This is a genomic window from Mobiluncus sp., from assembly GCF_985070215.1.
Map to the genome: position 1 here is coordinate 1 of NZ_CFKZQR010000008.1, position 57,671 is coordinate 57,671.

General features: G+C 56.9%; 48 protein-coding genes and 1 other RNA gene (1 of these 49 running past the window's edge). 15 read left to right on the plus strand and 34 right to left on the minus strand.

The window, feature by feature from the left end; translation table 11 throughout:
• The 5 genes from AC5LBQ_RS02800 to AC5LBQ_RS02820 form a co-directional block, all read right to left on the minus strand.
• A partial coding sequence (locus AC5LBQ_RS02800; RefSeq protein WP_493264565.1) for a substrate-binding domain-containing protein occupies positions 1-505 on the minus strand: 505 nt, incomplete at its 3' end.
• A 70-nt stretch (positions 506-575) separates the two neighbouring features.
• Positions 576-1,883, minus strand: coding sequence for a sugar ABC transporter permease (locus AC5LBQ_RS02805; RefSeq protein ID WP_282921779.1), 1,308 nt, complete (start codon positions 1,881-1,883; stop codon positions 576-578).
• A gap of 18 nt (positions 1,884-1,901) precedes the next feature.
• The gene (locus AC5LBQ_RS02810; protein WP_493264566.1) at positions 1,902-3,470 is read right to left on the minus strand and encodes an ATP-binding cassette domain-containing protein; all 1,569 of its coding nucleotides are present in this window, start codon (positions 3,468-3,470) and stop codon (positions 1,902-1,904) included.
• Between the two features lie 144 nt (positions 3,471-3,614).
• The gene (locus tag AC5LBQ_RS02815) at positions 3,615-4,895 is read right to left on the minus strand and encodes an AGE family epimerase/isomerase (RefSeq protein ID WP_493264567.1); all 1,281 of its coding nucleotides are present in this window, start codon (positions 4,893-4,895) and stop codon (positions 3,615-3,617) included.
• Positions 4,896-5,033: 138 nt separating this feature from the next.
• Positions 5,034-5,303 (minus strand): hypothetical protein, encoded by a 270-nt coding sequence (locus AC5LBQ_RS02820; protein WP_295027378.1) that lies wholly within the window; start codon positions 5,301-5,303, stop codon positions 5,034-5,036.
• Between the two features lie 443 nt (positions 5,304-5,746).
• Between AC5LBQ_RS02820 and trpB the strand changes: the two genes are divergently transcribed.
• Positions 5,747-6,979 carry a tryptophan synthase subunit beta gene (gene trpB, locus AC5LBQ_RS02825; RefSeq protein WP_307741344.1) on the plus strand — a complete coding sequence of 411 codons (1,233 nt, stop codon included), beginning with the start codon at positions 5,747-5,749 and terminating at the stop codon, positions 6,977-6,979.
• 85 nt (positions 6,980-7,064) lie between these two features.
• Here the strand turns inward: trpB and gatB are convergent, their stop codons facing one another.
• The 4 genes from gatB to AC5LBQ_RS02845 are packed head-to-tail and all read right to left on the minus strand — an operon-like array spanning position 7,065 to position 11,974.
• The gene (gene gatB / locus AC5LBQ_RS02830) at positions 7,065-8,564 is read right to left on the minus strand and encodes an Asp-tRNA(Asn)/Glu-tRNA(Gln) amidotransferase subunit GatB (protein ID WP_493264568.1); all 1,500 of its coding nucleotides are present in this window, start codon (positions 8,562-8,564) and stop codon (positions 7,065-7,067) included.
• Entirely contained in the window at positions 8,561-10,084 is a 1,524-nt protein-coding gene (gene gatA, locus AC5LBQ_RS02835; RefSeq protein ID WP_321075099.1) for an Asp-tRNA(Asn)/Glu-tRNA(Gln) amidotransferase subunit GatA, read from the minus strand. Before gatA ends, gatB begins: the two co-directional genes overlap by 4 nt.
• A gap of 3 nt (positions 10,085-10,087) precedes the next feature.
• On the minus strand, positions 10,088-10,384 hold the full coding sequence (gene gatC / locus AC5LBQ_RS02840) for an Asp-tRNA(Asn)/Glu-tRNA(Gln) amidotransferase subunit GatC (protein WP_493264569.1): 297 nt from the start codon (positions 10,382-10,384) through the stop codon (positions 10,088-10,090).
• Between the two features lie 48 nt (positions 10,385-10,432).
• Positions 10,433-11,974: a cell wall-binding repeat-containing protein gene (locus AC5LBQ_RS02845; protein ID WP_493264570.1), complete on the minus strand. Its 1,542-nt coding sequence runs from the start codon at positions 11,972-11,974 to the stop codon at positions 10,433-10,435.
• Between the two features lie 139 nt (positions 11,975-12,113).
• On the opposite strand from AC5LBQ_RS02845, the gene AC5LBQ_RS02850 reads away from it, so the two are divergent.
• Entirely contained in the window at positions 12,114-13,445 is a 1,332-nt protein-coding gene (locus tag AC5LBQ_RS02850; protein WP_295027374.1) for a phospholipase D-like domain-containing protein, read from the plus strand.
• A gap of 126 nt (positions 13,446-13,571) precedes the next feature.
• Here the strand turns inward: AC5LBQ_RS02850 and ligA are convergent, their stop codons facing one another.
• Entirely contained in the window at positions 13,572-15,953 is a 2,382-nt protein-coding gene (gene ligA / locus AC5LBQ_RS02855; protein WP_493264596.1) for an NAD-dependent DNA ligase LigA, read from the minus strand.
• Positions 15,954-16,128: 175 nt separating this feature from the next.
• Between ligA and AC5LBQ_RS02860 the strand changes: the two genes are divergently transcribed.
• From AC5LBQ_RS02860 to AC5LBQ_RS02870, 3 genes are all read left to right on the plus strand, one after another.
• Positions 16,129-16,692, plus strand: a complete 564-nt coding sequence (locus tag AC5LBQ_RS02860) for a DJ-1/PfpI family protein (protein WP_311498140.1) — start codon at positions 16,129-16,131, stop codon at positions 16,690-16,692.
• Positions 16,693-16,864: 172 nt separating this feature from the next.
• Complete coding sequence (locus AC5LBQ_RS02865; RefSeq protein ID WP_493264571.1) at positions 16,865-20,137, plus strand: FtsK/SpoIIIE domain-containing protein; 3,273 nt, start codon at positions 16,865-16,867, stop codon at positions 20,135-20,137.
• A gap of 136 nt (positions 20,138-20,273) precedes the next feature.
• Positions 20,274-20,537, plus strand: coding sequence for a WhiB family transcriptional regulator (locus AC5LBQ_RS02870; protein ID WP_295027371.1), 264 nt, complete (start codon positions 20,274-20,276; stop codon positions 20,535-20,537).
• Positions 20,538-20,652: 115 nt separating this feature from the next.
• Here AC5LBQ_RS02870 and AC5LBQ_RS02875 read toward each other — a convergent pair whose 3' ends face one another.
• Positions 20,653-22,119, minus strand: coding sequence for a sensor histidine kinase (locus tag AC5LBQ_RS02875; protein WP_493264572.1), 1,467 nt, complete (start codon positions 22,117-22,119; stop codon positions 20,653-20,655).
• A gap of 84 nt (positions 22,120-22,203) precedes the next feature.
• On the opposite strand from AC5LBQ_RS02875, the gene AC5LBQ_RS02880 reads away from it, so the two are divergent.
• From AC5LBQ_RS02880 to AC5LBQ_RS02890, 3 genes are read left to right on the plus strand one after another with little or no spacing between them, the layout of a single operon-like run.
• Positions 22,204-22,695, plus strand: a complete 492-nt coding sequence (locus tag AC5LBQ_RS02880; RefSeq protein WP_493264573.1) for a DUF2505 domain-containing protein — start codon at positions 22,204-22,206, stop codon at positions 22,693-22,695.
• Positions 22,696-22,750: 55 nt separating this feature from the next.
• Complete coding sequence (locus AC5LBQ_RS02885; RefSeq protein ID WP_491680891.1) at positions 22,751-23,551, plus strand: thymidylate synthase; 801 nt, start codon at positions 22,751-22,753, stop codon at positions 23,549-23,551.
• Between the two features lie 13 nt (positions 23,552-23,564).
• Complete coding sequence (locus AC5LBQ_RS02890; RefSeq protein ID WP_493264597.1) at positions 23,565-24,206, plus strand: dihydrofolate reductase; 642 nt, start codon at positions 23,565-23,567, stop codon at positions 24,204-24,206.
• 89 nt (positions 24,207-24,295) lie between these two features.
• Here AC5LBQ_RS02890 and AC5LBQ_RS02895 read toward each other — a convergent pair whose 3' ends face one another.
• The 6 genes from AC5LBQ_RS02895 to AC5LBQ_RS02920 form a co-directional block, all read right to left on the minus strand.
• Positions 24,296-25,915, minus strand: a complete 1,620-nt coding sequence (locus AC5LBQ_RS02895; RefSeq protein ID WP_493264574.1) for a succinic semialdehyde dehydrogenase — start codon at positions 25,913-25,915, stop codon at positions 24,296-24,298.
• Between the two features lie 112 nt (positions 25,916-26,027).
• Complete coding sequence (tyrS, locus tag AC5LBQ_RS02900) at positions 26,028-27,290, minus strand: tyrosine--tRNA ligase (RefSeq protein WP_493264575.1); 1,263 nt, start codon at positions 27,288-27,290, stop codon at positions 26,028-26,030.
• Between the two features lie 175 nt (positions 27,291-27,465).
• Entirely contained in the window at positions 27,466-29,016 is a 1,551-nt protein-coding gene (locus AC5LBQ_RS02905; protein WP_311498136.1) for an alanine/glycine:cation symporter family protein, read from the minus strand.
• 8 nt (positions 29,017-29,024) lie between these two features.
• Positions 29,025-29,513, minus strand: coding sequence for a carboxymuconolactone decarboxylase family protein (locus AC5LBQ_RS02910; RefSeq protein ID WP_297591020.1), 489 nt, complete (start codon positions 29,511-29,513; stop codon positions 29,025-29,027).
• Positions 29,514-29,554: 41 nt separating this feature from the next.
• Positions 29,555-31,591 (minus strand): OPT family oligopeptide transporter, encoded by a 2,037-nt coding sequence (locus tag AC5LBQ_RS02915; RefSeq protein ID WP_493264576.1) that lies wholly within the window; start codon positions 31,589-31,591, stop codon positions 29,555-29,557.
• 253 nt (positions 31,592-31,844) lie between these two features.
• On the minus strand, positions 31,845-32,261 hold the full coding sequence (locus AC5LBQ_RS02920; protein ID WP_297346233.1) for a (deoxy)nucleoside triphosphate pyrophosphohydrolase: 417 nt from the start codon (positions 32,259-32,261) through the stop codon (positions 31,845-31,847).
• Between the two features lie 80 nt (positions 32,262-32,341).
• Here AC5LBQ_RS02920 and msrA point away from each other — a divergent pair, with 80 nt between their 5' ends.
• Positions 32,342-32,962, plus strand: coding sequence for a peptide-methionine (S)-S-oxide reductase MsrA (gene msrA, locus AC5LBQ_RS02925; RefSeq protein ID WP_321075079.1), 621 nt, complete (start codon positions 32,342-32,344; stop codon positions 32,960-32,962).
• Between the two features lie 103 nt (positions 32,963-33,065).
• On the opposite strand, the gene AC5LBQ_RS02930 is transcribed toward msrA, so the two are convergent.
• The 12 genes from AC5LBQ_RS02930 to pheS all read right to left on the minus strand — a co-directional run bounded on the left by AC5LBQ_RS02930 (position 33,066) and on the right by pheS (position 46,465).
• Positions 33,066-33,218, minus strand: coding sequence for a hypothetical protein (locus AC5LBQ_RS02930; RefSeq protein ID WP_493264577.1), 153 nt, complete (start codon positions 33,216-33,218; stop codon positions 33,066-33,068).
• 217 nt (positions 33,219-33,435) lie between these two features.
• Positions 33,436-34,839, minus strand: a complete 1,404-nt coding sequence (gene argH / locus AC5LBQ_RS02935) for an argininosuccinate lyase (RefSeq protein WP_493264578.1) — start codon at positions 34,837-34,839, stop codon at positions 33,436-33,438.
• 115 nt (positions 34,840-34,954) lie between these two features.
• Positions 34,955-36,187 carry an argininosuccinate synthase gene (locus AC5LBQ_RS02940; protein WP_493264579.1) on the minus strand — a complete coding sequence of 411 codons (1,233 nt, stop codon included), beginning with the start codon at positions 36,185-36,187 and terminating at the stop codon, positions 34,955-34,957.
• A gap of 84 nt (positions 36,188-36,271) precedes the next feature.
• The gene (locus AC5LBQ_RS02945) at positions 36,272-36,763 is read right to left on the minus strand and encodes an arginine repressor (protein WP_295027357.1); all 492 of its coding nucleotides are present in this window, start codon (positions 36,761-36,763) and stop codon (positions 36,272-36,274) included.
• Positions 36,756-38,006 carry an acetylornithine transaminase gene (locus tag AC5LBQ_RS02950; RefSeq protein WP_282921805.1) on the minus strand — a complete coding sequence of 417 codons (1,251 nt, stop codon included), beginning with the start codon at positions 38,004-38,006 and terminating at the stop codon, positions 36,756-36,758. The genes AC5LBQ_RS02945 and AC5LBQ_RS02950 overlap by 8 nt, the downstream gene beginning before the upstream one ends.
• Positions 38,007-38,050: 44 nt before the next feature.
• Complete coding sequence (argB, locus tag AC5LBQ_RS02955) at positions 38,051-38,974, minus strand: acetylglutamate kinase (RefSeq protein WP_493264580.1); 924 nt, start codon at positions 38,972-38,974, stop codon at positions 38,051-38,053.
• A 68-nt stretch (positions 38,975-39,042) separates the two neighbouring features.
• Positions 39,043-40,206 (minus strand): bifunctional glutamate N-acetyltransferase/amino-acid acetyltransferase ArgJ, encoded by a 1,164-nt coding sequence (gene argJ, locus AC5LBQ_RS02960; RefSeq protein WP_493264581.1) that lies wholly within the window; start codon positions 40,204-40,206, stop codon positions 39,043-39,045.
• A gap of 142 nt (positions 40,207-40,348) precedes the next feature.
• Positions 40,349-40,678, minus strand: coding sequence for a TM2 domain-containing protein (locus AC5LBQ_RS02965; RefSeq protein WP_297346240.1), 330 nt, complete (start codon positions 40,676-40,678; stop codon positions 40,349-40,351).
• A 149-nt stretch (positions 40,679-40,827) separates the two neighbouring features.
• On the minus strand, positions 40,828-41,910 hold the full coding sequence (argC, locus tag AC5LBQ_RS02970; protein WP_297346241.1) for an N-acetyl-gamma-glutamyl-phosphate reductase: 1,083 nt from the start codon (positions 41,908-41,910) through the stop codon (positions 40,828-40,830).
• Positions 41,911-42,004: 94 nt separating this feature from the next.
• Positions 42,005-42,706 carry a DUF1287 domain-containing protein gene (locus AC5LBQ_RS02975; protein WP_297346242.1) on the minus strand — a complete coding sequence of 234 codons (702 nt, stop codon included), beginning with the start codon at positions 42,704-42,706 and terminating at the stop codon, positions 42,005-42,007.
• Positions 42,707-42,764: 58 nt separating this feature from the next.
• Positions 42,765-45,383, minus strand: coding sequence for a phenylalanine--tRNA ligase subunit beta (gene pheT, locus AC5LBQ_RS02980; RefSeq protein WP_493264582.1), 2,619 nt, complete (start codon positions 45,381-45,383; stop codon positions 42,765-42,767).
• A 2-nt stretch (positions 45,384-45,385) separates the two neighbouring features.
• The gene (gene pheS, locus AC5LBQ_RS02985; protein ID WP_297346717.1) at positions 45,386-46,465 is read right to left on the minus strand and encodes a phenylalanine--tRNA ligase subunit alpha; all 1,080 of its coding nucleotides are present in this window, start codon (positions 46,463-46,465) and stop codon (positions 45,386-45,388) included.
• A 239-nt stretch (positions 46,466-46,704) separates the two neighbouring features.
• Between pheS and AC5LBQ_RS02990 the strand changes: the two genes are divergently transcribed.
• Together AC5LBQ_RS02990 and AC5LBQ_RS02995 are read left to right on the plus strand one after the other, a co-directional pair.
• Entirely contained in the window at positions 46,705-47,763 is a 1,059-nt protein-coding gene (locus AC5LBQ_RS02990) for a methyl-accepting chemotaxis protein (RefSeq protein WP_297346716.1), read from the plus strand.
• A 50-nt stretch (positions 47,764-47,813) separates the two neighbouring features.
• Positions 47,814-48,686, plus strand: a complete 873-nt coding sequence (locus tag AC5LBQ_RS02995; RefSeq protein WP_297346715.1) for a YwiC-like family protein — start codon at positions 47,814-47,816, stop codon at positions 48,684-48,686.
• 105 nt (positions 48,687-48,791) lie between these two features.
• Here the strand turns inward: AC5LBQ_RS02995 and AC5LBQ_RS03000 are convergent, their stop codons facing one another.
• Together AC5LBQ_RS03000 and AC5LBQ_RS03005 are read right to left on the minus strand one after the other, a co-directional pair.
• The gene (locus AC5LBQ_RS03000; protein ID WP_493264583.1) at positions 48,792-49,724 is read right to left on the minus strand and encodes a diacylglycerol/lipid kinase family protein; all 933 of its coding nucleotides are present in this window, start codon (positions 49,722-49,724) and stop codon (positions 48,792-48,794) included.
• A 37-nt stretch (positions 49,725-49,761) separates the two neighbouring features.
• Positions 49,762-51,315 carry a C69 family dipeptidase gene (locus AC5LBQ_RS03005; protein WP_493264584.1) on the minus strand — a complete coding sequence of 518 codons (1,554 nt, stop codon included), beginning with the start codon at positions 51,313-51,315 and terminating at the stop codon, positions 49,762-49,764.
• A gap of 154 nt (positions 51,316-51,469) precedes the next feature.
• On the opposite strand from AC5LBQ_RS03005, the gene panB reads away from it, so the two are divergent.
• From panB to ppgK, 3 genes are all read left to right on the plus strand, one after another.
• Entirely contained in the window at positions 51,470-52,300 is an 831-nt protein-coding gene (gene panB / locus AC5LBQ_RS03010) for a 3-methyl-2-oxobutanoate hydroxymethyltransferase (RefSeq protein WP_493264585.1), read from the plus strand.
• A gap of 42 nt (positions 52,301-52,342) precedes the next feature.
• On the plus strand, positions 52,343-53,263 hold the full coding sequence (gene map, locus AC5LBQ_RS03015) for a type I methionyl aminopeptidase (RefSeq protein WP_493264586.1): 921 nt from the start codon (positions 52,343-52,345) through the stop codon (positions 53,261-53,263).
• A gap of 132 nt (positions 53,264-53,395) precedes the next feature.
• Positions 53,396-54,139: a polyphosphate--glucose phosphotransferase gene (gene ppgK, locus AC5LBQ_RS03020; RefSeq protein WP_493264587.1), complete on the plus strand. Its 744-nt coding sequence runs from the start codon at positions 53,396-53,398 to the stop codon at positions 54,137-54,139.
• Between the two features lie 148 nt (positions 54,140-54,287).
• Here the strand turns inward: ppgK and rnpB are convergent.
• The 3 genes from rnpB to AC5LBQ_RS03035 all read right to left on the minus strand — a co-directional run bounded on the left by rnpB (position 54,288) and on the right by AC5LBQ_RS03035 (position 56,355).
• Positions 54,288-54,665: RNase P RNA component class A (rnpB, locus tag AC5LBQ_RS03025), an RNA gene on the minus strand.
• A gap of 17 nt (positions 54,666-54,682) precedes the next feature.
• Positions 54,683-55,408: a zinc ribbon domain-containing protein gene (locus AC5LBQ_RS03030; protein ID WP_295027341.1), complete on the minus strand. Its 726-nt coding sequence runs from the start codon at positions 55,406-55,408 to the stop codon at positions 54,683-54,685.
• Between the two features lie 59 nt (positions 55,409-55,467).
• Positions 55,468-56,355: a Nif3-like dinuclear metal center hexameric protein gene (locus AC5LBQ_RS03035; protein WP_493264588.1), complete on the minus strand. Its 888-nt coding sequence runs from the start codon at positions 56,353-56,355 to the stop codon at positions 55,468-55,470.
• Positions 56,356-56,404: 49 nt separating this feature from the next.
• Here AC5LBQ_RS03035 and AC5LBQ_RS03040 point away from each other — a divergent pair, with 49 nt between their 5' ends.
• Positions 56,405-57,671: the 5' portion of a class I adenylate-forming enzyme family protein gene (locus tag AC5LBQ_RS03040; protein WP_493264589.1), read on the plus strand. The gene runs 353 nt beyond the window's last position; only the first 1,267 of its 1,620 coding nucleotides appear in the window; it begins with the start codon at positions 56,405-56,407; its stop codon lies off the right edge, out of view.

Consider the following 57,671-nt stretch of genomic DNA (forward strand, 5'->3'; position numbering starts at 1 on the left):
GTTTCTTGGCTTCCAAGCCTTTCAGCAAAGCCTCGCCCTGCTTCACGCCCACGCCAAAGTTATCGTAAGCAACGTAGTAGTCGACGTTCTCAGTTGCCATCAACAGGCGGTCGTAAGCAATGACGGGTACGCCAGCATCAGCAGCCTTCTGCACCTGATTACCTAAGGAGGTGCCGTCAATAGCGCCAATGATTAGAGCCTTCGCTCCGTTGGTGAGCATCGTATCAATCTGGTTTTGCTGTTCAGAAACACCATTGTTCGCGAATTGAACCGAGCACTTCAGGCCCTCGCTCTTGCACAGGTCGTTGAAGTACTTCTCGGCTTCTACCCAGTTCTCAGAGGTCTTTTGAGGCATAGAGATGCCCAAATCCAGACCAGTCGAGCTGCTTGCCCCGGCGTCGTCTCCGGACTTATCAGCGTTGCCGGCATTGCCTGCGCAGCCTGACAGTGCGAACGCCAATGCGCCAGCGGCGCCAAGAACGGCGATTCTCTTGATTATTTGCATGGTTACCTCACTTTTGTGTCGAGTCCTGGTGCCCCAGGTTTGGGCAGTTGCCCAAGTTCTTTGTGACTAACTAGGCCTTCGCTTCCTGCTCAGGCGATTCTTTTTTCGAGTCATTTTCAGGCACAAGCGCCGTGTCGGACGATGCTTGGTTACGTTTGCGAGCGGCACTGAATAGGCCAATAATCGAAGGTTTGCCCTGTTTCTTGGACAGTACGTCAAAGGCTACGGCAAGAAGCAGCACCAGACCTTTAATCATCTGAGTCCAGTCTGTGCCCACGCCAAGCAGCTGCAAACCGTTGTTCAGGAAAGCCATCACCAAAGCACCCACCATGGTGCCACCCAAAGTACCAATACCGCCCCAGACTGAAGCGCCACCGATAAATACGGAGGCGATGGCATCAAGCTCCCATAAGTTGCCATCAAACGGTGTAGATGCTCCGGAACGTCCCACGAAGCACACCGCCGCGATAGCTGCCAGGACCGAGGAGTTGAACATTACAAAGAAGTTCACTTTCCTCACCGAGATACCGGTTAATGCCGCGGCCACGCGGTTACCGCCTACGGCGTAGATGCCTCGCCCAAGAGGAGTGTTGCGAGACAGGAAGTTGTAGAACAGGAACAGCAAAATTACGATGATGCCAGAGATAGGCAGGGAAGTCCCCGGTCGTCCAGTCGCAAAAATCCATCCAAACAGCAGGATAATAATGCAAGTAAAGACCACCTGAACCACAAAAATCCAGCTAGCGGGCAGTTCTGCTCCAGCCTTCGCCAGACGGACACGCTTGCGGGTGCGCATGAACACCATCAGGAGAGCGGCAATCATGGCTAAAATGATGGTTTCCGAGTTAATTATCCAATTACCTATGGCTATAGGCGGCAACCAATTCATATAGCCGGCACCGATAAATTTCACCTGATCCGGAACAGGAATCGACAGGGACTTGCCAATAAACTGGTTCATCCCGCGGAACAACAACATACCGCCCAAGGTCACAACGAAGGCGGGAACCCCCACGATGGCAACCCAGAATCCATGCCAGCTACCGATAATCACACCCACAATCAGCGCGACACCGATGCCAAGCCACCAAGGCAACCCCGCTCCGGATTGCTCAGATGTGACCTTCGCCAGCACAATGCCAATTACGGCCGCCACCGAACCAACTGACAGGTCGATGTGTCCAGCGATAATCACCAGCACCATGCCCATCGCCAGAATCAGCACGTAGGTGTTTCCAGAAAGGACGTTTTGCAAGTTTTGAGCGGAAAGAACGGTACCGCCCGTCAGGAACTGGAATAAAAGAATTTCCAGAATCAAGACGATAACCATAGCCAATTGGCGCAGGTTGCCGCCTAGTAGTTGTTTCAATGCTGGCATTGGTAATTTTCCTCCCTCTTAGGCGGCAGCACTGCCGGATTTAGAAGTTGTGGGGTTCATGAGACGCATGAGCGACTCTTGGTCGGCATCTTTCGTATCGAATACACCGGTGACTTTTCCTTCAAAAATCGTATAGATACGGTCTGTAATGCCCAGTAGCTCCGGAAGTTCTGAAGAAATCACGATGACACCGATTCCAGCGGCAGCAAGTTTGCCGATGAGCGTGTAAATCTCAAATTTGGCGCCCACATCAATCCCACGTGTCGGCTCATCCAGAATCAATACCTTCGGGTCGGTGTACATCCATTTAGCAAGCACGACCTTTTGCATATTTCCACCGGAAAGTGACGATATGAGGTTATCGATTGAAGGGCTCTTGATACGCAAGTTCTGGCGATACTCCTCAGCCGTCTGACGGACTGTGTGCCAATCAATCGCGCGTGTGTTGCCGGTAGCTTTCTTTAGTTTCGCAGAGATAACTTCACCTTTGATGTCATCCAGAAGGTTTAGCCCCTGCACCTTTCGGTCCTCCGGAAGATAGGCCAGTCCGGCTTCAATAGCGGCTGGAACCGACCTCATAAAGATTTCTTTACCTTCCATGAACGTTTGACCAGACTCAAAAATTCCATAGGAATGGCCAAAAACTGAACGTGCCAACTCGGTACGCCCCGAACCCATCAACCCCGCCAGGCCCACGACTTCCCCACTGCGTACCTGGATATTCGAGTTTTTACAGATGAGCCGCTCGGTATTGACCGGGTGATACACTCTCCAGTCTCTAATCTCAAACAGCACTTCTCCAATATGCGGATCACGGTCGGGGAAACGATTGTCCAAAGGCCGACCCACCATGGAGTGAATGATGCGGTCCTCGTCGACGTTGCCGTCTTTAACTTCCATAGTCTCAATCGTTTTTCCGTCACGTATCACGGTAATCGCGTCAGAAATAGCAGCGATTTCATTGAGTTTGTGAGAAATCATAATCTGGCTGATACCGCTTTGACGCTGCTGGCGCATCAGGTCCAACAAATGGGCCGATTCTTCCTCGTTCAGTGCGGAAGTCGGCTCATCAAGGATCAATAGTTTCACGTTCTTGGACAGAGCCTTGGCTATCTCCACCAGCTGCTGCTTACCCACCCCAATCTCTTTGATGGGGGTATCCGGGTCATCGTCGAGACCCACTTCCCGAAGTAATTCCACGGCGCGTTTTCTAGTCTGGAACCAATCTATGCCTACGCCCTGCTTAATTTCGTTGCCCAAGAAAATATTTTCTGCAATTGAGAGTTCAGGAATCAGTGCGAGTTCCTGGTGGATGATACCAATCCCGGCCGCTTCCGACTCTCGGATGTTCTTAAAACGGCGAACCTCACCTTGGTATACGATGTCCCCCTGATAGGTTCCATGGGGCCATACTCCAGACAGCACTTTCATCAGGGTAGATTTACCGGCACCGTTTTCACCGCACAGGGAGTGGATAGTGCCCTGTTTGACCTGGAAATTGACATCATCAAGCGCTTTGACACCGGGGAATTCCTTGGTGATATGGCGCATCTCTAAAATGTTGCCTACATCCTTAGATTCGTTCACTTCTGCTCCTAGACTTCACTGTCTGGCCAATTACACCGAGTTCTTGCGTGAATACGTTCACAAGCCGAACGAAAGTCTACCTATTTGTGTAATCGGTATCAATTCTCAGACATCTTTGATATTTCAAGTATTTCTGAGCCTATTTCAGGCAGATTTTGACTGTTTCAACGCCGCGGCAAACCCCGGTTGTGCCGGCAGGTTAACCAGGAACATTGCTTGTCCCGCATGGTAAATGTCCGCTTTTCCAACCCAGGTGACGCAGGCGGGCTGATTATTCACGTCAAGTTCATGGGACCATTGTCCTGGATGTTGAATGAATTTGTCTTGCGCGTAAACACAAAACTTGTCAGCCCACTGCTGGGCCAACTGCGGAAGTTGGGAATCTGAACTAAAGCGAGCGGCGAGCTTAGAAATCACCAGGCTTACCCCGATAGCTTCGCAAATGACCCAGTGCATCCGCTGGGAGGAAACCGGGCGGCCCTCGAAGTCTGTCGTGTAGGGAATCCCATCGGCGCCATCGCTACCCCACGCCGCCAGCGCGGTACGGTAAAGTCCCGCTGCGGCCTCGTGAACCCAATCCAAATTCAAATCTAACCCAGCAGCCTCGGCTGCGCCCTGGAGCTGCAAAATCAGACGTGCCCACTCAAAACCGTGGCCCGGCGTGGCTCCCCACGGACGGAAAGGATCGTTCGGCTTATCGCGGTTGTAATCAGAGTCTATACGCCAGTTACTGGTGTAATGTTCGGGGATTCTCCAGTCGTATTCCCTCGCTGACTCATTAATAATTTTCGTGGCAATGGACGCACCCCGCCGCAGGTATTCGGTGTCTGCAGTCGCATCGAAAGCTGCCAGGCACGACTCCAAAGTGTGCATATTCGCGTTCGCACCGCGGTAGTCTTCCAGTTCTGTCCAGTCCCTAGCGTAAGATTCTCGGGCTCTCCCCGCTGATTTGTCCCACCAGTAAGCATCCTGGATACGCCTGGCTTCGTCCAGCAGTTCACGCGCCCCGGGAATTTCCGCGACAGTGGCTGAGCTGGCCGCAATAATCACGAATGCATGAGCATAGGCTTCCTTACGGGGTCCGTTCTCAAGATTGGGACGAGGCTGCCCCGATGCATCAAGTTCCGTGTCAATCCATGAAAACCAGCCACCATATTCCCGGTCCACAAAGTATTCCCGCAGTGCGTGAATCCCGTGCGCGGCCAGTTCGCGGGATTGTTCGGGATGGATTCCCGCCAGGGCAAACAGCGAAAACATATGTGTCATTCGGCAGTTAATCCACAGCTGAGCCCCCATTTCGGGCATGACCGCACCTTCAGGGCCAAGATAACCAAATCCGGCAGGAACCTTTGATTTCATGCCGAATTCACACAACGCTGGAAGCTCGCGGGCAGCCAAAGAACGCAAATCAAGAAATTCACACATAGCCAGAATTCTAATGGAGCAACACTGGCCTCACAGAGTTACCGATTGTCCAAAATAGCCAAACCCTTAAATGCAGCTGTGTGCGCGAACCAGCGTCTGTTCGCACACACAGGTTTATGCATTTATTAGGGGGTAAGCCTAAGCAGCGCGGTTATAGGTGAGGCACTCGCCTGTCTTTCCGCCAACTTTGACGGCAGGCGCCTGGCACTCCAGGTGCTCATTGAAGCTGCAGTCGGATTTCTGGCAAGCCCCGACTGCGGCTTGTTTTCCGAGGCCTCCGACCTGAGGCAAGGCAATAAAGGTGGAGCAGCCCTTGGTGCCCATGGTCATCGCGGTGGCTTGGCAGCCGTCGTGGTTGTAAGAGCAATCGGATACTGCGCAATCACTAACTACCGGTTGAGTACTCATGGTTTCTTTCCTTTCGGGATAAGTAACAGAAATGAATAATTCTTAATTACAACTGTCAACTATTTTGTCTCGATTGAAAACCCTCACCTTAACAACCGGCGTTTTCGCAGTTCAGAACCTTGCGATAATAACGAAACGTATTAATTAATTATATTAGAAAGGCTATATAGAGATTTTTAAATAACAATGACAATTCTAATTCGAACTGATTAAGCAAAATAGATGTAACCTAAAGATGGATTAAACTACCCTTCCCCGCTCCGAAGGTCAAAATCTCCACACCCAGCGCCAACAGGCATCGATTCATTATATGAGACAAATCTGCTCGAATACTGGACACCACTGTACTTGCGGTGAAAAACTGCGTACCTTTATCTTGTGACCGGTCCAAGCTCGGACCAAATCGGTTTCAGTATGGAATTGCGAAAACTTTGGAGGAAGAGATGAATAAGTACCGCGATTTTGACAACTATCTGAAGGAATACCCTGATGAAAAGGGATACTTCGGCAAATACGGTGGCAACTACCTGCAGGACCCGGAGCTGGTCAAAGCCTTTGACGAGTACGCGGAAGCCTATAACACCATTGCCCAATCCGCCCAGTTCATTGCCGAGTTGCGCCGTATCCGTAAAGACTTCCAGGGCAGGCCCACCCCGGTCTATCACTGCCAGCGTCTGAGCCAGAAACTGGGACGCACCCAAATCTACCTCAAGCGCGAGGACCTTAACCATACCGGGGCGCACAAGCTCAATCACTGCATGGGCGAAGGCCTATTGGCTAAATACATGGGGAAAAAGAAGCTCATCGCGGAAACCGGAGCGGGTCAGCACGGCGTGGCCCTAGCCACCGCCGCCGCCTACTTCGGCCTGGAATGCGACATCTACATGGGTGAGGTCGACATCGCCAAGCAGGCTCCGAACGTGGCGCGCATGAAGGTACTGGGCGCACGCGTCGTCCCCGTCAGCTTCGGGCTTAAGACCCTGAAAGAGGCCGTGGACGCCGCCTTCATGGCTTACTCCGAGGAATATCACGATGCCATCTATTGCATCGGCACTGCCGCCGGCCCCCACCCCTTCCCGGTCATGGTCAGGGATTTCCAGGAGGTCGTTGGCGTGGAGGCACGTGCCCAGTTTATGGAGCAGACTGGACACCTGCCGGACAAAGTGATGGCCTGCGTAGGGGGCGGTTCCAACGCGATTGGGATGTTTGTGCCGTTCCTGGCTGACCCGGTCGAGATTTTTGGGGTTGAACCACAAGGGCGGGGCACGGCTTTGGGCGATCACGCGGCCTCCATTACCTATGGCGGCGAAGGCGTAATGCACGGATTCAACTCGATTATGCTCGCGGACGAAAAAGGCAATCCCGCGCCGGTCTATTCCAACGCCTCCGGACTGGACTACCCCTCGGTTGGCCCGGAGCACTCCCTGCTGCACGACATGGAGCGCGTCAACTACGTAACCATTCGAGACGAGGAGGCTATTGAAGCCCTGTTCATGCTTTCCCGCTGGGAAGGCATCATTCCTGCCATCGAAAGCTCCCACGCCCTGGCTTATGCCATCAAGGAAGCCCGCAAAGGCAAGACGGGATCAATCCTGGTGAACCTGTCAGGCCGCGGGGATAAGGACCTCGACTACGTGATTGAGCATTACGGCACCGGCGAGGACTACGTCAAATAGACCCAAAAGGTAAGTTCTAAAAAATGTTTTGTTCCCGGACCAAACGGTCCGGGAACAAAACATTTAAGCCGGAAATCAGACCGGTTTACAACCCAAGTTCGGCCATAATCAGGGACTTTACCGTCCCCGCATCGGCTTGACCGCGGGTGGCTTTCATAACCGGGCCCATCAGCGCGCCAATAGCCGCCATCTTGCCGCCTTTAATCTTTTCAACGACATCAGGGTTATCAGCAATTGCCTGCTTCACGGCGGTTTCCAAAGCACCCGTGTCGGAAACGACCTCCAAGCCGCGCGCTTTCACGACCTGACCGGGATCGCCCTCTCCGGCCAGAACGCCAGCGATAACCTGTTTCGCCAACTTGTCGTTAATCTTGCCGTCCTCGACGAGGCTTTGCAGCTCAGCCACCTGGGCAGGAGTAATCGCCATTTCTTCCAGGTCTTTTTCCTCGCCCTTGGCCAAACGCGCAATTTCGCCCATCCACCACTTGCGAGCCCCGCCCGCATCGGTTCCGGCTGAAACCGTTTCTTCAATGAGGTCCACCGCTCCGGCGTTGACGATATCGCGCATTTCGATGTCGGTGAATCCCCACACGCCCTGCAGACGCTTGCGCCTCACGGCAGGAAGCTCAGGCAGACTCTGGCGGATTTCCTCCACCCATTCCCGGCTCGGCGCCACAGGCACCAAATCCGGTTCGGGGAAGTAACGATAATCCTCGGCATCGGATTTCTCACGGCCTGAAGAAGTCGTCCCGTCCGCAGCGTGGTAGTGGCGGGTTTCCTGGACGATTTTGCCGCCCTCGGCAAGGATTGCCGCCTGGCGACGCATTTCGTAACGCACGGTTTTCTCGATGCCTCTAAAGGAGTTCACGTTCTTGGTTTCCGTGCGGGTCCCCATCGGATCCTCCGGTTTATTGCGCAAGGACACGTTCACGTCAGCGCGGACATTGCCGCGCTCCATGCGGGCTTCACTAACCCCGATAGCCCGGAAAATATCCCGCAAGGTGCGCACATAAGCGGCGGCAACCTCGGGGGCGCGATCCCCGGTCCCGATGATGGGTTTGGTGACGATTTCTACCAGTGGCACTCCGGCACGGTTGTAATCGACCAGGGAGTGGTCCGCGCCTTGGATACGGCCGTCCTCTCCGCCAATATGCGTGTTCTTGCCGGCGTCTTCCTCCATGTGGGCACGCTCGATTTCCACCCGGTACACGGTACCGTCTTCCAACTCGACATCGAGCCAGCCGTCGTAACAGATTGGCTCATCATACTGGGAGGTTTGGAAAGCCTTGGTCAGGTCGGGATAAAAATAGTTTTTCCGCGCAAACCGGCAGTATTCGGCGATTTGGCAGTTCAACGCCAGACCAATCCGAATCGCGTATTCCACGGCTCGCTTATTGACTACCGGCAGGCAGCCGGGCAAACCCAGGGAAACCGGGGTGATGTACGTGTTTGGGTCGCCCCCGAAAGCATTGGGAGCCGCGTCGAACATCTTGGTTTTCGTGCCCAGTTCAACGTGAACCTCCAACCCCAAAACAGGATCGAAACGTTCGGTAGCCTTGTCATAACTCATCAACTTGTCGCTCATTTCGCACCCTCCTTCCATGCCGCGGCCGGACAGGGCGGCATCGGTTCACTCGACTTTGCCAGTTGGGCTTCCATGCGGGCTGCCACCTCATACATGGTGACGTCTCCACGGGTGGGAGCGAGAATCTGTACCCCTACGGGCAGACCGTCTTCCGCGGCCACTCCGGCAGGAATCGAAATACCGGGAATCCCAGCCAAGTTGGCGGGAATAGTCGCCACATCGTTGAGGTACATACTCATCGGATCGTCGAGTTTGTCGCCAAACTTGAAAGCGGTGGTTGGGGCGGTGGGTGTGAGCAGCACATCACACTGTTCAAAGGCCGCCGCGAGGTCACGCTGCAGCAGGGTTCGTACCTTTTGCGCCGAACCGTAGTAAGCATCATAGTAGCCTGCTGACAAAACGTGAGTACCCAAAATAATGCGGCGCTTTACTTCATCTCCAAAGCCCGCCTCACGAGTCGCCGCCATCATACGTTCCGTGGTGACCTCACCGTCCTGTGGCAACACCCGCAGGCCGTAACGTACCCCATCGAAACGAGCTAGGTTAGACGACACTTCCGCCGGCATAATCAGGTAATAGGCCGCCAAAGCGTACTCAAAAGAGGGGCAATCCACTTCGACTACGTTCGCCCCCGCCTTTTGCAGACGCTCCACAGCCTGTTGGAAACGCTGCAACACTCCAGCCTGGTAGCCTTCGCCTTGCAGCTGCTTGACGACCCCGACACGCAGACCGGTCGCATCTGTGCCAATGTCGGCCAATGCTCCGGTAATATCCGGTACCGGTTCGTCCAAAGACGTGGAATCCAGCGGATCGTGTCCCCCAATAATCATCTGCAGCGCCGCCGCGTCGCGCACGTCACGAGTGACCGGGCCAATCTGGTCCAGGGAGGAACCCATCGCAATCAAACCGTAGCGGGACACTGCCCCATAGGTCGGTTTCGCACCCACGGTACCGGTGACAGCCCCGGGCTGGCGGATAGAACCGCCCGTGTCCGATCCCAGCGCCCACGGCACCATGAAAGCTCCCACCGCGGCCGCCGAACCACCGCCTGATCCGCCCGGAATCCGCTCCAAATCCCACGGGTTGCGGGTCGGGCCGAAAGCCGAGTGCTCGGTAGACGATCCCATGGCGAACTCGTCCATGTTGGTTTTTCCCAGGATAGGCAGTCCCGCTTCCTGGAGTTTTAGCACGATGGTGGCGTCATAGGGCGGCAGCCAACCTTCCAGGATTTTTGAAGCGCAGGTGGTGGGCTTGCCCCGCTGCACCATGTTGTCTTTAATCGCAATCGGCACGCCCGCAAAAGGGTGCAGTTTCTTGCCGGCGGCACGGTCCGCGTCTACCTGTTTAGCGGTTTGCAGCGCCCCGTCCACGTCGACGAAGAGGAAAGCGTGAATGTCCTTATCGAGGTGTTCAATCCGGTCGGCAAACACTCGCACCAGTTCCTCACTGGTGACTTCTTTCGCCGCCAGCTTCGCGGCCAAATCGTGGGCTGACAGCAGGTAAAGTTCTGTGTTACTCATAAGTTACTCCTCCCCGATAATCTTGGGCACGCCGAACATCCCGCAATCTGGTTGCGGGGCGGCCTGAAGCACCTCATCGTGGTCGAGGCATTGACCCACCTCGTCCTCACGCCACACGTTCGTGAGCGGAATTGGGTGCGAAGTCGCCGGAATGTCCGGTTTCGCTACCTCGTTGACTTTCGCTACCGCCTGGGTAATCACATCCAGTTCAGCGGCGAATTTGTGGATTTCTTCCTCGGTCAGCGCAATTCGGGCCAAGCCAGCGACGCGCCTCACTTCATCAGCATCAATAGTCGACATATTACTGAGTCTAGCGAAAAACGCAGCGCGGTGCTTAACCCTATTTGCTTAGGGTTGTTCCATCATTTCCAGTTCCGCCGGGTCAAAGAAACTAATGTGCACATGGTCAAAGTGATCTTGAGTAACATTGGTGGCCAGTTCCGGTTCTTTCATCAGTTCGCCTTCAAACCATGAAGCCTGATAAATCGTGTTCCGGAAGATGATGTATTTGACGTGCAGTAGCTCCCCGTTGGCTGTGAAATACGACACGATTCGGTTCCCGTAATCTATGGCGGCTTGACTTGACCAGGGACCAGCCCCGGCAATAGGCAAATCTATGGCCAATCCGCGAGGATGCTCCCCCGAATCTGTATTTGGATTGCCGCGCTTGCCGGAAATCCACTGGAACCCGCCAATGTCTCTAGACACGCAGCGCAACCCGACTAGAGCAACGTGTTGCAGCCCTTGAGACTCCCATTCCGGTTTGGTAACGGGACAATTCTCCGGTTCGCTGATGGTGGGGCGAAGACGCCAGGGAATCCAGCTTCCTTGTAGAGCAGAGATAATTTCCTGTTCCACCGAGGCAGCTACTGCCCCTTCGCCTCCAAAAATATAAACAGTACTATTGGCACTGTTTCCCAGAAGCATTCCTCCGGCAGCTTCGGCGAGAGTTTGACTGTTAGTCAGCAAGATAGAGGCAAAAGGCACCGAACCTGCCACTATAGCATCTGCGAAATTGTCTCTCCTGGCTACAATGACTCTGGTCCGAGCGGGAGCTTCGCCCTTGTTTGCCCCCGAAACGCCGTAGCCAAAGGCGGAAAGCATGGGCTGCCAAACTCTTGAAGACTGCGCATAGCCGGAAATCGCTGCAGCCGTTTCATAGCGATTTGCTCCATCCAGAGAAAAAGCAGCCGGATAATGCAAATTCCTGCCCCCAAGCTGAACAACTTGAGTACCTTGAGCAACGCAACTATCGACGTATTGGCGTTGGTTTGCGGTTAATCCTGAGGATTCGGAAACCAATAACAGCGGATTGGACAGTGCTCCGGCTGCAACTGCGTCGGGAGAACCTTGTCCATCCGCGCCAAATGCGCCGGCGAGATAAATCTCTGTAGGACACTTTCCCTGTGCGGAACGTTTGGCGATTTCTAAGGAGGTTTCCTGACGATTTTCCCCTTGGATTCGCGCAGTCGATGCTCCTGCAGCTGCTTGCGCAAATTCCTGCAGCACGGCGTCCGGAACGGCTCCTTGTCCCCCGAGCGCGATGACCTGGGAAGGATGCTTGGAACGCAGATACTCGAGAGAGACGTCATTGCCTATTCCATCGGGACGAGCCAACAAAATAGGACCCTCGTCTAAAGAACCAGCAGCTAGAGCATCAGCAGCCACATCATATCGAGCCACAAAAACTACATTTGGACGAGGCCAAAAATGCTGGGCTACCTCGGCTGCAGTTTCAATCCTTGAGTTGCCAGCAATCCGTGTTAACTCGAGATTTGTTCCAGCATAACTCGTCGATGGCTGCGCAACGGACGTCAATGCTAGACCAAACGTTAAAACAACGGCTATCGAGACCGCGGTTCTACAGGGGGTGAGACGCACGTGGAGCATAACTTTATCCTCATCAATACACGCTAACAAATGATTTGTCCCCCATGATAACTGTTCTCCTTTCTGTTTTTGTTGGGTTTATCCTCTAAACTTCTAGTGTGGAAGGAACGTTGGCATGAGGAAACAAACGAAAAACCCAATGCAAGAAATTCTTAAACAAAGCAATGTCAAGCCCCGCGGCGAGGCATTCCGTCGACTCGCCCGTTTCTTTACCCGACTTTCTGAACTGGCGGTAAAGACCCCTCAGGAACTGCCCAAAGTGTTGGCACGATTTTTTGGTGGGTTCCTGCTGTTTGAGCTCATTGCCGGGGCGATAACAGTCGTTATCGATACTCTGAGAACCTGGCGTCAGTCCACTGTCAAGCCTTTTCCGATCACTCAACTGCCCGAAATCAGTTTCGCCGAGGACAAGATGCAGGTCTACACCTCGGGGATTGAGGTATACACCGCGATGCTGCAAGCCATCCGTTCGGCGCAATCTCACGTCTTCTTTGAGACTTTCATCTGGAAGAATGACGAAATCGGGCATTTGTTCAAAGAGGCTTTGATTGACGCCGCCAAGCGCGGGGTCGAGGTCTTCATTATTTGGGATGCTTTCGGCAATATCAATGTTCCCTCCGCCATGACTCGCTTCCCTCACCTACGTAACCTGCACGTTCTGCGTTTCGGGCTGTTTCGTTCGTTCTTTCTCTCGCTGCGTTCCACCGGGCGCGACCACCGCAAACTCCTCACCGTTGACAACAAGGTTGGGTTTATTGGTGGGTACAATATCGGTTCACTCTATGCGACTCAGTGGCGCGATACCCACCTGCGTGTGACCGGCCCGTCAGTGTGGGAGCTGACCGACGCTTTCACCGATTTTTGGAATGCTCATAAAACCCGGCATCTGCCTAGGCTGCCCCAATTTAAGCCCCGCCAGTGGATTCCTGAAATCGAAGTGGCTCGCAACGAACCGAACCGTCTGCTATTCCCTGTCCGCGGCCTGTATATCAAAGCGTTGAACAAGGCTCGAAAGCGGTTTTGGATTACTCAGGCTTACTTCATTCCGGATCGGGATATTTTGGACGAACTCATTGCGGCAGCGTGGCGCGGGGTGGATATTAAAGTGCTGATGCCGGAAACCTCCAACCATATTGCGGCCGACTGGGTGGCTCGCTCATACTATTCCCCAATGTTGGAGGCCGGGGTGGAAATCTGGCTCTACCAGGAGGCTATGGTCCATGCCAAGACCGCTACCGCCGACGGCTGCTGGACCACAATAGGGACCGCGAACATCGACCGTCTGTCTATGACCGGCAACTATGAAATTAATATGGAGATTTTTTCCACCGACCTGGCCGACCAGATGGAACAAGTGTTCCTCAACGACTTGACCAACGCTCGGCAACTCACCCTGGAGCAGTGGGAGGAACGACCCGTCGTTAATCGGGTCATTGAGCGTCTGTTGCGCCCGCTCGGCTCGGTTTTGTAGAGCTGGGTATTCAGGGATTTCGCCCATATACCAGCAATCCGCTGAGACTGTCCACGGTTAGCAACCCGCACCCAGAATCCAACTGCCCACGAGGCAACCCGAAACGCCGCCATGCGATGGATTACATTAGGTTCTGGATATGCCCTTTTCCAGCAGGTTATCGAAGTCGGCAGACTCAATGACAGGGATGCCCAGCGCCTGGGCTTTCGCCAGTTTTGACCCCGCGCCAGCACCGGCCACGACCAGGTCAGTTTTCTTCGATACCGAACCGGTCGCTTTCCCTCCGCGGGCTTCTACCGCTAACTGGGCGGATTCACGAGTGTAGCCGGGAACGTTTCCAGTTACGACCACCGTCAAGCCCTCCAGGGTTTGCGGCTCTTCCTGTTTGGCTGCAGCGCCGCTGTCTAAGTTGGCTCCAACACCGGCTTTCTCCCATGCGTCCACGATTTCTTGATGCCACGGGACTGTGAACCAGTCGTGAATAGAGGCGGCAATGACCTCGCCTACTCCCTCAACTTCACCGAGCTGTTCCACGCTAGCAGCTCGGATAGCAGACATTGTGGCAAACTGTCGGGCTATGGTCCGAGCCGCGACCGGACCCAGATGCCGAACGGACAGGGCCACCAAAACTCGCCACAGTTCTTTTGACTTTGCGGCCTGTAGCTGTTCAAAAAACGTCTGGACGACTTTCCCGGCCACGGGAGGTCCGAAGCGCTGTCCGGTAGCTTCCTGAGCGACTTTCGGCAATGGTTTTGGTTTCGCCCAAAAGAACCGAACCTGTTGCCAATCCCGACCGTCAGTGCCCGGCATCTCGCGCCACACCATCACGTCGCGCAAATCCTCAGGCTGCAAAGCAAACAAACCCGCTTCTGAAGTCAGGACCGGGGACTGAACGGGCGGCAAGAGATCCTCGATGGCTTCCAGGCCGAGTCCCTGACCAGGCCGAACCGCGACAATGGTTCCGTCCTCCAGCTCACAGCGGCCCCCTGCCGCGAGGGCAGCAGCCACATCGGCGCGCCCGAACTCCGGCTGGGTCAGCGCTAGAGCGCCTTCCTCCCCCAAACCTTCAATATCCAAAGCGTTGCGCGAGCCCACGTGAATGAGCCTCTCGGTGATCTGTGCCGGGCATCCCGACTGATTGGGGCAACGCAAATCAATGTCACCTTCCTTTTGCGCTCCGAGCCTAGTCCCGCAGGAGGGGCAGGTATCGGGCATCACCCATTGGGGCAAACCAGCTGGTCTAAGGGACATTACCGGCCCTAAAATTTCGGGAATGATGTCCCCTGCTTTGCGCAACACGACGGTGTCGCCGGGCCGTACGTCTTTCCGGGCGACTTCTTTGGCATTGTGCAGCGTGGCGCGCGAAACGTAGGAGCCGTCAACCAAGACCCGCTCCATCACCCCGAAAGGTGTGACTCGTCCGGTGCGTCCCACCTGCACCTCGATACCCAGCAAACGGGTGTGGACCTCTTCGGGAGGAAACTTGTAGGCACACGCCCACCGCGGTGCCCGCGCCGTAGACCCCAGCACATTCCGTTGTGCAAAGCTGTCGACCTTCAGCACCACACCGTCAATCTGGTGGGCAAAATCGTGACGATGCGCCGTCATCTGGTCTAAAACCGCGTGAACCTCGGCGAGGGAGCGCATTCCCGCCAGAGGTAACCCCAAGCTGGCGGGGGTTTCCCGCACGGAATGCAAACCCCACGATTCCAATAGCTCATAAAAGTCCTCTTGGGTCCCCAGCTGCGCTACCGCTTCGGGGCTAGCCCAACGTACTTCCCCAACCCCGTGGGCTAAAAAGGCGAGGGGACGTTTAGCGGCCTGGGCGGGATCTTTTTGTTTCAAAGAGCCGGTGGCCGCGTTGCGCGGATTAGCAAACAGTTTTTCTCCGTCCCGTTCGCGGGCCGCATTCATAGCGTCAAAATCCGCCAACGGCAGGTACACTTCGCCGCGAATTTCCACCAGTTCCGGCACTTTTTCACCATCGAGCCGCACCGGCACGGTCGCGATGGTTTTCACGTTTTCAGTCACGTCCTCGCCGGTAAATCCATCCCCGCGCGTAGCCCCAACCTCGAGCGTCCCGTGAAGGTAGGTCAAACTCATGGCCAACCCATCTACCTTGACCTCGGCAGAAACCGAGAAATCCTGGCCTTCCAGGCTTTTTTCCACCCGCGTCCACCAGGCGTCAACCTCGGCGTAAGAGAAAACGTCATCGATAGACCCCATCTGTTGCAGGTGGCGATGCGGGGGGAACCCTTCCGTACTCGCCGTTTGCCCGCCACCCCCGACCGTTTGCGTTGGAGAGTCCGGGGTCACCAGGCCGGGGTAGGCCGCCTCCAACAGCTGCAGTTGTACGAACAAGGCGTCATAGTCCGCATCGCTCAGCCGGGTCACGCCGGTTTCAGGAGTTTCGTCGTAGTAGTCCGTGCGCGCCGCCTCGATTTGGTCCACCAGGTCAGCATGTTGGGCTAAAGCAGCCTCAGGGATAGAGGTTTGTTTCTTCACGATTCCATCTTAAGGCCAGCCGGAGACGAAAAATCCGCAGTTTCGCCCCGGCGCTGTTTGCACAGAATTTGTCGCTGTGTCGCCCGAAATTAACCGGGGCTTCCTTCCTGAGACCCCCCGCGAACCTTTCCGTCGCTAAACTTGGATACGAAACTGAATCCGATGGTTAGGAGACGAAATGGAAGCCAGTATTTTTGTGGCCGATGGTGTCGAGGAATGTGAAGCCCTGCTGGTCGTGGACTTGCTGCGGCGCGGAGGCATCGAGATACAAACGGTGGCGGTCAACGATGCCGCCGGTGATGATGAAAAGGCGCGAACCATCGTGAGTTCGCACCGGGTTCCCCTGACTTGCGATGAACACATCAACAACTTTGCTCCTAGCGGCGAACAAGTCCTGATTATTCCCGGTGGCAAGCTCGGGGTAAATAATCTCAAGGCATCAGCCAAACTATCCCAGATTCTGCGTTCTCACCAGGGGAATCTGGCGGCGGTGTGCGCCGGGCCGACCGTGTTGGGGGCGCTGGGCTTGCTCGATGAGCACAGAGCAACTGTTTATCCCGGTTTCCAAGACGGCCTGGGGAACGCCGACTATTCCGATGCCGGCTTGATTCGTGATGGCCGGATTATCACCGCGCGGGCGCTGGGCTCCTCCATCGACTTTGCTTTGGCTATTATTTCTCTGCTGCGCGATGAGGCTCAGGCACAACAGGTCGCTGCCCAGATTTGCTACCAAACTCACTGATTTTTCTGGTTTAGGTTCTTACGACTACTATCCTGGTTCTCCGGATCAGAACTGCGCTCTAAACAGGTTTTGCACAACTTTTTGAGGGTTATCAACAAGTCCTCACCTACGGTTATCCACAGCCTGTGGATAACCGTTTGCGAAAATCGGTTGTGGTCCCTAACTTGAGGGTATGGAACATTTTTTGCAACCACGGGCGGCTCTGACATCTCCCCTGCTCTGGGTCGTTATCAAAGGACCCGATTCAGGCCAAGCATTGCCCGCGATTCCAGGGATTTTTGGCAGACTGAGCGGACTGAGCGACCCGCAAGTCTCGCGCCAAAATCTGCACCTGGAGCCGTCGAAAAAAACTTTGCGCGCTTTGCCGTTTCCCGGTTCCGCGCCTGTGTACAAAATATGGAAAACGTTGCCCTGGACCCACCGGATACGTCGGGCCTGCCGCCTCAAGCCCGGTGCGCGCCTAAAACTTGGGGCCACCATCTTGCGCCTAAGCTACCGTCCACCTGACCTTCGTCTGACTCCTCCCCCGGCGCCGCGACAGTTTGCGGGACGCACCGCTTTGTTTATGTTCCTGCCGCTGCTGCTCATGTTGGGTTTGGGGGCTTTCCTGGGGTGGCGCCTGCTGGTGATTCTGGGCATTGCCGGCGTGATTACCCTGGTGGTGTTCATCCGACGGGCATTGGCGGTACCGACCCCGGAAAAGCTGTGGCTCGCCGCTGCTGCTCCCCTAGTGACGCCCTCGCAAAAGGTCAGCGTGATTCGGGTGTTTTCGGGTCGGAAACTGCGCCGGCGCGTCCTGCAGATTCAACCGGGAGAAACGCTGTGTTTCACAGGAGCAAAAGGCGCGGACCAAGCCCGGTGGGTCATCGCCCAGGCCATCCTGTTTGGTCAGGCTCGGCTCAGCGAAAAGAATCCCGACCCGTGGCGCGGAATCAAACCTCGCGAAGAACCGGGCCAGACCTCACCGCAAACCCTGGTGATTCGCGTGTTTAACCCCGGCGAAACCCCGCATTTGGAGACGGACGAAGTCGGGATGACCATCACCGCCGATACCCCTCCGCCATGGGCGCAACGTATCCTCAATCCGCCCCCACGCCGCCGTGTTATTACGGCCGCCTGGTTCGGCTCTCTCCTGGAGGCCTTGGGGGACAATCCGCGACGCCTTAGCTTGACCGCCATACCCCCCGCCGAAAGCCTGCCCGACTTGGTTGATGTCAGCCAGTGGTGGCAAACCAGTCCCGAAGCTATCACCCAAAGCTGGCAGGCACCTCCCCCAGGCTTGTGCGCTCAGCTCGGGGTGAGCACCGCAGAACGTCCGTGGCTGGTTGATTTGGTGAAAGAAGGACCTCACGCCCTGGTGGCGGGCACGACCGGGGCCGGGAAATCGGAACTGCTGACCACGTGGTTGATGGCACTGGCTTTGCACTATTCTCCCCGCGATTTACGGTTTATTTTGCTCGATTACAAGGGCGGGGCGGCATTCGAGGCGCTGGGGGCGCTACCCCACACTCACGGCGTGTTGACGGACTTGACGCCGCAACTCACCTCTCGTGCTCTAGCGTCCCTGGAGGCATTCCTGAAGCAGCGAGAGACGGTTCTGTCCCAGGTTAAAGCCCGCGACCTGGAGCATTATCACCAGCTCACCGGGCAACGGCTGCCTAGAGTCCTCATCGTGGTGGATGAATTTCGCGCCCTTGCCACGGATCATCCCGAAACTTTGGAAAACCTGATTCGCCTGGCTACGCACGGACGTTCGCTGGGACTGCACCTGATTTTGGCTACACAAAAGCCCGGTGGGGTGGTTAACGGCCAGATTCTGGCTAATACCAACCTACGGATTGCCCTGCGGGTTCGTTCTCCCCAAGACTCGACCGAGATACTCAGCGATACGCGGGCGGCGAGCCTCCCGCCCATTCCGGGGCGTCTGTTTTGGGAGGGGCTCACCTCCGGCGTGGCACAAGCCGCCTGGTGCGGAAAAGCCGACTGGGTACGCCACTGTGTGGATCAGATTCGCCAAGCCTGGGAGCAAGGCTGCGACAATGCACGCCTACCGGAAATCTGGTGTCCCGATCTGCCATTGGCCACACCGTGTCCCCCCGGCAGTTTCGCCCTGCTGGACTTTCCCCACCAGGCTCGCCAAAGCTGGCGTTTGCCCCAAACGAGCTTGGGGATTTTCGGCAATCCCGGCAGCGGACGAACCACCGCCCTAGCCTCCCTGACCACGACGTGGCTGAGGCAAAATCGCTCGGTGATAGTCATCACCCCCAACCCGTCGGCGTTCTGGAACCGGTGGAGCGGACTGAGCGAACCGTTAGTCTCCCCGCTCCAACACATTCTCACCGTATTCTCCCCGAAAGACTTGTGGAAACTCGATCAATTCATCTCCTTAGCGGCTGACTGTGGTTTAGAAGGGACCGCGGTGGCTATTGACCGCGCGGATTTACTGGCTGACGAGCTGGAACGGCTCTATCCGGGCCAGGGGGTCAAGCGCCTGGAAACGGTGCTGAGCGAAAATGGGGCGGGGGGCTATTTGCTGGCTTTCACGGCTCCGTTGGGCGCTGGGCATAGCGCTTGGGGAGCCTTGGCTGGGGAAAAGTATGTGTTGTGCCCACGCGATACGGTGGATTTGCATTCTGCCGGCATTGAATCCAACCGAGTGCGCGGGCGTTTGAGCGACGCATTGCCTGCCGTAGTCGCGCCCGGCCGCGGGGTGTGGCAAATCGGCAACACATGTGCCACTGCCCAAATCGGTCTGCCCAACTGTGAGGGCTTAGCCGAAATAGTTGGCACCACGCCTGGTGCGGACTGTCCTGACGGTACCCCTACGGCCTCGAGAGGTGAGTCAATTGTCTTAACAGAGATGCCTAAATTATTTTCCCATCGAGAAATGCCACGCGCCGCCCAGCTTGTTACGTTAGGCTGGTCCTCATCGCGCCGTGATTGGCTGAGCCTTTCGCCCGCGCGGCGCCACTGGGTAGTGGACGACCTCGCCGAGATGCGTCCCCTGGTGGCTCAATTGAAACGGGAATATCGCCGTCTCGGTTATCGGGTGATTGAGGCAGAAGATTTTGAACTTGAACACATTGACCGCGATACCTTTGTCATTGTCTCCAATTCTGAACATAACACCCCTAACCTGAATATTTTACGGGAGTGTATTGAGAGTAGCCTGAAGTTTGACCTAACATTCCTAGAATTGCGTTCACCTGGGCTTATGCCGGGAAATTTAACCCTCCCATTACCGAATTTTACCAATCGGAAAGTAACACTAACCCATTTAGGAAACACCATCGAAGCCAGACATCGAGCGGCAAATTACCTCGATATCGAGATGGATTTTGTCCGAAAACTCCAGGTTATTGGCGAATTTCCAGCGATTTATCAGACGAGCTCCGAAGTGGGCGCGCTACTCCCTCCAAGTGCTAATGTGACACATATCACCTGATTTTTGAAAAATTCTTCATTTACATCTCTTGAAAATGCGCTGGAATGATGTCACCCTTGTTAAGTCGAATTTATTCCACGCAAAAGTTTTACAAATCCCTAACCGATTCTTTTGCACCGAACTCTAAGGAGCAATTATGGACTGGCGTGATCAAGCAGCTTGCTTAACCGTAGATCCTGAACTTTTCTTCCCCGTGGGGAACACCGGCCCGGCATTGGCTCAGATTGAAGAAGCTAAGGCTGTGTGCGCGACCTGCCAGGTTGTGGACGTTTGCCTGAAGTGGGCTCTGGACAATAACCAAGATGCCGGCGTCTGGGGCGGCACCAGCGAGGATGAGCGTCGTTCTTTGAAGCGTCGCAATGCCCGCAATGCCCGTGCGCGCCGCGCTTCGAGCCTCTAAGTTACACGCCTCTGGGGGCGTCAAACCCAGGAAAGACCCCGCTGGTGGTGAGCGCATTAGGTGGCTCACCACCACGGTTTTTTACTAGCCCGACAGGCTACCGGAAGCTGCCGGCTTACAGCTTAGTAGCGGTGAGGCGCACAATCGTACCGCTCGCGGGAGGCTCTCGGTTTTCCCACTGCACCGTCCCGACCAGTTCGGTTTTGACCAAAGTCTGGACAATCTGAGTGCCCAAGCCTGAACCGACCGAGTTGCCGGTGAGTCCATGCCCGTCGTCGGTCACCGTCACCACCAAAGTCTCGTTGTGGTCGTCCCGGTGGGCCTCGACCTCTACCACCCCGCCACGGCCTTCCAAACCGTGTTCAATCGCGTTGGTCACCAACTCGGTAAGCACTAACCCGAGGGCAGAGGCCGCGTCCGCTCCCAGCGTCCCAAAGCTGCCCAAGAAACGCGTCTCCACGAAGTGGTCGGAGGACGCCGCGGTCGCCACCAAAGCCAGTAGTTTCCGGAACGTGTCGTCAAAAGACACGGTCTCATCAACCGTATGTGACAGTGCCTCGTGCACCATCGCAATAATCGAAATTCGCCGTTCCGCCTGAGACAATTCCTCTTGAACCACCGCGTTATCCGAACGGCGAGCTTGCAGGCGCAACAGAGCGCTGACCGTTTGGAGGTTGTTTTTCACCCGGTGATGCACTTCGCGAATGGTGGCATCTTTGCTCAACAGTTCCTTTTCACGATGGCGTTTTTCGGTCACATCACGGCACAGCAGCAGGGCTCCAATCCGTTCCCCTTCCTCGACCAGCGGTAGCGAACGAATGGTCAAATCCACTCCGCGCACGTCAATCTCGGCCAGGGCAGAAGATCGTCCCCGCAGCACCGTTGACAAATCCTCATCGATGACGGCGCCTTTTTCCAACAGCGGCAAGACGGAGTCGCTAAGTTTCGTGCCATGGAGCTGGTTGTGAAAACCAAGCCGTTTAAAAGCAGAAATCCCGTTCGGTGAACAATGTTCTACCAGCCCCTCATTGTCCAGCATCAAGGCCCCATCGGCCACCCGGGGATTGCCGTGCTTACCGGTAGTCGGAGTGACCTCGAAGGGAAAGTCTCCGGCTGCCACCATCTTCCACAGTGTCCGGGAAACCGCTTTAAACCAACCCTCGCCACCAATCTCGCCGACCTGGAAAGCCAGGTTGGTCTCAATCGCCAGGACTCCAATGTTTCGTCCCGCAAAAGGCACGGGCACCAGTACCTCGGATACCGTGTTCATCCCCGTCCAACGTCGTACGGGGTTCTCGATAATCTCGCCTTTTAACTGGACCTGTTCCAGCAGGGGCAGACGGGTAGCAGGCAAGTTCAGCCCAATCACGTCATCGAGGTGAACCGTAGGTCCGGTGGCCGGACGGCAGTGAGCTGCGCAAGACATGCCGTCATAACGGTTCGGCAACCACAGCAACAAATCGGCTTGGGACAGGTCAGAGATGATTTGCCAATCCGACACCAAACGATACAGCTGTTCTACAGCATCTTCGGTCAATGCCTGGAATGGGGGTTCCCCCAGGGAGCGTTTAAACGTCGACACCTTCTCAGGTTATGCGTTGGGCTGTGTTTTGAGCAACCTGCATTTAGAATATAAGGGTAATTGATGCTTCAGGAGAGACCCGACATGAAATTCACCCAGACCCTGGCTTATCCCGGATCTCGCGCCCAAGTCACCGCGATGTTAAAAAACCCGGAATACTATAAAAAACGCTGGGCGGATTTGGATGATCATGCCCAAGTTGATTTGAGCCTGGTCGATAACCGTATCCGGGTATCTTCCACCGTGTCCATTTCTACTGAATACCTGGACCAACTGGCCAACAAGCTCAATACCGGGCTGAACCTAAAAGTGGTGGAAGTCTGGGATTTGAATCAGTCCGGGTGGGTTGAGAACGGCACTATGAGCGGCTCGATGGCGGGTGTCCCCGTAAAGTTTTCGACCACTATGGTGGCGAAATCTGAGCCGACTCCGCAGTCCGGCACCGAGATTACGCTGGAGGGCGAAGTTACCTGCGCGATTCCTTTTTTTGCGGTAGGAGTGGAGCGAGCCGTGATAAAGACCATTGAAAACGCCTTCGCCAAAGAGACCGTCAAGGCGGACGAATTTTTGCTGTAGGGGTCCCTGATACAGTGGTTTTATACCGCCTTCAGCGTGTTTAAGAAGGGAAGATATGACCATCACCGACCACCAATACGAGGACTTATTAGCCGACATTATGTCCCACGGAGTGGAAAAACCCGACCGTACCGGCACGGGAACCCGCTCGATTTTCGGGCGCCAGCTGCGCTATGACCTCTCGCAAGGCTTCCCCGCCATCACGACCAAGAGTCTGTACTGGCACGGCGTGGTCGGTGAACTGCTGTGGTTCTTACAGGGGGGGACGAACAACCGCTGGCTAAAGGAGAACAATATCCATATCTGGGACGAGTGGGCGGATGACTCGGGGGATTTGGGACCGATTTACGGTCATCAGTGGCGTGCCTGGCCCACCGCAGCCGGCCCGGTGGATCAGGTGAGAAACCTGCTCGATACCCTGAAGAACGACCCCTCTTCTCGGCGTATGCTGGTGTCGGCCTGGAACGTTTCGGAGTTGGAACGGATGGCGCTGGCTCCCTGCCACGCTTTCTTTCAATGCTGGGTCGGGCAAGGCCGGCTCTCCCTGCAGATCTATCAGCGTTCGGCGGATATGTTCCTGGGGGTACCTTTCAACATCGCCTCCTACGCTTTGCTGACCCATATGCTGGCTCAACAGTCTGATTTACAAGTCGGCGAACTCGTGTGGACCGGCGGAGACTGCCACATCTATGCCAACCACGTGGACCAAGTCACTCAACAGCTGTCCCGCGAGCCTTTCCCCTTCCCCACTTTGGAACTGGATAGAGCCGACTCTATTGACGGCTACACTTTTGACATGATTCGTCTGGCGAATTATCAACACCACCCCAAGATTTCCGCTCCCGTAGCGGTCTGACGTGAGAGGCAGCATGGTCGGCTTGAATCCTGGCGCAAATAAACCGGTACACAATCCCTACGGATGGACTCCGCCTGTCTCTCCTGACCCGACCCCCATCCCGGAGGGCTCACCGACTGAATCCCGCGCCGGACACGGTATCCGTGTCCTCGGGATGATTTGGGCTGAGGACAAGGCAAAAGTGTTGGGTGCTGGCGGCAAAATGCTGTGGCACGTCCCCGCGGACTTCAAGCATTTCAAAGACACCACTATGGGTAATCCAGTGATTATGGGACGCGCCTCGTTCCTCTCCCTGGGACAGGCGCTGCCCGGTCGGCGCAATATCGTCCTCACCGGGTCTCGTGAGTTCACCGCCCCTGATGTCGAGGTAGCCCACAGCCTCAACGAAGCGTTGGAACTGTGCGCCAACACCCCCCAGGTGTGGATTACCGGCGGAGCGAAAGTGTATCGCGAAGTCATGGAGATCGGACTGGCGGATTTACTGGTAGTCACCCAGCTGGACATGACCGCGATGGTGCCTCCAATGAGCACGGTGGCTTATGCCCCGGTCATCGATCCGGTTCGCTGGCAACTGGATCTGACCCGTTCGGACGAAAACTGGCGCCCGAAATCCGGGGACGCTGCCTGGCGGGTACGCTACTACATCCCCCGCTAAACGTTCCGGCCCCGCAAAGGACGACGGGTTCGGTCACACCGAGAGTTACGGCGCGATTCCGAACCCGTCGCGAAGAGGAAAATGTATCCCTAGAGATGCAGTCGCCGCATAGCTTTCAGGGCGAATTTTAAGACCGTGACGTATTGTTCCTGGCTCAATCCCATAACCGGAGCGATAGGAACCGCGCGGTTTTGCACGGCAATCGTACGCGATTCCATGTATTTATGGATGCCCTCGATACCGTGGCGACGCCCCAGACCAGAATCTTTCCAGCCACCCATAGGAGCATCGGTGGAACCCCAGGCGGCGGTGAACCCCTCGTTGACATTGACCGTGCCCGCCTCAATCCGACGTGCCACCGCCACAGCGTGAGCCGGCTTGCCCCAAACCGAGGCGTTCAAGCCGTAATTCGTGTCATTGGCCAGGGCTATGGCCTGTTCATCGGTATGGAAACGATACAGAGAAACCACGGGACCAAACGTCTCATGGTCGTACAGGGTCATTCCCTCCTCGACACCTTCCAGAAGGGTGGGCGCATAAGCGGTGTAGCTAATTTCGGGCAGTGCATGGCCGCCGGCCAGAGCTACCGCGCCCTTGCTCAGAGCGTCCTGAACTTGGGTATCAATCGTTTCGAGCTGGTGGTCGGAAACTAGAACCCCCATATCGGCCTCCCAATCAAAGGAAACCTCAACCTTCATATCGTTGATACGTTTGATGAGCTTAGCTTTGAACTCGTCATAAATCGAGTCTTGGACATAGAGACGTTCAATGGAAACACAAAGCTGACCAGTATTGGCGTAGGCAGACCGCACCAGGCCTCGCACCGCGTCGTCAACCCTTGCGTCCTCCAGCACTATCATCGGGTTCTTGCCGCCCAGTTCAGCCGAAACCCCAATCAGGTTTTCGCCCGATTGCTTGGCAATAATCCGTCCCGTAGCGGTGGAACCGGTAAACAACATGTAGTCAACCTGTTTAATGAGCGGGGTTCCCAGTTCGGAGCCACGTCCGGGCACCATAATGAACAAATCAGGATCCAACCCGGCCTCGACCATCAGGGCTTTGCCGACCACCACCGACAGCGGAGTGTTGGAATCCGGCTTGGTCACAATGGCATTACCAGCAGCCAAAGCCGCGATAGCGTCCGTAATCCCCATCGACAGCGGGTAGTTCCACGGCGCAATTACCCCCACAACTCCCTTGGGCTCATACATTACGAAAGTGCGCGTCACGCCAGGAAACGCCCCGCGGCGGCGCTCATCGCGAACCGCGTGAGAGAGAGTGCGCGCATAGTAGCGGCAGTTCAGGGCAATATCCTGGATTTCGTCATAAGCGTGGTAGCGAGACTTGCCGGTTTCCCACTGAATCACGTCGAGGATTTCGTCCATGTGCTGCCACAGCAGGTCATGAAGTCTGTACAAAAACTGCGCCCGGGTGGCGGCAGGAGCCTTGCCCCAGCGCCGCCCCGCACTACGGGCACGCACGATGGCTTGATCCAAGTCTGCCAGGGTGGCTTGGGGAACCCCGAAAGCATCAATTCCAGTAAATGGGGACTGGACGGCTCGTAACGGACGGCCTTCCGGCAGTCCCACCACCCGCTCCAGGTTTGGCACCAAACTACGGAAAGAAGCCTCACAGCGCTGGTGCATCTGACGTGCTTGGGCTTCGGCTTGGGCAGAAGGATAAATCGTCTTAGTTTCCGTATCAGACATCGCAGTCTCCTTTGACAGTTCAGTATCACACCGTTGGGATATACATCCATCTTAGGACAGATTACTCATCTACGAAAGGTGAACGCCGTTTAGGAAAAAACCGTCATTGCCTTCATTCCGTAACGGCTACGCCGAGCTGCCGTTTGCCCTTCCGGAACAAGACAACCCCGCCCGGCAGCACATCTGCGGCGGTAACGACCCGACTTTCGTCCTCGACCTTTTCGTTATTCAGGTACGCGCCCCCGGAGGCGACAGTACGTTTTGCCGCCCCAATGCCCTTTTCCAACCCCGAGTCCACCAACAGATGCAAAATATTGGTTTCTCCCAGCACAGCCTGGGTCCGCGGCAGGTCCGCAGTGGCCGCTACCAGGGTTTTCCCGTCGACCTCACGCAGGTCGCCGCGTCCGAACAGCGCCGTCGAAGCGGCCTTCACCCGCTCGGTTTGATCCGCCCCGTGCACCAGGGTGGTCACGGCTTCAGCCAAAGCTCGTTGGGCAGCGCGCTTCCCCGGGTTTTGCTGTGTTTCGGTTTCCAATGCTTCGATTTCCTCGCGGCTCAGGAAAGTAAAGACTTTCAGCAAGTTGACTACGTCGGCGTCCTCAGTATTCAACCAGAACTGGTAGAACGCGTAGGGACTGAACATTTCCGGATCGAGCCAAATCGCCCCGCCCTCGGATTTGCCAAACTTGGTGCCGTCTGATTTCGTAATCAGAGGCGTCGTCATCACGTGGACATCTTTGCCTTCAACCTTACGAATCAGGTCCATGCCCCCGACCAGATTGCCCCACTGGTCGTTGCCCCCGGTTTCCAAGGTGACGCCGTATTTGCGGTACAGCTGCAGGTAATCATTGGCTTGCAGGATTTGGTAGGAAAATTCTGTAAAAGAAATGCCTTCTTCGCTCTTGAGTCGCCGCGCCACGGCGTCCTTGGACAGCATGGTACCCATCCGGAAGTTCTTGCCCAGGTCGCGCAGCAAATCAATCGCGGACAGGGACGCGGTCCACTCCAGGTTGTTGACCATTCGCGCCGGATTATCGCCCTCGAAATCGAGGAAACGCTCGATTTGGTGCTGCAGACGGTCCGCCCAGCCCGCCACCGTTTCCTTGTCCTGCAGCTGGCGTTCCGAAGTCATACGCGGGTCACCAATCAAACCGGTCGCTCCCCCAACCAGCGCGATGGGATGGTGTCCTGCCAGCTGCAAATGGCGCATCATAATGAGCTGCACTAGGTGTCCGTGATGCAGGGATGCCGCGGTCGGGTCAAAGCCGCAATAGAACGTGAGCGGACCTTCGTTCAAAGCCCGGCGCAACGCGTCCAAATCGGTGTGTTGCTTAATCAGGCCCCGCCAAGTCAGTTCGTCAATCAGATCGCTCACGTTTACTTCCTTCAATAGTTCGTTGTCATCGCGTTTTCACGCCCCTCTATGCTACCGGGTTTGCCGCGCGCATACGAAAAGGCCGAATGCTTGCGTGGCGGTAGCGACTCCGTGCGAGAGGGGATACAGTTGGCCCCAGGAACATCGCGGTTCCTGGGGCCAACTTGATTTCAGATTAATCTCCGTGTTCCCACGAAGTCGGGTCACTGGAAATATTGTGTCCCTGCGCGATGGCTTCTTTTGTCCAAATATCGGTGGGAAGCTCACCGGGAAGGAACTTATTGTCAGTGGAACAGAACTGGATTTCGTCCTCGCTCTTCGTTTCCAGTTGGTGCTGGTAATCCTTGAGGGCACCCAGAGCCCACTTGAACAGCAGGGTGCAAGCCACCAAGTTCATGATGGCCATCAACGCCGCGGTCCAGTCGCCCAAGTTCCACACCATTTCCAAGGAGAGCACTGAGCCCAGGAACACCGCGATGATGGAAATCGCCTTGACAATCCACGCGTTGTTTTCGATGCCCAGCAGGTATTTGATGTTGCCTTCGGAATAGCTAAAGTTACCCAGCAAAGTCGAGTAAACGAACATAAAGATGACGATGAGGATAATCGGCTTAGTCCAAGGACCCAAAGCAGCCAGGGAATCAACCGTGAGGGCCGCGCCGTCAGAGGGCTGTTCAGCCGCATTCGGATCATAGACCCCTCCTAGCAGCACGATGAAAGCGGTAGCGCTACAAACCAAAATGGTGTCCACGAATACACCTAGGGACTGAATCATTCCCTGCTTGACCGGGTGGGACACGGTGGCGGTCGCAGCCGCGTTCGGGGCGGAACCCATACCGGCTTCATTTGAGAACAAGCCGCGCTTCGTGCCGTTCATCAGAGCCGCAAAGAGCCCGCCTAGAGTTCCACCTGCTACCGAGTTCGCACCGAAAGCGCCCTGGAAAATCATGGCGAAAACTGTACCGAGCTGTCCGATATTCTCGATAATGACTATCAGTGCCAAAGTCATGTAAATGACTGCCATCAGCGGAGCCAGATATTCAGCGATACGCGCTACCGAACGAATCCCGGCAATAAAGAAAGGCGCGGTGATGGCTACCAGCAACAGCCCGGTGGCGTAGGTAGGCATCCCGAAGTTTGCCTTTGCTAAGCCAGCCAGGGTATTGGCCTGAATCAGCTGGAAGGTGAAAGCGTAGGTAAAGATGAGCAAAACCGCAAAGACGGAGCCCCAGGCACGCGAGCCGAGACCGCGTTCGATATAGAAAGCGGGGCCGCCGCGGAAGGTTCCGTCGGGATTGCGGACCTTGAACATCTGGGCCAAGGTCGCCTCGATGAAAGCGCTCGCCATACCGACCAGAGCCACGATCCACATCCAAAAGATGGAGCCGGCACCGCCCAGGGTAATCGCGATAGCTACCCCGACGATGTTGCCGGTGCCGATACGGTCGGCCAACCCCACCGCGAAAGCCTGGAAAGAACTGATGCCTCCATGGGAGCCTTTCCGGGAACCCATCACGGTCTTCCACATTTTAGAAAACATGGTGAACTGGACGGCACCGGTGCGAATTGTCGCGTAGATTCCAAAACCGAGCAGTACCACAATCAGCACATAGCCAATGCTCATGCCATAGACGGTACCGAGGGCATTGGCCACAAGTTGATTAAATTTTTCGAAAGGTGAAAGTTCCTCGGGCTTCACCGGGACTATTGCTGGAAACGGCAGCATTTTTTCTCCTAACTGGATACTGGTGGATACTTGCGAATCGGGTGATGCGAAGCAATTGAAATCCGGTTGTTGGCATTAATCATGATGGCGCACCATTCGAGAGCAGCCACCTGAGCTTCGGTAAAGAATGTCTGCGCGCGCTCCCCCACGCTGGAGTTGCGCACTCCTTCGGGGAGCCTGGTGATGTGCTCAGTCAACTCCAGTGCGGCCTTTTCTTGAGGAGTGAACAATTCCGTGTCTTCCCTCCAACTGGGCAACACATCAATCTGCAATTGGGACACACCGGCTTGTAGCGCCCGCGGCACATGTACAGAAAGGCAAGTCCCACACCTGTTCATTTGACTGGCACGTAGGCAAACGAGTTCAATCAGACTAGCCGGTAGACCGACCTGCTCGTAAACGGGCTTAAGCCTGCGAGTCACTTCCTCCATGGCAGCAGCGACTTCGGGAAAGGCTTTATCCAAGTACGGTACTCTCCTAGCGGCTGTTTCTGTCATTGCGTCTGTTCCTTTCCGTAAACCCACCCAGACCGGGTCTTTTAGGCTTCACTTCGGGAAGAATCGTTGATTTCTGAGGCTGGTGTCGACTCGGACTCGCCGGATTTCTTCATCACCCAGCGGTAGCTGACGGCCAACAAACCCACAAAAACAATCACTCCCACGACTTTGGCAACGGGGGCAAAAGAATCCGGGACGATTCCTAGGGCATCAGCGTTACTGGTAGCTCCGATGATGCCAGCGTTGAGAATCCCAAACAGTGAATCACCCACAATCATGCCGGTAGCCAGCAGCACCCCGAGACGCTTGGACTGTTCCGCTTTTTCTTGGCGCAACGCCCAACGGTTGTAAATCCAACCCACCAGGGCGCCCAGCGAGATGACCAGTGTGGTCGTAATGTTAAGGTACATGCCCATGCCCACAGCGAGCGGAGCCAGGTTGAAACGGCTGACGCGACCCATGATTTCATCAACTATGACGATAACGACACCAATCAAAGCCCCCAGACCGAACAACTGCCAGTTCATGTCCCCGCCAAAGATCCCCTTGGCGATGGTGGACAGCAGGGTCGCTTGCGGAGCTTGCAGAGCGGTAGTCTCGTCCACGCCCTCCATCCCGGAGAAGCCAAAGCTGGTCATCAACAGCTGTAGGACCGGAGGAATCACGAGGGAGCCGAATATAACCCCGATGATGAGCGCTACCTGCTGTTTCCACGGGGTTGCTCCGACCAGCTGGCCGGTTTTCAGGTCTTGCAGGTTGTCATTCGAGATGGTGGCGATACCAAAGACGATAGCGGTCGTAAACAGCGCGTAGGCTGTCAGTTCGGTGGGGTGAGTCTGGCTGGTGTTGCCAGTCACCAACAGAATCAACAGCGAAGCCGCAATAATCACGATGATGCCCACGCCAGAGATAGGAGAGTTCGAGGCCCCAATCAGACCCGCCATGTAACCACAGATACTGGCAATCAGTAAGCCCAGAACCAGCACAAACAGAATGCTGAGGATGATGAGCGCCACCAGATGGTGCGAGATGGGCGAATCTCGAAGGAAGTTCCACAGCAGCAAACCAATGGGAATCATGGACAGCAAAGTAATGGCAGCCACGTATTTGAAAGGAATGTCCTGTTCCGTCAAGGGAACTTGGTTTCCGGTTTCACGCAGTTTAGAGGATTTCAAGGAATCAGCGATACCGCGCAAGATGGGGCCAATAATCTTTAGCAGGGTCCATACTGCAGCCACCGCCATAGCTCCAGCACCAATCATCCGCACATCGTGGGCGAAAACCGTGCTGACCACATCACCGAGATCCTGACCGGCGACCTGGCCCTGGGTCAGAATCGGCAGCAGAATGCCATAGGAAAGTAGCAAACCGACCAGCATCGCGATGCCAACCGCAGGACCGACCAGGTGTCCCACCCCCATCAAGGCCAGAGACAACGAACCGCCAATCATGGTGCCTCCGGCGCCAATCCTAAAGTTCACGCTCAAGGACCCCGCGGCGGCTTTTAACGCCGTGAGCAGCGCCATTCCCGCGGACGCCAAGCCGCCCCAGATAATCACCAGCAAGCCGCGATGATTTTCCTCGGCGGAACCGTTTTCATCCCCCACTTTCAACACTTCCGCAGCCGCTACCCCCTCCGGATAGGGCAGGTCGGAGCCGGTCACCAAAGCACGACGCAGCGGAATCGAATACATCACACCGAGAATGCCACCGACCATGCACACGGCTGTGGTCTCCCAGTAGGGGAAGCCGGACCAGTACCCCACCATGACCAGGCCGGGAACCACAAAAATGATGGCCGAAAGCGTCCCGGCCGCTGAAGCGATGGTCTGGACGATATTGTTTTCCACGACCGTGTGATCATGGAAGTAACGCAGGATAGCCATGGAAATCACGGCAGCCGGGATGGAAGTCGCAAAGGTTAGGCCGACTTTCAACCCGAGGTAAGCGTTAGCGGCGGTGAAAATCAGGGTGATTAATCCGCCGACAACAATGGCTCGGAAAGTTAACTCGCGGTAAGGATGAGCGGACTTGGCTCCGGCATTTTTTGTCGCAGCGGCCGCAGGCTGGTTGGACAAGGATTTCTCGCCTTCTCTATACAAATAGTTTCAATTTTTGCCGCCCCCGGTAGGGCAAACAGCTTTTTACACGGGGTCTAAACTATCACTATCCTGACCTGACACACCAATACCCCAGCTTGACCGGGCAAAAGAAAACCCATATTTTCGCGCCACACCGCCGCAGCTCCCTTGTGAGCCCGAACCTCAAAACCTGGTGAGCCCACACCACATCCGAAGATACCCGAGAGGCACGAGAGCAATGACGCGTCGTTCAGTCCTGGGTGATGCCGTAATGCCGCGCAATCGCGGTCAGAATCGGATAATCAGCGGGTAGCCAAGGCAAACTCTCGGAATGTTTGAGGTCGACCCATCGCAGGGCCAGATGCGCCGCTCCGACCTGTGCCGCGCTGTGCGGCGCAAGGGCGCACAGATACACGTACATCTGAAATCCTCCGTGAGCAGGCCAGGTTTCCTCCAATCGCTGCCCAACGATAATTTCCGCTGATAGTTCCTCGCGCAACTCCCGGCGCAGCGCCTGTTCAGGAGTTTCTCCGGGTTCAGTTTTGCCGCCGGGAAACTCATAGAAACCCCGCCATTGTTCGGGATAAGAACGCTGCGCCCCCAGCACCTGCGTTGGTTGGCTGAGGTCATCCACAATCGCCGCTGCGACCACTATCGGCTGAAACACGCTTTCGAGTCTAATAGCTCTGTGGCCGGCAGAGAAACCCCGCCCAGGACAATCCCGGTGCACGGTGTCACACTAGGATTATGGATTTTGGCTTTCAAAACGATTCCGGGACCGCCCTGACCGATATTCACCCCGTGCTCAAAACCTCTCTCACCGGGCCGTGGCCCCTTCCCCACGAGGTTCTTTACGTAGCGATGGGATGTTTTTGGGGAGTGGAACGCATTTTTTGGAGCCAGCCCGGGGTCATCAACACGGCGGTGGGCTATCTGGGAGGTCACTGGCCGCACCCCACTTATGAAGATGTCTGTACAGGTCAAACTGGGCACGCCGAAACTACCCGCATAGTCTACGACCCCACCCGCACGAGCGCGGGAGACCTGCTGAAAGTGTTTTGGGAAAACCACGACCCCACTCAGGGCGAGCGGCAAGGTAACGATCGGGGCAGTCAGTACCGTTCGATGATTGTTTACACTACTGCGCAACAGCGCCAGCTGGCCGAGCAATCCCGGCAATCCTTCGGGAAAACCCTTGCCCAAGCCGGTCGAGGGCCGATTACAACCGAGATTCTCAGCCAGGCCGCAGCCGGCGAGTTTTGGCTCGCGGAGCCATATCATCAGGCGTACCTGTTTCACCACCCCCACGGCTATTGCAATCACGGATTCAAAGGCTTTGTTTGCGAGACTCCGCGGCTGACGAACTAGACGGCACTCGCGTTCCAGTCCCGGCACGCCGGATTTTAGGCAACAAAAAAGCGGACATCTTCGTCCGCTTGCGTCGTTGCTGTTTTTTTGGTTTCCGTCCCCCTTAACGGTCAGCCAAAATTTCATGCGCCATATTCACTCGATAGGCTTTCGCCATCACAGTGTCTGCGCACATCCGGGGCGCCTCGCCGGAAATAACCTTCCCGCTGGTGAAAGTTTTTGGGGCGGTCTTTAGCCAGTTCAATATGTTACTCATAACCGTTGCACCTCCTTTACTATCGTTGTGTACTCGTCTCGGTGAGCCTGAGCCCACCTCTCGAATCCGGTCATCACAGATGTCCGCTCGATGTCTTTATTATACCTCGATTTACATTTTATGTACACTAAAGTTTAGTTTGTCTACACAACATGAACGGTAAGCGGGGTGCCGCTGGCCTCTCCTGGGGCGGCACTGCACCCCATGACGGGCCGCGCTAGCGCTGGAACGCTTGTAACTGCTGGCGGGCCGCGGCAATCTGTTCAACTACGCGCTCCGGAGCGGTGCCACCCACCCCGCGGCGAGCCCGAACCGAACCGGCAGCGGTCAGGACGTCTCGAACCTCAGGGGTCAGCAACGGGTCGACCCCCGCGAAATCAGCATCGCTGAGGTCCTCCAACCCAACGCCTCGTCCTTCTGCCAACGCAACACAGGCTCCTGACACCTCGTGCGCATTACGGAAAGGCATACCGCGTTTCACCAGCCATTCAGCCACGTCGGTAGCCAAGGAGAAACCGGCAATAGACAGCGTTTCCAGGCGCTCATAGTGCAGGGTCATGGTGTCCACCATTCCGGTCACCGCCGGCAGCAGGACTTCCAGGGTGTCGATAGCGTCAAACACCGGCTCTTTGTCCTCCTGCAGGTCCCGGTCGTAAGCCAGCGGCAAACCTTTCATCGTGGCCAGCAATCCCGTCAAGTCGCCTAGTAGACGTCCCGCTTTGCCGCGAGCCAGTTCAGCCACATCCGGGTTCTTCTTTTGCGGCATGATGCTGGACCCGGTCGAATAGGAATCATCCAAAGTGACGTAGCCGAACTCGGCGGTGTTCCAGATAATGATTTCTTCCGCCAATCGTGACATATCCACCGCCACCTGGGTGAGGACATAGAGAAACTCCACCACCCCGTCTCGTGAAGCCGTGGCGTCAATAGAGTTCGGACACACCTGGGAAAAACCCAGCTCACGGGCGACCAGTTCCGGGTCGAGCCCCAACGTATTGCCTGCCAAGGCTCCGCCCCCATACGGGGAGGCGTCATTGCGCTTTTCCCAGTCCCGCAAACGCTCCAAGTTACGCAGCTGGGGCCAAAAGTGAGCCATCAGCTGGTGCGCCACCAAAACGGGCTGGGCATGCTGCATATGCGTGCGACCGGGCATGATATGGGTTCCGGCACGGTCGGCCTGGGACAAAATTGCCTGGCAAAGTGCCGTTATCAGCCCTTGCAGGTGGGCGGCGGCGTCGCGCAGGTACATCCGCACCAGGGTGGCAATCTGGTCGTTGCGGGAGCGTCCCGCCCGCAGTTTTCCGCCCAGTTCCGGCCCGGCGTAGTTCTCTTGCAGCAATCCGCGTTCCAGGGCGGTATGAACGTCCTCGTCATCGGGGGAAAAAGCGAAAGTTCCGTCAGCCACGTCCGCCCGCAGACGGCGCAGGGCGGCGCTCAAGTCGGCGTATTCCGACTCGGTCAACAGACCTGCCGCCCGCAGCGCCTGTGCATGAGCCAAAGAGCCCTGTAAGTCGTAATCTGCTAGACGCCAATCAAACTGGGTGGACACCGACAGCGCCGCCAACGCTTGGGCAGGTCCGCCCTGGAATCTTCCGCCCCACAGGGCCAACTTTTCACTCATGTGTACTCCTTTTCTCTCAACGCCACAGTACCACCGGCAGCCAAACCGATTGGCTCGGCTGCCGGGGAACTGTGGCGAGGCTGCGGCCCGGAAAACTGGGACGCTGTGCTGACCTTTAGAGATGAGAGGCCTGCAGCGTGATGCCCTTGCCGTACCTTTCATCACGCGCCGCAGCCAGCTTGGACTGCAATCCGTACAGTTCAATGAAACCGCGCGCCGCGTCCTGGTTAAATGAATCCCCGGAATCGTAGGTAGCCAGTTTGAAATCGTAGAGGGAAGCCTCGGAACGGCGCCCATTGACCACCGCCCGCCCGGCATGCATGACCATCCGAATTTCGCCGGACACGTATTCTTGAGTGTGCGCCACAAACGCGTCCAAGGATTTCTTGAGAGGCGAATTCCATTGGGCCTCGTAAACCAAATCAGACCACGCCGGCTCCACCATCTGACGCTTGTAGCGCAGCTGCATCCGCTCCAGGGTCACGGCTTCCAAGGCTTGATGGGCAGTAATCAGGGCCATCGCGCCGGGAGCTTCATAGATTTCGTGCGATTTAATCCCAATCAGACGATCCTCCACCACATCAATACGCCCAATACCCTGGGCGCCGGCACGCCGGTTCATCTCTTGGATGACCTGCAGCGGAGTCATTTTTACCCCATCAATCGCGACGGGAATGCCCTTTTCAAAAGTAATGATTACTTCATCAGGGATTCCCGCGAATGCCGGATCATCGGTGTAGTTGTACACATCTTTGGTGGGGGCGTTCCACAGGTCCTCTAAGAAGCCGGTTTCGATGGCCCTGCCCCACAAGTTTTGGTCAATCGAGAAGGGGTTGTGTTTCGTCGCTTCGATGGGCAGGTGATGTTCCTCCGCGTAGGCAATCGACACATCGCGCTGCAGGGACAAATCACGAATCGGCGACACGCATTTCAAGTCCGGCGCCAGCGAGGTAAATGACACCTCGAAACGAACCTGATCATTGCCCTTTCCGGTGCAGCCGTAAGCCATGGTAGTGGCACCGAACTGTTTGGCGGCCATCACCAGGTGTTTGGCGATGAGCGGGCGGGACAGCGCCGAGACCAGGGGATATTGGCCTTGGTACAGGCCGTTGGTTTGTAGAGAGGGCATACAGTATTCGGTGGCGAACTCGTCTTTGGCGTCAGCGATGTAGGCTTCCACCGCCCCGCAATCAAGAGCGCGCTGGCGGATCACATCCATATCCTCGCCGCCTTGGCCCACATCCACCGACACCGCAATCGTGTCCACACCGAGCTTGTCTTTCATCCAGCCGATAGCCACCGAAGTGTCCAAACCGCCGGAATAAGCCAGTACTACCCGTTCAGTCATTGTTTTCTCTCTTTCTCATTTTCAAAAAATAGGTCTAAAAATTGTGTTCTTGAGGTTTTAAATCTGGGGGAAAAATATGTAGGTCTAGCGCTTGGCCAGGCCTCGCAGCTTATCGCGCAGTTCTTTGGCGGATTCCACGCTGTCGCAGATGACCAAAATGGTATTGTCGCCTGCCAGGCAGCCCAACACGTGTTCCAGGTTTTCCTTGTCAATGACCGACGCCAGGGTGCCGGCTGTGGCTGGCGGAGTGCGCAACACCACCTGATTCATGGCCTGAGTTGCCTGAATCAAAAGCGGAGCGCACCAGCGTTCCAACGTTCCCGGCAGCTGCAACGGCATATCTGCGGCAGTGCGCACGCCGCCCAAAACGTAGCGTAAATCTCCCTTTTCATCACGCACTTTAGTAGCCGCAAGTTCCTCCAGGTCGCGCGATAGCGTCGCTTGTGTGACCGAGAACCCGGCGTTTTCCAGCAGAATTTGCAAAGCCCCTTGAGAGCGCACCACGTTATCCGCCAACAGCCGCGAAATAGCACTGTGGCGAGCAATTTTGGATTGCACTACCAGGTTTTCAGACACGAGGAACTCCGAGTCGTATTTCTTCGTCTGCCTGACGCTGCACCCGGTCCAAGATTTCCGGTAGCGCTTGGGTAAACATGCGGGTCTGAGACGGGTTGATGATAAGCGGCGGCGCCAGACGAATGGTGAACGTATCCGGGGCGTTGACGATGAATCCGGCTTTGAACAGTTCATCTGCCAGCGGTTTGGCCAGAGGATTGCGCAACCCGATTCCCAGTAGCAAGCCCCGTCCCCGAACTTCGCTGATGAGGGGGTGTTCCAGTGCGAGGATTTCGCGTTTCCAAATTTCCCCTACGTTTTGTACGTTAGACAGCAAGCCTTCTTCTTCAACCGTGTTAATCATCGCCAGCACGGAGGCTCCCGCCAGCGGATTTCCCGCAAAAGTTGAACCGTGCATCCCCGGCTTTAACACGCTTGCCGCCTCAGCGTTAAGAGCCACGCAAGCCCCGACCGGGAACCCGGCGCCCAGCCCTTTTGCCAACGTCACCACGTCCGGAACGATTCCCGCCGTATGGTGAGCCATCCAGGTTCCTGTCCGCCCCATGCCGGTTTGCACTTCATCCAAAACCAGCAGGGCGCCGGCACGAGCCGTCACTTCGCGAGCGACCTTGAGGAAATCGTCAGAAATCGGACGCACCCCAGCTTCGCCTTGAATCGGCTCGATGAACAGAGCCGCGATAGATTCTCCCCGCTCCCCGTCAAAGGCACGTTCCAGAGCGGCGATGTTGTAAGGCAGAAAATCAACTTCGGCGGGCATCGGCAGGAAAGGATCGCGGAAAATCGATTTGTAGGTCAGTGACAGTGCCCCCATGGTACGGCCGTGGAAAGAGTTTTCCAACGCGAGGAACCTGGTGCGAGCAGCCCCTCCGCGCGCCCGCGCCAACTTAAACGCCGCCTCCAACGCTTCGGTACCAGAATTCGTAAAGAACACGCGGGAACCCTGCGGAGCTCCTCCGGGCTCAACTATGGACAAAATCCGCTCTGCGGCCTCAATCTGAGGTTGGGTCGCGAAATAGTTGCTGACGTGACCTAACGTTTCGACCTGCTCGTGCAAAGCGGTAACGATATTCGGGTGTCCGTGTCCCAGAGCGTTGACCGCAATGCCGCCCAACAAGTCGAGGTATTGATGTCCGTCCTCGTCCCAAACGAAGCAGCCCGCCCCGCGGGTCAACACGGTTTTCGGGGTTCCGAAAGTATTCATAATCGAGTTTTCGTAGCGCGAAATCCACTCTTTGACGTCCATTTTTGCTTCTTTCACTAGGCTGGTTCGGAGGTATGGGACAAGGCTCATCGGAACTGTATCGTGGGCAGAGGCTCACCGTTATGAGGGCGCGACGGACGGAAATTATCGGGAATGACTTCGGTACCGGTTCCTTGGTCAGTCACGATTTCGAGGAGCATGGAGTGAGCTAGGCGACCGTCAATGATAGTCGCTCGAGACACGCCGCCCTGCACGGCATCGAGACAGGCCTGCATTTTGGGTACCATTCCAGATTTAATGGTTGGCAGCATGCGTGCCAATTCGCTGGCAGTCAAGAACCTAATGAGGGAGGCCGGGTTGTCAATGTCCCGATAAAGTCCCTCGACATCAGTGAGGATAATGAGCTTGCGTGCCTTTAAGCCGATAGCCAGGGCCGCCGCAACCGCATCGGCGTTGACGTTCAGCACGACGTTAGGGTCATCAACTGAAGGCGCGATGGAGGAGATGACCGGAATGTTGCCCCGTTCCAGCATATCCACGACCGCACGGGGGTGAACATTGACGATGTCCCCGACCAGTCCCAGGTCGCTGCCCGGTTCGCATTGGCGTTTCCGCGCCCCAAACAGGCCGGCGTCCTCGCCGGTGAGACCGATTGCCAGAGATTCCTCCACATTGAGCAGGCCCACGAGTTCACGTTGGACCTTGCCGGTGAGGACCATGCGCACGACCTCCATAACTTCCGGGGTCGTCACCCGGTAGCCGTTGATGAAAGGCGCCTCTAAGCCCAGACGATCCAGCATTTCCGTAATCTGCGGCCCCCCGCCGTGTACCACGACCGTCCGCAAACCGACCTGGTGCAGGAACTGAATGTCAGCGGCGAAAGCACGACGCAAATCCTCGTTGACCATCGCGTTGCCGCCGTATTTGATGACGACAGTAGCGCCGCGGTAGCTGCGCAGCCACGGCATGGCCTCCAGCAACACTTCGGTCTTTTGTATCGGCGTAATCATTCGTGTTCCTTCCAATGTTCAGTCCTGGACCGTGTCGTTAGGCTGGGAATTGTTCCCGCCAGGGTTGATTACGTGGTGTAATCCCCGTTGATATGCACGTATTCGTGGGTCAAGTCACTGGTCCACAAGTGGGCCTCTTCCTGACCGGCGTGCAGCTCGACCAGGATGTGGCACTCTCGCGGGCTCATGTCAGCCAGGTAGGGGTCCTCACCGATCCCCCCGTTTTTACAAACTTTCACACCGTTGATGGAAACATCCACGCGAGCCGGGTCGAAAGGCAAGACCTCTTCGGGCACTGTACCCAGCTGGGACAGAATGCGCCCCCAGTTCGGGTCGTTGCCGTACACGGCAGTTTTCACCAGGTTGGAACGCGAAATCGTCCGGGCGGCCTCGAGAGCGCCCGCTTCGCTGGCCGCCCCGGTCACCCGAATCTCAATATCGTGGTGGGCTCCCTCGGCGTCTCCCAACAGCTGCAGGGCCAGGCTTTTACAGACCTGCATAAGGCCGGCGGCGAACTCGTCCGGGTCAGGCTTGACCCCGGAAGCGCCGGATGCCAGCAGCAGCACGGTGTCATTGGTGGACATACAGCCGTCCGAGTCGAGGCGGTTGAACGTTTTTTCAACTGTGTCGGACAGCATCGTCTGCAGAGTGGTACCGTCCCAAACCGCGTCGGTGGTGATGATTACAATCATGGTTGCCAAGGCGGGAGCCAACATTCCGGCACCTTTCGCCATACCGCCGATTTTCCACCCGGAAGGACTTTCGTGGGTGGCCGTTTTCGACTTCGTGTCGGTGGTGAGGATAGCTTCGGCCGCCTCGTCGCCCCCGTCCGCACGCAGTTTGGCAGCGACTACATCAATTCCGGCGGTCATCTTTGGCATATCTAAAGCTCGTCCGATAATTCCGGTGGAGCACACCAAACATTCATTTTCAGCCACGCCCAGGACCTGACCCAGATGCGCTGCCATCGCGGCGGCGTCCCGATCCCCCTGTTCACCGGTACAAGCGTTGGCAACCGCCGAGTTGATGACTACCGCTTGAGCCTGGCCACCCGCAACGACTTTCCGGTCCCAACCCACCGGAGCGGCAAACACACGATTGGAAGTAAACACTCCCGCCACGGTAGAATCTGGACCCAGATTCCTCACGATGGCCATATCCGGGTGTAGTTTGCCACGCAGGCCCACATGGGCACCGGCGGCTTTGAAACCACGGGGATAAGTAACGCTCACTGCCTACCTCCTGTTTTTCACACTTACAGGTAATAAATATACGCCAATATGAATAGTTTTACAAAACTGGGGTGAAATCCGTAAAAACATGTTGGCTCGAATCCATGAGGATCCGAGCCAAACGTTCGTGGTTTACGCAGGGTTAGGAAACCCAGGCGCCATTTTGATCGAACAGGAAGTTGTCACCCTGATATGAACCCAGTTTGACCAAACTAATGATGAAGTCAACCAGAGTCCAAATTCCAACACAACCGAGGGTGAGAATCATCAGGATACCAAGACCGACTTGACCACGCAGGAAACGGTGTACACCAAGGTTGCCGAAAAAGAAACACATCAACACGTAGAGAATCTTGCTGACTTCACGATATTGCCCCGGAGAACCGGCATTGACGCCGTAGGGCGTCTGCTGGTACTGCGGTTGTTGCGGCTGTTGCGGTTGAGGCTGCACGCCGTATTGAGGATTGGACATAAGTAACACACCTTTGCTCTTAAAATTAGTTCGGTAGCGACACAGGCTAAACGGACGCTCGATAAAATCGTAGCAGGCACAGCGCAATCGATTGGGTATTTTGCGTGGTTTAGAACTCCCCAGCGGAAATCCGAAGCGCCTAATCTGGTCTAGGGTGCCGTCGAAACGGTAGGAACCCCGGTCAGCTCCGGGAAGCCCAATGCCAAGTTCATGCCCTGAATGGCTCCCGCCGCGGTGCCCTTGCCCAAGTTATCGATAGCGCATTGCGCCACAACTTTACCAGCACGTTCATCCACCGCCACTTGGATGGCCGCTTTGGCGCAGCCGCTCACCAGCGACACGGTGGGCCAACCACCCTCGGGAAGGAATTCCAATAGGGGTTCGTTGTCGCAAACTTCGTGATAGACGCGGCGCAGTTCACTCGCGCCACCAGTCCCAACCAAGGGCGCGGTAACGGTAGCGAGAATGCCGCGATTCATGGGGACCAATACGGGAGTGAAGCTGAGCTTGACTTCGCTGGCGCCGGCGACTCGGAAGTTCTGAGCGATTTCGGGGATATGCCGGTGTACGCCAGCCATAGCATAGCCTTGGGCGTTGCCGAATGCCGCCACGGCCATCAAGTGAGATTTCATGGCTTTTCCAGCCCCGGAATAGCCCACCGCGAGGTTCGCCACGATGTCAGACGTATCCACCAGTCCTGCCCACACCGCCGGCAGCAGCGCCAGAGTCACCGCGGTCACATTGCACCCCGGTACCGCAATCTCCGCAGCCTGACGCAATGCGGCACGCTGTGCCTGGGCCGCACTTTCATTGGCGTGCAACAACTCCGGCAGCGAATACGCCCAAGGTTCTTCGGGTTCCGAATGGTAGTAGTCCCGCCACGCGGCCGGGTCGGTCAAACGGTGATCCGCCCCGCAGTCAATGAGTAGGGACTTCACCCCGGCATCGCGCAAAGCGCGCGTCACCTGGCCCGAAGCCCCGTGGGGTAACCCTAAGAAAATGACATCGTGTCCCGCCAGATTCTCTACATCTGTGGGCTGCAGCACTCGTTGTGCCAATGGGAACAGATGTGGGTGATGCTTTCCTAACGGCTCGCCTGCCGAGGATGCCGCCGTCAAGGCACCGATTTCCACCTGGGGGTGATTCAACAGTAGTCGCAGCAACTCACCGCCGGCGAAACCGGAAGCTCCTGCCACCGCGACTTTGACTTTTTTACCTGAAACCTCTGTCATACCACCAACTATACATGTTTATTCATAGAGTTGCATATTTATGCTAAAAGGTCTGGGTATTGGCGTGAGATGACCGAAAAACCGCCCCAACGGGCTAGCGCCCGGCGAGTTGCGCACCTAAAGATTCCAGCCGATAGTGCCGCCACACTTCCCCACGTTGCCGAAAAGCGTCCGCCTCGTAGCGAGACCAGATTCCGTTTCCTTCGTGGTGTAAAACATAGGGCAAGCCCTGGGCGTTGCGTCTATCTGAGATAACCGCCACGTGTTCTTTCCACACCACGATGTCTCCGGGCTGCCAAGACGCCACGTCCGTTGTGTCGGTGGTCAGGCTCTGGGCGTGACGGTCGAAATAGACGATGAGATTGCGCACGCGGCGGTAATCAATATCTGGATTGGGAGTCTCGCCCTCCGGAGCCGTGGCAGCGTAATCCTGCGGGTCAGCCCGCCGATCCGCGTCAACCAGGTCGCGCAAGTCCATTCCCGCCGCTTTGGCGGCGTACCACACCACATCGGTGCACACCCCGGTGCCGTCATTTGGCACCCCACCGGGATACACTTTGGAACCATCATATTTCGGCGCGGTATCGAGGTAGGCTACGGCACCCGCCAGCATCTGTTCCCCAACCGGCCCCGGATGATTCAGATTCTGGCCGGTCCAAGCGCTGTCCAGGCGCCACGAACCTTTCGCGTTCCCGTTCCACAATAGGAACGCGGCACCGCCCGCCAGCACCAGGACCAGAACCAGAATCGCTCCGATGAGGAAGCGCTTTCGACCTCGTGAACTCTGGTTTGCCACGCTTACTCCTTAGTTGCCCCACCCCCCGCACCGGCAGGGGCTGATTGACCCGAGGCGCCTAGCGCAGGGTCGCCTGGCAGGTTTTCTCGACCTTCTTGATGATGCGGTTGCGGGTTTCCTTGATTTCCTGCGGGCTCAGCGTATGGTCAGCGGCACGCAACCGCAGCGCAAATGCCAGGGATTTCCGCCCCTCGCCCAGTTGCTCCGCATTCTCAAACACGTCGAACAGGCGCAGTTCCTCAACCAGCCCTTCTCCGGCCTTCGCGATGGCGTTATAGACCTTCAGCGCGGGAACGTCTTGCTTCACAACAAACGCCAAGTCTTCTTTGGCGGCCGGGAAAGTCGAGACGGGACGTAGCTGGAACGCGTCCTTGGGGCGGGCCTTTTCAATCGCGTCCAAATCCAGTTCAAATGCACAAGTCCGGGGCGGCAGGCCGAAGTTTTGGCACACCTTGGGGTGCAGTTCGCCGGCGTAGCCCAGCACCTTTCCCCCGGTGAGCGCCCCTACGCGAATTTGCGCGACCCGTCCGGGGTGGAAAGGCGCGACGACCGTGGCTTGTCCCCCGGCGCCCAGGGCTTCGGGACGCACCGCCAAACCTTGTGAAACCGCTACGCGAATCGCCAACTCTATGGCGTCCGCCCAATCCCAAGCGCGCGCCGCGTCGTGAGGGCTGGCTTCTATAGCGTTTCCCGCCAGCACCGCCGCCACGTGCCAGGGTTGCTTCGGTACTCCTGCTCGCAGCGCCTGCATGACCTCGTCGCTGGGCTTTTCCTCCACTCCGGGAATCGGCGCCGGAACGACTCCCTGCGCACTGACGACCTGGTCCAACTCAAAAATCGCCACCCGCGGATTGCCGCGAGACACATTGCGCGAAGCCGTGTTCAGCAGGGTATCCAGCAGGGAACTGCGCAGTGCGGGGGCATCATCAGCCAGCGGGTTGGCCAGCTTGACGGTGTCGCGGCGCGGGTCATCGACCGGCAGCCCCATCAAATCGTGTTCACTGCCCAAGAAGGGGTAAGTCATGACTTCGGTCAAGCCGGCTTCGGCCAACGTGTCGCTGACCTCACGACGGGTTCGCAGCGGTGCCGGGTTGCCAATTTTGGCGGGGCCGACCGGCACCACGGAAGGAATCTTGTCGTAGCCGTCCAGTCGGGCAATTTCTTCAATGAGATGGGCGGGACCACCGACCAAATCGGGACGCCACGAGGGGGGCACGACCGCGAACGTGTCATCGCTGGACTTAGTAACGTCACAGCCAATGGCACGCAAGAGTTCCTCCACCCGCTCGGGCACGTAGTCCACCCCGACGAGTTGAGTTGCGGCCGCAAAAGGCAAGGTCACGGTCGGTTGGGGCTTTACGTCGTTGACGTCGGTAACCCCCGCGTCAATGGTGCCACCGCCGTATTCCACCAGTAACTCGGCCGCATACTGGGCCGCCACCGGCGGAAGTTCGGGGTCGGAACCGCGCTCGAAACGCTTTGAAGCCTCGGACGGCAGCTTGTGACGGCGCGCCGAACGAGCCACGGACACCGCGTCGAAATGCGCCGCTTCCAACAGAACGTTCGTGGAGGTTTCGGTCATCTCCGTTTCCGCGCCACCCATCACTCCAGCGATGCCAAGCACACGCGCGCCGTGACCGCCCTGGCAGTCAGTAATCAACAGATCCTCCGCGTCCAAGGTGCGTTCTACGTCGTCCAAGGTAGTGTGCTGTTCGCCTTGACGGGCTCGGCGCACCACGATGGGGCCGGTCACTTTGTCCAGGTCATAAGCGTGCATGGGCTGGCCCAGGTCCAACATGACGTAGTTCGTCACATCAACCGGCAAGGAGATGGAACGCATCCCCGCCGATTCCAGCCGCGCCACCATCCACTGCGGAGTGGGCGCGCTCGGATTCAGTCCGCGTACTATCCGCGCCACAAACCGGTCGCACCCCACATGACCGCGAATCGGGGCGGCGTCTTCGATTTCGACCGGGAAGCCGGAATCATTGGCTGCGGGCAAGCCGTTTTTCAGGTTTTCAGACAAGCCCCAGTCGGTAAACTTTGCGCCCGTGGAGTGGCTGTATTCACGACCTACCCCGCGCATCGAGAAACAGTAGCCGCGGTCGGGGGTGATGTTGATTTCCAGCAGTTCCTGGTTCAGTCCCAAGATGGGCAGCATATCGGTTCCGGGAGCGGGAATTTCCACGCCTCGCTCGCCCAGGTATTCTTCCAAAACGATGATGCCATCGAATTCCTCGCCTAATCCCAGTTCACGAGCTGAACAAATCATGCCGTCCGAAATATGTCCGTAAGTTTTCCGGGTGGCGATGGCGAAATCGCCGGGCAGTACGGCTCCCGGCAGGGAAACCACCACGTGGTCGCCCTCTTTGAAGTTGTGCGCCCCGCAAATGATGGAGCGGCTGGGAATGTCGGAGGGTTCCTTGCCGGTGCCGGGCGCATCATTAAATTCCTCACCCACGTCTACCCGGCAGTAGTTGACGGTTTTACCGTTGGAGGCCGTTTCGGGAACCATCGAGGCCACCCGGCCGCACACCAGCGGACCCGTCACTCCCGACGTGTGGATTGCCTCCTCTTCCAAACCGACCTTTACCAGGTCTTTTGCGAGTTGGGACGCGTTGGTGTCCGCGGGAACTTCCGTCCACCGCCGCAACCATTCAATCGAAACAAAAGCCATTTTTAGCGCCCCTTTCCATTCACGCCGAACTGATCTGAGAACCTCACGTCGCCTTCTACGATGTCGTGCATATCCTCTATGCCGTGACGCAGCATCAGCGTGCGCTCAATGCCCATCCCGAAAGCAAATCCCTGATAAACCTTTGTGTCAATCCCGCAGGCACGCAGCACATTCGGATTCACCATGCCGCAACCGCCCCACTCAATCCAGCCGGGGCCTCCTTTCTTTTGCGGGAACCACAGGTCCACCTCCGCGGAAGGCTCAGTGAAGGGAAAGAACGATGGTCTGAAGCGGGTTTTCGCCTCCGGGCCGAACATGGCGCGGGCAAAGTGATCCAGAGTCCCTTTCAAATCCGCCATCGTTAGACCCTGATCCACCGCCAAACCCTCCACCTGGTTAAACACCGGAGAGTGGGTGGGGTCCAGTTCATCAGCGCGAAAGACTTTGCCGGGAATAGCCACGTAAATCGGCAACTCGCGGGTTGTCAACAGACGCGCCTGTACCGGGGAGGTGTGTGTGCGCAGCACCAGGTTGGCCGGGTTTTCCGCGCTGCCACCCACGGAAGTGGAATCGACATAGAGAGTGTCTTGCATCTGACGTGCCGGGTGATCGGCATCGAAGTTCAACGCATCAAAGTTGAACCACTCGTGTTCCACCTGGGGGCCGGCCGCGATGTCCCACCCCAGAGACACGAAAAAGTCCGCGACTTCCTCTTCCAGCACCATCAGCGGGTGGCGCGATCCCAGCGGGTGACGCGAGGACAACACGCTCACGTCCACGGTTTCCGCCTCCAAAGCTGCCTCTTGCGCAGCCTCCTGCAGTTCAATCTGTTTGGCGTCCAGAGCCGCCCGGACCCGCCCTTGGGCAGCCCCCAAGTTCTGACCCGCGGTGGCTTTATCCTGAGGATCGAGTTTCCCGATAAGTTTCTTTGCCAGGGTCAAGGGCGCTTTGTCGCCGTTGTAACGGGAACGCACCGCTTTCAGCGACTCCACATCGGTTGCCTCCGCGATGTCTTGTAAAGCCGCGGCGACTTCCCGTTCCAAACCCTCTGTATCCAGCGGACTCAACACGTTTTCGCTCATTTTTCCTCGATTTCCTTGACTCCTAGCCAGCTCAAAACCCCTTCAACTTTAGTCGAAATGCCAGCCCTCCCGGTAATCAAGGTTTTTCAATGCCGCCATTGATTCCTCGCCGCTCTGGGGGCGGACGAATAAATTGCGCGCCGGAAAGGAAAAAACCGGCGAAAAGGATACAGGAAGGGCGCCTGGTGAGATAAATTATTTACTGTTTTTCCAGAATTTTTTTAGTCAAGGATACCAAAGTGAAAAAAGCCAAAACCGCAATGGAAACGCAACACTTACAGGCAGAGATTGAACGTCTCCGCGCTGAGCTCACCGAACTTCAGGCTGAGAAAGAATCTCAAGAAACCACTCTCAGTGAACTGAGCCAAAAACAGGCCTTCACCCAGAGTACTCATGACCCTCTGGCGCGATGCTTCGGATCGGCGGAAAACGTCCGCGATTCCCTGGGCAAGATTGTGTCCGAATTGGACGCGGATTCCGCCGATACCGCGGAAACCCGTCGAATCGTAGCGGAATCAACCCGCGATTTGCACGACATGGCCAACGGTGCCGGGGACATTTTGAAAAAGCTGCAGGATATGGGCGGGAACATGGAGGCCTTGTCCAAGGCTTCCGAGTCGATTCATAACTTTGTGCAGCAAATCGAAGGTATCGCTTCGCAAACAAATTTGCTGGCTCTGAACGCCACCATTGAAGCGGCACGCGCAGGTGAGGCTGGCCGTGGTTTCGCCGTGGTGGCAGGGGAAGTGCGCACTCTGGCAGAACGGACCGCCAGTGCCACACAGGAAATTGGCGCCTTGGTTACTTCCATCACCGAGGGAACTGCCAGTGCACTGGAAAACATCACGGAGGCTATTGACGAATCCAAAGAATTCGAAGAAAAATCCAGTCAGACGGCGAATGCGGTGGGAGACAAAGTTTCCTCGATGGCCGACTCGATTGCGCATGTGACTACGGATTCTTTTGTTTCGGTGGTGAAACTCGACCACTTCATCTTTAAGTTGGGGATTTATCGTCAGATTACGGGGATTTCCGAGCCGAATCCGGAGGGGATTTCCTCCTCGCACACCTGCCGTCTGGGCAAGTGGTATTACGAGGGCCGCGGTCACCTCGATTACTCAGGACAGCCCTGTTTCCAGCAGTTGGAGGGCGTTCACGAAGCTACCCACGTTTCTGGTAAAGCCGCGGTCGAGGCCTTTTTGGCAGGCGACAGCGAACTGATGAAAAAGCATCTGGAGACTATGGAAGACAACTCCGCTCAGGTCGGCGCCCTGCTCGATCAGTTGATGGATAGCTAGACAGCCAGTTTGTTCGTAATCCCTCCCAGAATAAGCCTAAGTTCGAGGTCATGACCCTACCCCTTGCTCGTGAAAACAGAAAAGTCAGGTCTGTTCTGCGTACTTGGCTGCCCAATCAGCATGGGGCTTGGTTCATCGTCACCGTTCCGGCGTTATTCGGGGCTACGCTGGGCGGATGGGCGTGGCAGCATGCGCTGCTGCTCTCCGCTTGGATGATTGGTTTCTTCTTTGTATTTTCGGCGCTACGTCTCATTAAGAATCCTCGGAAGAAATCCTTACGGTACCCCGTTTTTATTTACGGAATTCTGGTTGGGGTGCTGGGAATAGGAGTTCTGGCGGTGCTGCCGCTACTCTGCTGGTGGATTCCGGCTTTCGCTATCCTCATTGGGATTTGGGCTGGTGAAGTGCGCCGCGGGCGGGAACGCGGTCTGGGGGCGCGTCTGACGATTATCCTCGCGGCGGGACTGATGACCTTAGTTGCCTATCACTGCGGCTTGATGGCCACGGCTTTACGGATGGGTCACGACGCGATGTACGGGGTTCACGAGGCGTCCGCTCTGGGCGGACACGCGTTATCCACTGTTTTACGGGGTTGGCCAGCTGCAATCGCGATAGCAGTGCAGCTCACAGCCTATTACGCAGCTTCAGTTCCCTACGTCAAGACGATTTTTCGGCAGCGTGGTAACCAGCGTTTCCTGGTCATTTCGATAGTTTCGCACGCCCTGGGTTTTGCCGCTGCGCTGTATTTTGCCTCCCTGTCTTGGGTATCTCCTCTGGTCGCAGTCGCATGGCTGGTGACATCGGCACGCTCAATTTGGTTCCCCTGGCAAGCGCGCCGCCGCGGCAAGCCCTGGCGACCACGAGTCATTGGGCTGACCGAAGTGGCAATTTCAGTATTGGTTTTTGCGGCAGCAGCGCTGTAATGGTTGCCGGCGCACAGCGCGGTGGTAAATCCTCGTGTTTTGGGTGGTAAATCCTCGCGTTTCGGGTGGTAAAACCTCGCACAACACCGAGTTTTCCGCGCCATTCTAACGAATTCTCGACCGTATCCGCTCTAGGGGACCGGGCTCCCCGGCAACAACCGTGATGGCTTGCGGAACGACCTGGAAAACCCAGTGCCGCGCCGCCGCTTCGGGGTCGCCGTCCATCTCCCACACCGCCGGCTTATGCAACAGAACTTCGAAGCGCTTGCCGCTGAAATACTCCAGCGTGCTGCGCCGCCGCCCCAGCCTCAAAACCACGTTCTTAACCACGCGCCACCAGCCTCCGACCCCCTGCGGAGCCCCAATCAGCAAATCTAGGGAACCGTCAAAGGGAGTGGCGTCGGGAAACAGCTGGATTCCACCGGTCAGCTCGGAGGTGTTGCCGACCATGAAAATAATCACGTTACGTTTCAGAACCTGCTTGCCGTCAATGCGGAACCGACACCGATGCACCGAGTTGTTGACCTGCTTGAAAAAGGACATGACGTAGGCCACGGGACCGACCACCTTTTTCAGTCCCTCATCCACGTGATGCATGACTTCCGCGTCTATCCCAATCCCTGCCATACCCGTAAAATACCAAGGTTTGCGGGAAGTCTCGTTATGCACCTTCACGATGTCCATCGAGACTTTTTGCCCCGTGAATGCCAGTTCCATGGCGGCTTTCATATCCAGAGGCACGTTGAGGTTTCGCGCCAACAGATTCGTGGTCCCCGCCGGCAATACCGCCACCGGAATCTCGCTGTGACGCATCTCGGTGCTGACCACGCGCACGGTGCCGTCCCCGCCCGCGGCGATGACCAGGTCGGGTTGCATCTCTCGAGCCTGTGCAGCCATCGCGAAACCGGGGTCATCAACGCTGGTAGTGAGGTATTCCACAGCGAAATCGTGCTTTTGAGCCGCCGCATTCAAACCGGCTGTAAACTCGTCCTCGTCCCCGACTTTCGCGGGGTTATAAATGGCTATCGCCTTTTTCAACTTCGGCTCCTCATCTGGTCTGAAATTTCTCGCCAGTTCAGGCATCATCGCGCGAGAACGAATTGTGCATATTGAGGCTGGCGTCAAACAGGACCTTATCCAGCAGGTCGTCCGTTTCCCGCTTCAACAGGTCAGCAATCTCGGCATTAGCGGCCTCCAGCAGTTCGTAAACGCGGGAGTCTTCCATGTTATTTGCCGCGTCCTCACCCAGCTCAACCACCGCCCGGTCGGTACGCGCCACAATCTGCAAAGCCGCCGCCACGACCTTTTGCTGGTAACGCTCCACGTGCGGAATCGTCTGATGATAGTGAGCGTCCACCAGGGCGGCAATAATCCGATTCGCCCAATAGTGATGTTCGGTGGTGACCCGCTGAGTCGTTGCCTCCAGGTACTCCGGGGTGTGCCGCACGTTGGCATAGAACGGCACCAGGGCGTTGAACGGCATTGCTCCGTAGGCTATCCAGTTCAGTCCGGTGGTAGTCGCGGGTTTTTCCGGGCGAATCTGGAGGGCAGCCACGAAATTGGTACGGTTGATTCCAATCGGGCGATACATACCGCGCTGGTCAGCGCCGCCTATCCGAGCCTGCTCTGCCCTCGCGTAAGGATTAAACGGGGTGCCTTGATAGTGGTAAGACTGGGTGTATTTCACGTCCTCCATAGTGATGAGGCGTTCTGGAATCAGGCACCAATCCAATTCGTCTGAATCCGGGCGGGAATCCCCGTGGAAACCAAACCGTGACACGTCCGTGGGATTGAGGAACCGCTGCAAGGCCCACACTCGTGGCGTGTTGTAGGTGTGATCCGAATCCGTTCGCGACCCGAAAGCCAGGCGAGGATTGAACCGCTGAGCCGGCTGGCCGTCAGTTTGCGCGGTATCCAGGTGGTTGTCGGCCACGAATTCCCGCAAATCCGGCGAGCACAGATAATCGCGTCCCTCCCCCAGGGCATCGTCAAAATCGAAGTCGTCCAAACTGAACTGGTTAGCGATGACGGCATAGCATTCCTCCGGCAGGCGCCGTGCCAGCCAGTGATGCCCCCCTACCGTCTCGAGCCACCAGACATCGTCGTTATCGGCGAAACCGATGCCGTTCATCTCGTAAGTGCCGTACTGTTGCAGCAACTCCCCCAAACGTAGCACGCCTTCACGAGCCGTCTTGATGTAGGGCAGCACCAACACCACCATGTCTTCTTCACCGATACCGCCGGGCTGCTCCGGCACGAAACCGTCCTGCCCCTCCTCACCTTGGGCTTCGCGCAGCTCAACCAGCGGGTCGGCGCCCAGCACACGCTCGTTCGAGGTCAGCGTCTCGGTAGCGGTCATCGAGACGCGAGCCGAGTTGATTCCCGCGCCCGCCCACAGGCCTTTGTGTGTGTCAACATCGGGGAAACGGGTGTAGCGCAAACCGGTTTCCGGCAGGGGGATTTCAACATGGGACAGGACCGAACGGTAGGTTTTTGGCAAATCCTCGGGTGCGATGACCTCAAATCGTTTCGCTTCAAAAGACCCGTGTCCCGAGTCGTCGGTCCGGGCCATAATCGTCGACCCGTCCGCCGAAGCCTTTTTCCCAACCAAAATCGTCGTGCAACCCATGTGTTTTCGCCTTTCTAATACTTGCTGGCGGCTGTACCCAGCCTGTCAATATCTTAAAACGTTTAGGCATCTGATGCTGAGGGAAATCCTACCTGAGGAACTATTGTTCCCGGCAAAGTCATAGGATGTATAGGAACAGACTCAAGGAGTGACTATGCACAAAGATAATCCAGACATTGGCCCCAAACCCGGAAAACCGTTTCGCGTCCAGCACGTCCAGCAATACTTTGCTGCCGGACACCCGCTAACGATGCTGACCGCCTACGATGCGATTACCGCGCGGATTATTGATTCGGCCGGGATTGACATGATTTTGGTCGGCGATTCTTACGGGACCACTATGTTGGGAATGCCCTCCACTGTCGGGGTGACCTTAGACGATATGGTTCGCGCCACCTCCGCGGTCGCGGCGGGGGCTTCACGAGCGTTAATCGTGGGAGATATGCCTTTCGGGTCTTACGAGTCCAGTCCCGCCCAAGCCGTGGATACTGCGGTCGCGCTGGTGCGCGCCGGAGCTGCCGCGGTGAAACTGGAGGGGGGACGTCGTATCCTGCCCCAGGTCAAAGCCATCGTGGATGCGGGTATCAACGTGATGGGACATCTCGGTTTCACCCCGCAATCTGAAAACCACTTGGGCGGCAAACGTATGCAGGGGCGCGCCGATGCTGCTCCGGCCTTGGTTGCGGACGCGCTGGCCTTGCAAGAGGCAGGGGTGTTCTCGATTGTTTTTGAGATGGTTCCCGCCGCGACCACTCGCGCCGCCATTGACCAGCTCAATGTTCCCATCATCGGTATCGGCGCTGGCCCGGACGCTGCCGGGCAGGTCCTGGTGTGGACTGACATGGCGGGAATGCAAGACTGGAAGCCCTCATTTGCTCAGGTGTTCGGTCAGGTGGGGGCGGAACTGAAGCACGCTGCCCAAAGCTACCGTGACGCCGTGGTGAACCGGACTTTCCCCGCCCCGGAAAACTACCATGAAAACTAGGCCGTCCCTCAGAGGCGACCTCCGAACTTTTGAATCGAAAGAATGACTACCGTGTTACACAAGAAAACTCGAACTGACGAACTGGCCCGCCGCGCGCCCTTGGGAAACCTGAAACCGGGACGCATTTCTGCCACCTTGCCGGTCCCCTCCCACATTGACCGCCCGGAATACATGTTTCACGACGGCCCGGAACGGGTTACGGCCTCCGATGTTAAGAGCGAGGAAACGATTGAAAAAATCCGCCAAGCTGGGCGTATCGCGGCCGATGCCATCGTGGAAACCGCCAAGTACATCGCTCCCGGGGTGACCACCGATACTTTGGACCGCGTGGCGCACGAGTTTATTTGCGATCACGGCGCCTACCCGTCCTGCCTGGGCTATATGGGATTTCGCAAATCTATCTGTACCTCGGTCAATGAATGCATCTGCCACGGAATCCCGGACGACCGGCCGCTGGAGGAGGGCGACATCATCAACCTGGACATCACCGCTTATAAGGACGGGGTTCACGGCGATACGTGTGCCATGTTCCCGGTCGGGACGATTGACCCCGAGTCCCAGCAGCTCATTGATTGCACCAAGGAAGCCATGATGCGCGCCATTAAGGTCTGCAAACCGGGACGTTCCATCAATGTTATCGGGCGGATTATCGAGTCCTATGCCAGCCGTTTTGAATACGGAGTGGTGCAGGATTTCACGGGCCACGGTGTCGGCGAGGCTTTCCACAGCGGGCTGGTTATTCCGCACTACGATTCCCCCCGCTACGACACGATTATGGAAGAAGGCATGGTTTTCACCATTGAACCGATGCTGACTATGGGTTCAATTGCTTGGGAACAGTGGCGGGACGGCTGGACCGTGGTGACCCGCGACCGGGGACGCACCGCCCAGTTCGAGCACACCCTCGTGGTGCGTGAGGACGGCGGAGAGATTCTCACCTGGCCCAGCAACCACCAGGATTGATAGTTTTTCTTTAGTTGGCAGGCTTAATCGGCTATTGCCGGTGTCTCGCTGAGACAGGGCTGAGATTTGGTGAAATCACGGGATTTGCCATAGAGTAATTTTCAAGTTTATCCCCACGCGAAAGGGACTTTTGTGGCAACTGGATTTGGGATTGATGTTGGCGGCTCCGGTATTAAAGGCGCTTATGTAGACTTGGAAACTGGCGATTTCATTGGCGATCGTCTGAGAATTAAAACTCCCGCACACTCGACCCCCCAGGCCGTGGCGGAAGTGTGCCGTAAAATCATTGAGGAAAAGGACGTTCCCGAAGACATGCCGTTGGGCCTGACGATTCCGGCTCCGGTTAAGAATGATTTGGTCCCGTTTATTGCTAATCTCGACCAGGGGTGGGCTGGTATTGACGTCCGTGTCCTGTTGCGCAAGTACACCGGTCACATGGTCAAGTGTGTTAATGATGCTGATGCTGCGGGTTACGCTGAAGTCCGTTACGGGGCGGCGCGCGACGTGCCCGGCCTGGTCATCGTCACCACCTTAGGTACCGGAATTGGCACCGCGCTCATTTATAACGGGATTCTGGTTCCTAACAGCGAGCTGGGACACATTGAGATTGACGGCAAAGACGCGGAGAGCCGCGCTTCCTCCGGCGTGAAGTCAGCCAAGAAACTGTCCTTTAAACAGTGGTCCAAGCGTCTGCAAAAATACTATTCGCAGCTGGAGATGCTGTTTAGCCCCGATTTGTTCGTGGTTGGCGGCGGCGTGTCCCGTCAGCACGAGAAGTTCCTGCCCCTGCTGGATTTGAAAACCCCGATTATCCCCGCACAGCTACGCAACCAGGCTGGCATCGCGGGGGCTGCCGCGCTGGCGGCTGGGGTGTGAACCGAGCTAACTGCTGTTTCGCTCCGGGGTGTTGCGGTGTCCCGGAGCGTTTTGCATTTGGCATTGCCGTCAAACCCGGAACTGCCATTGCCCGGCGGGGTCACCTCCACCGCTGGTGCCCCCAGCGTTGCGAACCAGCTGATTTGAGCGGAAAAGCCGGGCGTAAGCCGGATTCTGTAACGCGCTTTGTTACCGCCGCGCGCCGGTAGCCATTTCTCTGGAAGGCCGGTTACCCGACCTCTCTAGCAGCCTACCCGCAGGCTTTGAACGGGCCGCCCAGCCTGCTGCTTGGCCTTGCTCCGGGTGGGGTTTACCCTGCCACGACTGTCGCCAGCCGCGCGGTGAGCTCTTACCTCGCCTTTTCCCCCTTCCCCCGCCGTGCACAAGCCCGGTGGGGCGGTTTCGCTTTCTGTGGCACTATCCCGCGGGTCACCCCGGGTGGCCGTTAGCCATCACCCTGCCCTGTGGAGTCCGGACTTTCCTCGGGCTCATCGAATGACTCGCCCGCGACTACCTGCCCGGCTCTTCCGCCCGATTATTGTACTACTTACGCACCAAAATGACTTCGTGGTCCTCACTGACGATGACATCGTCGGGAGCCGCGATGTTTAAACGCGAGATTTCCGCCATCGAAAATTCCAAATCCATCCCGACCGACTGGTTCCCGCTGACCGCCACTACCCCAATTCCCCCGGTCGCCCGCTTGCAAGTTTCGTATTCCTGCAGCAAGTCGGCGGGTAGGGTGGCGGCCAGTTCATCTCGCTGGGTTTGCTGGCCGGTCAGTTCCTGCTGCAGTTCGCCGGCAGCGCTGCCCGCTTCGGCTTGTGCTTCGTCGAACTCAACATCCAGTTCCGCACGGCGATTTTCCACCAGTTTCACTTTTTCACTAGCGCGTTCCAACGCGTCCAACGCGTCCAGGGCGCTGTCTTCCAGTTCGCCCTGACGCGTCGCCAACTGAGCGAGTTCGGCTTGGATGCGTTCCATCTCTTTGGGGCTCAACTGGCCCGAGTCCAAGCGTTCGCGTTGAGTTTTCGCCCGTTCTTGAACTTTGCTGACTTCCCCTTCGGCTTGCTTCAAAGCCCGGTTCAAGTCGTTGCGGGCGGAAGTCGCCAAAGCCAGCGCGGTGCGCAGCTTGTCCTGCTCAGCCTTGATTTGTTCCAGACGCGCCGCGGCCGGAATGCTGGCCAGAGCGTGTTTCAAGCCGGCAATCTTTCGATCCAGGACCTGCAGGTCCAAAAGTTTTTCTTGGTCTTCGGGCGCAGCTTTCATTGACTTCTTCCTTGCAGATTATCGGGGTCTTTTCCTAAATCGTAACTTGATTTCAGGTATTAGTTTATCGAACCGTAGACGGCATCGTCCGGCTCGGTCTCATCGTTGGTAACAGTGGGGATATAGGCGTCCCAGGGCTCGGAAATGACCGTGCTGATTTTCGTTTCCAGAGGTTTCCCGATTTCTCCGGCCCACAGGTTCAACGCTGTTTCTAAGCGGGGCAGCCACATCCATTCACTGGCCCAATGCGACGGCATGATGAGGGCGGGAGCCCCGTCCATCTCCAGGAAATCTAGCGCCGGGTGGTGACGCAAATCGGCGGTTACGAACACATCCGCGCCGGCATCTAGGGATGCAGGCAGCAGGGATTGACCCGACCCGCCGCTGACCGCCACCGTCTTGACTGCGCGGTCAAAGTCGCCCGCCACCAGTAAACCTGCTGGTGAATCGGGTAATAGGTTCGCCAGGCGACTGGCGACCTCACCCACCGTGGTGGGCGTGACCGGACCGACTCTTCCGATGCCCAAGGACGTGTCGGCGGGGGCGGGCTGCAGCGGCCGCCAGGTCTGCGGGTTGAGTCCCGCTGCTTGGGCCAGAGCGTCCGCCACCCCATCACGCGCCGAGTCCGCATTCGTGTGGGCGTTAAACAGGGCAGCCCCGCCGCGAATCAGGCGATGTACCACCCGGCCTTTGGCAGTATCCGTGGACACAAAAGAAGTGCCGCGCAGGAACAGGGGGTGGTGCGTAATGACCATCTGGGCCCCCCACTCGAGAGCCTCGTCCACGACCGGCTCGACCGGGTCCACTGCGAGCAGAATCCGCGTCACCGGGTCGCCCCGATCCCCGCAAATCAACCCGACACGATCCCAATCTTCCTGCAGCTCGGGCGCAAAACGCGCGTCCATCCATTCACAAATTTCACCTACGGTCAATCCGGTATTTTGCATACTCTCATCCTAGCGAACTTCGATTTGCCCCCGTTGGTAACCTAGAACAGTGGTCGATTATTCCCCGATGAAATTCCTGCGAGCAGCCGCTTTGCGCCATCCTGGGCGCACTTCGATGATTTGGATCGCCCAGGGAATCAGCGCCGAGACCATCGCTGAGCCTAGTTTTGCCCCGCCGACTTGGAACGTGGCCCAGACGCTGGCACGCGCCACCCAGCTGGCACTCCAGTTTCGATCCTGGGGCGTCGCGCCCGGCGAGCGCGTGGTTGTGATCGGGAAAAACTCCCCGTGGCATCTGCTGACTTTCGTGGCCGCCGCAGCCATTCCGGCGATTACAGTACCGTTGGATCAAAACCTGCCAGCCCCGGAGTTGGCGAAAATCCTGGCGCATTGCGAACCGAAAATCATTATTTGCGACTCCGCCCAGCACGAAAAACTGGCGGACTGTGACCCCACCGCGAACCCTCGCCCCCACCTCGTGACATACTCTGAGCTGGAGGATTGCCTAAAGCCGCGCGATGACTCGACCTCACCCGTGACGTTGGCGCTCGCGGCCACAAAAATGCTCGACAACCTGCCCGAATGCGGGGACGATGTGCCCGGCGCGATTATCTATACCTCCGGCACCTCCGCTCACCCGAAAGGCACGCTGCTGACTTACAAAAACCTGTGGTGGGGCTGCACGAATTTCCGCGAAGTGTTCGAGTATTCTCCGGCCACCGTCGAGGCGGTCACGGCTCCCCTGTCGCATATCGGCGGGTTCAACGGCACGACGACGGATATTTTTTCCCACGGCGGCACGGTCGTCATTTTTGAGAAGTTCGATGCGGCCGCTGTCCTCGCCGCTATCGAGAAGTATCGTGTCCAGATGATGTTCGCGGTGCCGACCATGTACCGGATGCTGGTGCGCGCGGTCCGGCAGGCGGCACAATCCGGACGGCCGATAGACACCTCTCGGTTCACAAAAGCCCTGGTGGGCGGCGCGCCGTGGGATGAACAGCTGGCCGCTGACATGATTGGCTTGGGGTGGAACCCCATCAACATTTGGGGCATGACCGAGCAAAGCGCTTCGGGAGCCGCCCTGACCACGGACGTCATGGCGGGACGCGAACTGGCGGTGGGCCGGGCGTTTCCGCACATCGAGCTGCGCGCTGTTGATGGAGCGGGAAAACCGGTCGAACCTGGGGTGATTGGCCAGCTAGAATGCCGCGGCCCCAGCGTGACGCGGGAATACTTCCGCAATCCGGAACTGAACGCCGCCCTCATTGACTCGCATACGGGCTGGTTACGGACCGGGGATTTGGGATTTTTTGATA

What these genes read in the sequence shown, in the direction of transcription:
- panB (WP_493264585.1), top strand. Translation starts at nt 51,470, where the DNA reads ATGCACAAAGATAATCCAGACATTGGCCCCAAACCCGGAAAACCGTTT.
- AC5LBQ_RS02965 (WP_297346240.1), bottom strand. Translation starts at nt 40,678, where the DNA reads ATGTCCAATCCTCAATACGGCGTGCAGCCTCAACCGCAACAGCCGCAA.
- AC5LBQ_RS02910 (WP_297591020.1), bottom strand. Translation starts at nt 29,513, where the DNA reads ATGACAGAAACAGCCGCTAGGAGAGTACCGTACTTGGATAAAGCCTTT.
- AC5LBQ_RS02895 (WP_493264574.1), bottom strand. Translation starts at nt 25,915, where the DNA reads ATGTCTGATACGGAAACTAAGACGATTTATCCTTCTGCCCAAGCCGAA.
- AC5LBQ_RS02860 (WP_311498140.1), top strand. Translation starts at nt 16,129, where the DNA reads ATGGAAGCCAGTATTTTTGTGGCCGATGGTGTCGAGGAATGTGAAGCC.
- pheT (WP_493264582.1), bottom strand. Translation starts at nt 45,383, where the DNA reads ATGGCTTTTGTTTCGATTGAATGGTTGCGGCGGTGGACGGAAGTTCCC.
- map (WP_493264586.1), top strand. Translation starts at nt 52,343, where the DNA reads ATGACTACCGTGTTACACAAGAAAACTCGAACTGACGAACTGGCCCGC.
- AC5LBQ_RS02845 (WP_493264570.1), bottom strand. Translation starts at nt 11,974, where the DNA reads ATGCTCCACGTGCGTCTCACCCCCTGTAGAACCGCGGTCTCGATAGCC.
- AC5LBQ_RS02950 (WP_282921805.1), bottom strand. Translation starts at nt 38,006, where the DNA reads ATGGACGTCAAAGAGTGGATTTCGCGCTACGAAAACTCGATTATGAAT.
- AC5LBQ_RS03035 (WP_493264588.1), bottom strand. Translation starts at nt 56,355, where the DNA reads ATGCAAAATACCGGATTGACCGTAGGTGAAATTTGTGAATGGATGGAC.
- gatA (WP_321075099.1), bottom strand. Translation starts at nt 10,084, where the DNA reads ATGAGTAACACAGAACTTTACCTGCTGTCAGCCCACGATTTGGCCGCG.
- AC5LBQ_RS02865 (WP_493264571.1), top strand. Translation starts at nt 16,865, where the DNA reads ATGGAACATTTTTTGCAACCACGGGCGGCTCTGACATCTCCCCTGCTC.
- AC5LBQ_RS02930 (WP_493264577.1), bottom strand. Translation starts at nt 33,218, where the DNA reads ATGAGTAACATATTGAACTGGCTAAAGACCGCCCCAAAAACTTTCACC.
- gatC (WP_493264569.1), bottom strand. Translation starts at nt 10,384, where the DNA reads ATGTCGACTATTGATGCTGATGAAGTGAGGCGCGTCGCTGGCTTGGCC.
- pheS (WP_297346717.1), bottom strand. Translation starts at nt 46,465, where the DNA reads ATGAGCGAAAACGTGTTGAGTCCGCTGGATACAGAGGGTTTGGAACGG.
- msrA (WP_321075079.1), top strand. Translation starts at nt 32,342, where the DNA reads ATGGATTTTGGCTTTCAAAACGATTCCGGGACCGCCCTGACCGATATT.
- AC5LBQ_RS02850 (WP_295027374.1), top strand. Translation starts at nt 12,114, where the DNA reads ATGCAAGAAATTCTTAAACAAAGCAATGTCAAGCCCCGCGGCGAGGCA.
- AC5LBQ_RS02940 (WP_493264579.1), bottom strand. Translation starts at nt 36,187, where the DNA reads ATGACTGAACGGGTAGTACTGGCTTATTCCGGCGGTTTGGACACTTCG.
- AC5LBQ_RS02815 (WP_493264567.1), bottom strand. Translation starts at nt 4,895, where the DNA reads ATGTGTGAATTTCTTGATTTGCGTTCTTTGGCTGCCCGCGAGCTTCCA.
- gatB (WP_493264568.1), bottom strand. Translation starts at nt 8,564, where the DNA reads ATGAGCGACAAGTTGATGAGTTATGACAAGGCTACCGAACGTTTCGAT.
- AC5LBQ_RS02870 (WP_295027371.1), top strand. Translation starts at nt 20,274, where the DNA reads ATGGACTGGCGTGATCAAGCAGCTTGCTTAACCGTAGATCCTGAACTT.
- trpB (WP_307741344.1), top strand. Translation starts at nt 5,747, where the DNA reads ATGAATAAGTACCGCGATTTTGACAACTATCTGAAGGAATACCCTGAT.
- argC (WP_297346241.1), bottom strand. Translation starts at nt 41,910, where the DNA reads ATGACAGAGGTTTCAGGTAAAAAAGTCAAAGTCGCGGTGGCAGGAGCT.
- argH (WP_493264578.1), bottom strand. Translation starts at nt 34,839, where the DNA reads ATGAGTGAAAAGTTGGCCCTGTGGGGCGGAAGATTCCAGGGCGGACCT.
- AC5LBQ_RS02885 (WP_491680891.1), top strand. Translation starts at nt 22,751, where the DNA reads ATGACCATCACCGACCACCAATACGAGGACTTATTAGCCGACATTATG.
- AC5LBQ_RS02995 (WP_297346715.1), top strand. Translation starts at nt 47,814, where the DNA reads ATGACCCTACCCCTTGCTCGTGAAAACAGAAAAGTCAGGTCTGTTCTG.
- argB (WP_493264580.1), bottom strand. Translation starts at nt 38,974, where the DNA reads ATGATTACGCCGATACAAAAGACCGAAGTGTTGCTGGAGGCCATGCCG.
- AC5LBQ_RS02805 (WP_282921779.1), bottom strand. Translation starts at nt 1,883, where the DNA reads ATGCCAGCATTGAAACAACTACTAGGCGGCAACCTGCGCCAATTGGCT.
- AC5LBQ_RS03005 (WP_493264584.1), bottom strand. Translation starts at nt 51,315, where the DNA reads ATGGGTTGCACGACGATTTTGGTTGGGAAAAAGGCTTCGGCGGACGGG.
- AC5LBQ_RS02880 (WP_493264573.1), top strand. Translation starts at nt 22,204, where the DNA reads ATGAAATTCACCCAGACCCTGGCTTATCCCGGATCTCGCGCCCAAGTC.
- AC5LBQ_RS02820 (WP_295027378.1), bottom strand. Translation starts at nt 5,303, where the DNA reads ATGAGTACTCAACCGGTAGTTAGTGATTGCGCAGTATCCGATTGCTCT.
- AC5LBQ_RS02905 (WP_311498136.1), bottom strand. Translation starts at nt 29,016, where the DNA reads ATGCTGCCGTTTCCAGCAATAGTCCCGGTGAAGCCCGAGGAACTTTCA.
- AC5LBQ_RS02890 (WP_493264597.1), top strand. Translation starts at nt 23,565, where the DNA reads ATGGTCGGCTTGAATCCTGGCGCAAATAAACCGGTACACAATCCCTAC.
- AC5LBQ_RS03030 (WP_295027341.1), bottom strand. Translation starts at nt 55,408, where the DNA reads ATGAAAGCTGCGCCCGAAGACCAAGAAAAACTTTTGGACCTGCAGGTC.